At 61.2% G+C, this 57,671-nt stretch carries 41 protein-coding genes (1 of these 41 running past the window's edge); 8 read left to right on the top strand and 33 right to left on the bottom strand.

The window, feature by feature from the left end:
* From HMPREF2674_RS07850 to HMPREF2674_RS07775, 16 genes are all read right to left on the bottom strand, one after another.
* A protein-coding gene (locus HMPREF2674_RS07850; RefSeq protein WP_084824464.1) for a restriction endonuclease subunit S crosses the window boundary here: on the bottom strand, positions 1-1,143 show its 5' portion. 15 nt of this gene lie to the left of the window's left edge; the window shows 1,143 of its 1,158 coding nt (coding positions 1-1,143); it begins with the start codon at positions 1,141-1,143; its stop codon lies off the left edge, out of view.
* Positions 1,144-1,145: 2 nt separating this feature from the next.
* On the bottom strand, positions 1,146-2,771 hold the full coding sequence (locus HMPREF2674_RS07845; protein ID WP_070825363.1) for a type I restriction-modification system subunit M: 1,626 nt from the start codon (positions 2,769-2,771) through the stop codon (positions 1,146-1,148).
* A gap of 401 nt (positions 2,772-3,172) precedes the next feature.
* Positions 3,173-5,749 (bottom strand): RelA/SpoT family protein, encoded by a 2,577-nt coding sequence (locus HMPREF2674_RS07840; RefSeq protein WP_246826204.1) that lies wholly within the window; start codon positions 5,747-5,749, stop codon positions 3,173-3,175.
* A gap of 263 nt (positions 5,750-6,012) precedes the next feature.
* Complete coding sequence (gene secF / locus HMPREF2674_RS07835) at positions 6,013-7,161, bottom strand: protein translocase subunit SecF (RefSeq protein ID WP_070825362.1); 1,149 nt, start codon at positions 7,159-7,161, stop codon at positions 6,013-6,015.
* A 2-nt stretch (positions 7,162-7,163) separates the two neighbouring features.
* Entirely contained in the window at positions 7,164-8,867 is a 1,704-nt protein-coding gene (gene secD / locus HMPREF2674_RS07830; protein WP_070825361.1) for a protein translocase subunit SecD, read from the bottom strand.
* A gap of 110 nt (positions 8,868-8,977) precedes the next feature.
* Complete coding sequence (gene yajC / locus HMPREF2674_RS07825) at positions 8,978-9,352, bottom strand: preprotein translocase subunit YajC (RefSeq protein WP_070648789.1); 375 nt, start codon at positions 9,350-9,352, stop codon at positions 8,978-8,980.
* 304 nt (positions 9,353-9,656) lie between these two features.
* Complete coding sequence (ruvB, locus tag HMPREF2674_RS07820) at positions 9,657-10,643, bottom strand: Holliday junction branch migration DNA helicase RuvB (protein ID WP_192830500.1); 987 nt, start codon at positions 10,641-10,643, stop codon at positions 9,657-9,659.
* A 199-nt stretch (positions 10,644-10,842) separates the two neighbouring features.
* Positions 10,843-11,463, bottom strand: a complete 621-nt coding sequence (gene ruvA, locus HMPREF2674_RS07815; protein WP_070648787.1) for a Holliday junction branch migration protein RuvA — start codon at positions 11,461-11,463, stop codon at positions 10,843-10,845.
* A gap of 224 nt (positions 11,464-11,687) precedes the next feature.
* Positions 11,688-12,344 carry a crossover junction endodeoxyribonuclease RuvC gene (gene ruvC, locus HMPREF2674_RS07810; RefSeq protein ID WP_049343020.1) on the bottom strand — a complete coding sequence of 219 codons (657 nt, stop codon included), beginning with the start codon at positions 12,342-12,344 and terminating at the stop codon, positions 11,688-11,690.
* 279 nt (positions 12,345-12,623) lie between these two features.
* Positions 12,624-13,382, bottom strand: a complete 759-nt coding sequence (locus HMPREF2674_RS07805; protein ID WP_012903452.1) for a YebC/PmpR family DNA-binding transcriptional regulator — start codon at positions 13,380-13,382, stop codon at positions 12,624-12,626.
* 136 nt (positions 13,383-13,518) lie between these two features.
* Entirely contained in the window at positions 13,519-14,286 is a 768-nt protein-coding gene (locus HMPREF2674_RS07800; protein WP_070825360.1) for a type 1 glutamine amidotransferase, read from the bottom strand.
* Positions 14,286-15,569 (bottom strand): Mur ligase family protein, encoded by a 1,284-nt coding sequence (locus HMPREF2674_RS07795; protein ID WP_070825359.1) that lies wholly within the window; start codon positions 15,567-15,569, stop codon positions 14,286-14,288. Before HMPREF2674_RS07795 ends, HMPREF2674_RS07800 begins: the two co-directional genes overlap by 1 nt.
* Before the next feature lie 99 nt (positions 15,570-15,668).
* Positions 15,669-16,802, bottom strand: a complete 1,134-nt coding sequence (locus tag HMPREF2674_RS07790; RefSeq protein ID WP_070825358.1) for a hypothetical protein — start codon at positions 16,800-16,802, stop codon at positions 15,669-15,671.
* Between the two features lie 130 nt (positions 16,803-16,932).
* Positions 16,933-17,505, bottom strand: coding sequence for an HIT family protein (locus tag HMPREF2674_RS07785; protein WP_049332458.1), 573 nt, complete (start codon positions 17,503-17,505; stop codon positions 16,933-16,935).
* Between the two features lie 147 nt (positions 17,506-17,652).
* The gene (locus HMPREF2674_RS07780) at positions 17,653-18,222 is read right to left on the bottom strand and encodes a hypothetical protein (protein WP_049342994.1); all 570 of its coding nucleotides are present in this window, start codon (positions 18,220-18,222) and stop codon (positions 17,653-17,655) included.
* A gap of 394 nt (positions 18,223-18,616) precedes the next feature.
* The gene (locus HMPREF2674_RS07775) at positions 18,617-20,044 is read right to left on the bottom strand and encodes a potassium channel family protein (RefSeq protein WP_246826203.1); all 1,428 of its coding nucleotides are present in this window, start codon (positions 20,042-20,044) and stop codon (positions 18,617-18,619) included.
* A 231-nt stretch (positions 20,045-20,275) separates the two neighbouring features.
* Here HMPREF2674_RS07775 and HMPREF2674_RS07770 point away from each other — a divergent pair, with 231 nt between their 5' ends.
* From HMPREF2674_RS07770 to HMPREF2674_RS07760, 3 genes are all read left to right on the top strand, one after another.
* Positions 20,276-21,187: a hypothetical protein gene (locus tag HMPREF2674_RS07770; protein ID WP_070825357.1), complete on the top strand. Its 912-nt coding sequence runs from the start codon at positions 20,276-20,278 to the stop codon at positions 21,185-21,187.
* 521 nt (positions 21,188-21,708) lie between these two features.
* Positions 21,709-24,615 (top strand): FAD-binding and (Fe-S)-binding domain-containing protein, encoded by a 2,907-nt coding sequence (locus HMPREF2674_RS07765; protein WP_070825356.1) that lies wholly within the window; start codon positions 21,709-21,711, stop codon positions 24,613-24,615.
* A gap of 183 nt (positions 24,616-24,798) precedes the next feature.
* Positions 24,799-25,806, top strand: coding sequence for a GIY-YIG nuclease family protein (locus tag HMPREF2674_RS07760; RefSeq protein ID WP_070825355.1), 1,008 nt, complete (start codon positions 24,799-24,801; stop codon positions 25,804-25,806).
* A 378-nt stretch (positions 25,807-26,184) separates the two neighbouring features.
* Here the strand turns inward: HMPREF2674_RS07760 and HMPREF2674_RS09165 are convergent, their stop codons facing one another.
* The 6 genes from HMPREF2674_RS09165 to HMPREF2674_RS07735 all read right to left on the bottom strand — a co-directional run bounded on the left by HMPREF2674_RS09165 (position 26,185) and on the right by HMPREF2674_RS07735 (position 34,977).
* Positions 26,185-26,694: an HXXEE domain-containing protein gene (locus tag HMPREF2674_RS09165; protein WP_080975566.1), complete on the bottom strand. Its 510-nt coding sequence runs from the start codon at positions 26,692-26,694 to the stop codon at positions 26,185-26,187.
* A 220-nt stretch (positions 26,695-26,914) separates the two neighbouring features.
* On the bottom strand, positions 26,915-28,948 hold the full coding sequence (gene thrS, locus HMPREF2674_RS07755; protein WP_070825354.1) for a threonine--tRNA ligase: 2,034 nt from the start codon (positions 28,946-28,948) through the stop codon (positions 26,915-26,917).
* A gap of 131 nt (positions 28,949-29,079) precedes the next feature.
* Positions 29,080-29,493, bottom strand: a complete 414-nt coding sequence (locus HMPREF2674_RS09580) for an ArsR/SmtB family transcription factor (RefSeq protein WP_049332473.1) — start codon at positions 29,491-29,493, stop codon at positions 29,080-29,082.
* A gap of 115 nt (positions 29,494-29,608) precedes the next feature.
* On the bottom strand, positions 29,609-32,500 hold the full coding sequence (locus HMPREF2674_RS07745) for a Rib/alpha-like domain-containing protein (protein ID WP_246826202.1): 2,892 nt from the start codon (positions 32,498-32,500) through the stop codon (positions 29,609-29,611).
* Positions 32,501-33,318: 818 nt separating this feature from the next.
* Complete coding sequence (locus tag HMPREF2674_RS07740) at positions 33,319-34,209, bottom strand: fumarylacetoacetate hydrolase family protein (protein ID WP_049347339.1); 891 nt, start codon at positions 34,207-34,209, stop codon at positions 33,319-33,321.
* 69 nt (positions 34,210-34,278) lie between these two features.
* Positions 34,279-34,977 (bottom strand): lipoate--protein ligase family protein, encoded by a 699-nt coding sequence (locus HMPREF2674_RS07735; protein WP_070825353.1) that lies wholly within the window; start codon positions 34,975-34,977, stop codon positions 34,279-34,281.
* Positions 34,978-35,227: 250 nt separating this feature from the next.
* Between HMPREF2674_RS07735 and HMPREF2674_RS07730 the strand changes: the two genes are divergently transcribed.
* Positions 35,228-36,718 carry an anion permease gene (locus HMPREF2674_RS07730; protein WP_070825352.1) on the top strand — a complete coding sequence of 497 codons (1,491 nt, stop codon included), beginning with the start codon at positions 35,228-35,230 and terminating at the stop codon, positions 36,716-36,718.
* Positions 36,719-36,923: 205 nt separating this feature from the next.
* Positions 36,924-38,405: a glycoside hydrolase family 1 protein gene (locus tag HMPREF2674_RS07725; protein ID WP_070825479.1), complete on the top strand. Its 1,482-nt coding sequence runs from the start codon at positions 36,924-36,926 to the stop codon at positions 38,403-38,405.
* A 131-nt stretch (positions 38,406-38,536) separates the two neighbouring features.
* Here HMPREF2674_RS07725 and HMPREF2674_RS07720 read toward each other — a convergent pair whose 3' ends face one another.
* The 10 genes from HMPREF2674_RS07720 to HMPREF2674_RS07675 all read right to left on the bottom strand — a co-directional run bounded on the left by HMPREF2674_RS07720 (position 38,537) and on the right by HMPREF2674_RS07675 (position 54,255).
* Positions 38,537-39,664 (bottom strand): GNAT family N-acetyltransferase, encoded by a 1,128-nt coding sequence (locus HMPREF2674_RS07720; RefSeq protein ID WP_070825351.1) that lies wholly within the window; start codon positions 39,662-39,664, stop codon positions 38,537-38,539.
* 144 nt (positions 39,665-39,808) lie between these two features.
* Positions 39,809-42,697, bottom strand: coding sequence for an excinuclease ABC subunit UvrA (gene uvrA, locus HMPREF2674_RS07715; protein WP_070825350.1), 2,889 nt, complete (start codon positions 42,695-42,697; stop codon positions 39,809-39,811).
* Between the two features lie 216 nt (positions 42,698-42,913).
* A complete protein-coding gene (locus HMPREF2674_RS07710; RefSeq protein ID WP_070825349.1) occupies positions 42,914-43,687 on the bottom strand; it encodes an MBL fold metallo-hydrolase in 774 nt (257 codons plus the stop codon).
* Positions 43,688-44,923: 1,236 nt separating this feature from the next.
* Positions 44,924-46,636: a formate--tetrahydrofolate ligase gene (locus tag HMPREF2674_RS07705; protein ID WP_141761821.1), complete on the bottom strand. Its 1,713-nt coding sequence runs from the start codon at positions 46,634-46,636 to the stop codon at positions 44,924-44,926.
* Between the two features lie 224 nt (positions 46,637-46,860).
* The gene (locus HMPREF2674_RS07700) at positions 46,861-47,904 is read right to left on the bottom strand and encodes a zinc-dependent alcohol dehydrogenase family protein (protein WP_070825347.1); all 1,044 of its coding nucleotides are present in this window, start codon (positions 47,902-47,904) and stop codon (positions 46,861-46,863) included.
* Between the two features lie 297 nt (positions 47,905-48,201).
* Complete coding sequence (gene nrdF / locus HMPREF2674_RS07695; RefSeq protein WP_049347327.1) at positions 48,202-49,179, bottom strand: class 1b ribonucleoside-diphosphate reductase subunit beta; 978 nt, start codon at positions 49,177-49,179, stop codon at positions 48,202-48,204.
* Positions 49,180-49,337: 158 nt separating this feature from the next.
* On the bottom strand, positions 49,338-51,518 hold the full coding sequence (gene nrdE / locus HMPREF2674_RS07690) for a class 1b ribonucleoside-diphosphate reductase subunit alpha (protein ID WP_070825346.1): 2,181 nt from the start codon (positions 51,516-51,518) through the stop codon (positions 49,338-49,340).
* Entirely contained in the window at positions 51,491-52,021 is a 531-nt protein-coding gene (gene nrdI / locus HMPREF2674_RS07685; RefSeq protein WP_070825345.1) for a class Ib ribonucleoside-diphosphate reductase assembly flavoprotein NrdI, read from the bottom strand. Before nrdI ends, nrdE begins: the two co-directional genes overlap by 28 nt.
* Before the next feature lie 74 nt (positions 52,022-52,095).
* Positions 52,096-52,320 carry a glutaredoxin-like protein NrdH gene (gene nrdH / locus HMPREF2674_RS07680; protein WP_005505794.1) on the bottom strand — a complete coding sequence of 75 codons (225 nt, stop codon included), beginning with the start codon at positions 52,318-52,320 and terminating at the stop codon, positions 52,096-52,098.
* An 849-nt stretch (positions 52,321-53,169) separates the two neighbouring features.
* Positions 53,170-54,255, bottom strand: coding sequence for an App1 family protein (locus HMPREF2674_RS07675; protein WP_049343013.1), 1,086 nt, complete (start codon positions 54,253-54,255; stop codon positions 53,170-53,172).
* Between the two features lie 188 nt (positions 54,256-54,443).
* On the opposite strand from HMPREF2674_RS07675, the gene HMPREF2674_RS07670 reads away from it, so the two are divergent.
* The 3 genes from HMPREF2674_RS07670 (at position 54,444) to HMPREF2674_RS07660 (ending at position 57,363) form a co-directional block, all read left to right on the top strand.
* Entirely contained in the window at positions 54,444-55,574 is a 1,131-nt protein-coding gene (locus tag HMPREF2674_RS07670; RefSeq protein WP_070825344.1) for a polysaccharide deacetylase family protein, read from the top strand.
* 233 nt (positions 55,575-55,807) lie between these two features.
* Positions 55,808-56,548: a DsbA family oxidoreductase gene (locus HMPREF2674_RS07665; RefSeq protein ID WP_049347321.1), complete on the top strand. Its 741-nt coding sequence runs from the start codon at positions 55,808-55,810 to the stop codon at positions 56,546-56,548.
* A 269-nt stretch (positions 56,549-56,817) separates the two neighbouring features.
* Complete coding sequence (locus tag HMPREF2674_RS07660; protein WP_084824462.1) at positions 56,818-57,363, top strand: excalibur calcium-binding domain-containing protein; 546 nt, start codon at positions 56,818-56,820, stop codon at positions 57,361-57,363.
* An 82-nt stretch (positions 57,364-57,445) separates the two neighbouring features.
* Here the strand turns inward: HMPREF2674_RS07660 and HMPREF2674_RS07655 are convergent.
* The coding region (locus HMPREF2674_RS07655; protein WP_141761820.1) for an IS3 family transposase at positions 57,446-57,671 on the bottom strand (226 nt) is incomplete at its 5' end.

Here is a 57,671-nt window from a genome sequence, read left to right as displayed (position 1 = left end):
CTTGCGGGGGAAGGTGAGTAGCTGGTCGCGGTAGTACTCGTACTGGCTGCGACGCGCGGCGAGCTCTGCGGGTAGACCCTCGGAGAGGCTGCTGGTTAGGGCGTCGAAGCGGTCGAGAATATCGACAATGCGCTGCTGCTCTTCCAGAGAGGGAACAGGGACAAGCAATTCATCAGTATCTTTGACGGCAAGCTGAGGGAGCTTCACAGACTTTCCTCGCGCAAGTTCATGCAGGGAATAGGCCTGAGTCAAAAGATAGTAATAAATAAACTTCTGTTCCACGAGATTGGAGGTCAGAGAATACGACCAGAGCTCATTTTTATGAGTAAATCTACCCTCGTAGTATTCAAATCCGATATGACCCCTAGATTTCACAATGATTGCAGGACCTTCCAAAATTCCCTTGTCAGGAATGAATGATGAATCCGTATCTACAAATGTAGAACCAGCTGCAAAGATTCTGACGTCCTTATTACCGGGTTCAAGAGTCCTCATCTTCGATGCAGTGATAGCAATTCCCTTGTTACGGGTTCCCAGAGAACCCAGAGGAACGCGGGGGCAGTCGAGGGCTTCGAAGAGTGAGTTACGGTAGTACCCGTATTGCAGAGTACGCGCTTCCAGCTCCGCTTCCAGCTCCGCTTCCAGGTTCGTGAATTTGTCGAGAATTTCAACAATCGCTTCCTGAATCTCCAGCGGCGGAACAGGAACCTCGATATTCGAATACTTAGAAATCCACTGTCGAGCATGGTCAGACGAGTTATACACAATGCACTGCATCGCATAATAGACATACTTAAAAAGTGAATTATTTCCACTCTTCAAAGTCAGCATCTTCATAGCACTCGACTTAGCTTTAAACGGGAATTCAACCCATTTAAAGGCAGTCGTAAAGTCATCAAAAATAATGACAGGCTCTTCCTTAGATGCAGGGTAAATGCCCTCGGTCTCATTCGTATAACCGAGAATAAACGTTTTACCCGCAGTCAGCACCGGCGTAGGGTACGAGTCGTCATAGTCCTTAGACGACACAAGGTACTTCGTCGGCTGCTCATAGCCAAGGAGCTCACCCAGCGGGCGGTACTCCACCCCGTCCGGGCAGAGCTCAGCCACCAGGCGGTCAATATAATTCGTCACTTCCGCCACGACTACTCGCCGCCTTCCAGTCGCGCCACAATAGCGTCAATCTCCACGCGCAACTGAGCCTGACGAGCCACAATATTCTCAATACGAGAATTCAGCTCAACAATATCCACACGCTCACGGGTATCCTCCGGCTCAACCCAGCTCGACACCGCCAGGTTCGCCTCCTGCTCCAGCAGCTTCTCCACCGGAACCAGCGCCGAGAAATGCTCACGCTCCTCACGAGCCGCCAGCACATCCAGAATCTTCTCACGGTGCGCCTTGCCCAGAATGTTCTGGTTCGTGCCCTTATCAAAGAGTTGCGAAGCATCCACGAACAGCACCGAATGATCATTGCGACGACCCTTCTTCAACACCAGAATGCAGGTCGCAATGCTCGTACCGTAGAACAGGTTGGCGGGCAGCTGAATCACAGCATCCACCACGTTCTGCTTCAGCAGGTACTCACGAATCTTACGTTCCGTACCGCCACGGTACAGCACGCCCGGGAACTCAACAATCGCAGCCGTACCCGCCTCATCCAGCGACGCCAGCATATGCATAGTGAACGCCAGGTCAGCCTTCGACTTAGGCGCCAACACAGCCGCCGGGGCGTAACGGTCATCGTGAATCAGGGTCGGGTCATCATCACCCTTCCACTTCGTCGAATACGGAGGGTTAGACACAATCGCACCGAACGGCTCCTCAAAATCGCCGCCCGCACCACCGCGGTGCTTCGGGTCAATCAGAGTATCACCGTGCGCAATACTGAAATCATCCACCGGCACACCGTGCAGCATCATGTTCATGCGGCACAGGTTATAGGTCGTCAGGTTAATCTCCTGGCCCACAAAACGCAGGCCGTCCGAGTTCTTACCCAGCTCACGCTTAACCTTCAACAGCAGCGAACCCGAACCACAGGCCGGGTCATACACGGTACGAATCTTATCGGCATCACGGCCATCCATGGCAATCTTCGCCAGCAGCTCCGAAACCTCCTGCGGAGTGTAGTACTCGCCGCCGCTCTTACCCGCATTCGCCGCGTACATGCCCATCAGGTACTCGTAGGCGTCGCCGAAAGCGTCGTTCTCGCTGTCCTCGTAGCCCTTATCCAAGTTCATGTCTGCCACAGCATCCATGAGCTTGAGCAGGTTCTCGTGACGAGCCGCCGGGCTCACACCCAGCTTATTGGAGTCCAGCACAAAGTCGTCGAAGAGGCCCTTCACGTTATCCTCAGACTCGGTACCGCGCGCCGATTCCTCGAACGCCTTGAACACGTTCGCAAGGGTCTCGTTCAGGTTCTGATCCTGACGAGCCTTCGCGTGCACCACAGAGAACAGCTGCGAAGGCAGCAGCAGGAAGCCGCGCTCCTCCACCAGCATGCGGCGGGTATCCTCATCAAAAGCTTCATCAGGAATCTGCTCAAAAGCCTGGTCCAGACCGTACTTCTTCTCCACAAAGCGCACCTGGCTCTCAGAGAGATAACGGTAGAAGAGCATACCCAGCACGTACTGCTTAAAGTCCCAGCCGTCCACCGAACCGCGCAGGTCATTCGCAATACGCCAAATCGTGGAGTGCAACTGCGCACGCTCCGCGTTGCGGTTACGGTGCTCGTCAGTGGTAGCGGAAGAATCCGTAGACTGCGTTGTCATAGGGCGGTCAACCTCTCATTAGTTATCGTTTCTAGTCGAAGAAACGTCAAAAGTTCGGGACCCGTACGGTCCCGGTCGTACACATGCGCCAGCGCCGGTTTAGATGCCTTACTCGGTGGGAGCGTTCATAGCTTCCACAAGCCGTTTCGTACCCGGCAGCGCGAACTCTTTCAGTATACGGCTTCCCCAGACCCCGCACTCGCCGGTTCGTCATTATGGAACCCAACCCGCTTAACGGCGAGAAGCCACATGTGTTGAACACATGTGGCTTCTCAACGTAAAGACCAGAAAATAGAAATCCGGCCCGTCTACTCCATCAAGAGTAGCGGGCCGAACGGTTAACTCAAGAGTACAAAAACCAGCACCCAAAAATCAACACATGAAGGATATTTCTAAAGAGCCTACGCCTCCGAGGGCTTCGCGCCAGTCAGGCGGTACGCCTTGTACACGCCAGCAACGTTACGGACCACGTTCAGCACGTGCTCCAGCATGAAGCGGTCACCCAGCTCCAGGGCGAAGCGGTCCACCACGGTACGATCCTCCGAAGTGTGCACGCGCGCATCCAGAATGTTCACGCCCGACTCTGAGATCGCACGAATCAGATCGCTCAGCAGGCCCTTACGGTCCAGGGCCTCCACCTGAATCTGCACGCGGTACGTAGCGGACGGCGAAGACGCCCACTCGACCGTCGTCACGCGCGGCTCCTCGTCAGCATTACGCATGTTCGGGCAGTCGCGGCGATGCACCGAAATACCGTTGTAACGGGTCACAATACCGATAATGTCATCCGGCGGGACCGGGGTGCAGCAGCGCGCAATCTTCGTCAGCACACCCTCAGCACCCGGCACAATCACGCCGTTATCGCCAATCGCCTTGCGGGTCGACTTCAGCAGCGTCTCATCAAAGTCGCTGACCTCAACCTCGGGTGCCGGCTCGTCGCCGCGGTGCACCTCAACGAGGGTGTCAATGACCTGCTTCGGCGCAATCTCGTGCTCACCAATCGCACGGTACAGCGACGCCACATCGTTCTTGTGCAGCAGCTGAGCCACCTGAGTCATAATCTCCGGGCTCATCATCTTCTGCAGCGGCAGCTCGCTATTGCGCATGCTCTTGGTGAGCATCTCACGGCCGGCGAGCAGCGCCTCCAGGCGGCGTTCCTTCGCGAAGTACTGGCGAATCTTCGTGCGAGCGCGTGAGGAACGAACGAACTTCAGCCAGTCCTCGCTGGGTCCGGCGTCTTCGTTCTTCGTGGTCATGATCTCCACGGTGGCGCCGGTGGGCAGGACCGTGTGCAGCGGCACGAGGCGGCCGTTGACCTTCGCGCCGACGGTACGGTCGCCGACCTCACTGTGGATGGCGTAGGCGAAGTCCACGGGGGTGGAGCCGTTGGGCAGGGCGATTGCCTCGCCGTTGGGGGTGAGAACCACGATTTCGTCGGTGTCGAGGGTGTCAGCGAGCGACTCGTAGAACTTCTCCGACTCCGGGTTGGAGTTCGAAATCTCGGCAATAGACTGCAGGATGCCGACGTTCATCATCGCCGAGGTCTGGGTGCTCGGCTCCTGCGGATCCTTCGCGGGTGCACCTGCGCGAGGTGCGACCTTCTCGCCGCGCGATGCCGCCTTGTAACGCCAGTGCGCAGCCACACCGTACTCAGCCTCTTCGTGCATCTTGTACGTGCGGATCTGAATCTCAAGCGGCAGGTTGCCCGGGCCGTACACGGTCAGGTGCAGCGACTGGTAGTTGTTGTTCTTCGGGTTCTTAATGTAGTCCTTGAAACGGCCCGTCATCGACGGCCACAGGGACAGCACGTGGCCGAGCACGGTGTAACATTCCGCCTCTTCCTCAACCATGATGCGCACCGCGAGAATGTCGTTAATCTCGTCGAAGCTGCGGCCCTTCGTCTTCATCTTCTGATGAATCGAATAGTAGTGCTTGGGGCGGCCGGTCACGGTCGCCTCAATGCCAACCTGTGACAGGCGCTCCGTAATCTTGGTGCGCGCCTCGTTCAGGAACTTTTCGAGCGCGGGGGTGCGTTCGCCGACCATGCGCACCATCTCGGCGTAAATCTCCGGGCTCATGGCGGCGAAGGAGAGGTCCTCCAGCTCCCACTTGATCGTGTTCAGGCCCAGGCGGTGCGCGAGCGGCGCGTAAATCTTCAGGGTCTCCTCCGCCTTCTTCGCGGCGGAAGCCTGCGGCACGAAACGCCAGGTGCGGGCGTTGTGCAGGCGGTCGGCAAGCTTGATGAGCAGCACGCGAATGTCCTTGCTCATGGACAGCACGAGCTTACGAATCGTCTCGATGGAGGCGTTCTCACCGTACGTCATCTTATCCAGCTTGGTCACGCCGTCGACCAGGTAGGCGACTTCCTCGCCGAACTCCTCGGTGAGCTGCTCCATCGTGTAGTCGGTGTCTTCCACCGTGTCGTGCAGCAGGCCGGCGGCGAGCACGGGGCCGGTCGCGCCCATCTCCGCAAGAATCGCGGTCACAGCCACCGGATGGGTGATGTACGGGTCGCCGCTCTTACGCTTCTGGCCCTCGTGGTAGTGGTTCGCCACCTCGTAGGCGCGCTGCAGCACGCGGATATCCTCGTCGGGGTGGTAGCGGCGCACCGCGCGCACGACCGGCGCGATCATGGGCGAGAAGTGAATCGTTTCGCCGTTCGCGTCGGAGGTTTGCATGGTGGTGCGGCCGCCGAAGACCAGGCGGTTCGGCCTGCGCCCACCGGCAGCCATGACGCGGTGCGAGCCGCGGTGCTTCTTCGCGACGGATGCATCCGGCTCGGGCAGGGGAATCGGGCCGGCGGGGCGAACCGCAGGCTTGTCCTCGGCTTCCGCAGCAGGATGCGCTGCGGTGTTCTGGTCAGCCGCGGCTCGCTTAGATTCGGCCCGATTCGGCGCGGGCTGGGAGGGCTTCACCTGGGCAGCCTCGTTCGGCGCGGGGGTCTCAGCGTTGGCGTTCACGGCAGGTTCTGCACTCATTCCAGGCTCCTTCGGGCTCACGATAATCAGCCGCACGCTCGGGTTCCTCATCGTTGAAAGCTACCACCGGGCCGGTTGGCTGGCTCACACGCGGGCGCACAGCTTCTTCTACTCTTATCGTACCCAGCGGCCCGGAAGGCACCAAACTATGCGGCGTTTTGACACGCCCCAACCGCACACGCCCGGGTAGGCTAAACCGGGCACGCTAAAGGGGAGCCGACACCTTTCGGTATCGACTCCCCCAGTGTCGGCGAGAACGCGGGCTACTCGCTTACGTTCACGCGATGAATCTCAATCGTCGCGCGGGCCGGCTTCTTGACCGACTTCTTGGCGGGTGCCTCCGCGGAATCCTCGGAGCCCTCATTGCCAGAGTCTTCGGAGCCCTCAGAGTCAGACTCCTCAGCCTCCTCGTCGTCCTTGAAGTCGCCGCTCTCAACCTTCGCGGTGTGCTCGCGAATCTTAGCCTCACCCAGGCGGAGCGTCGCGTACAGCGGGGCAGACACGAACAGCGTACCGAACATGCCCACCAGAATACCCACGAACAGCGACAGCGACAGGTCCTGCAGCGTACCCGCACCCAGCATGAACGCGCCGATGAACAGAATCGCGCCCACCGGCAGAACACCCACGATTGCGGTGTTAATCGAGCGGACCAGGGTCTGGTTCACGGCCAGGTTAATCTGCTCGGCGAAGGTCGTGTCGCGGCGTTCCAGCACGCCGTCCGTGTTTTCACGGATCTTGTCGAACACCACCACCGAGTCGTACAGCGAGTAGCTTAGAATCGTCAGGAAGCCGATAATTGCACTCGGAGTAATCTCAAAGCCGAACGCGGCGTACAGGCCGACCGTCACCACCACGGTGAAGAACAGACCCGCAATCGAGGCCAGCGACATCTTCCAGGTGCGGAAGTAGAAGGCCATACCCACCAGGGCCAGGATCACGAACACCACGAGGCCCCAGAAGGCCTGTCGAGTCACATCCGCACCCCAGGTCGGGCCCACGAACGAGGAGGTCACGTCATTCTCAGAGACACCGTACGCCTCCTGCAGAGCCTTCTTCACCTGCAGGGTCTCATCATCGCTGAGCTTGCTCATCTGCGCGCGAATCGTGCCCGGCGCAATGTTAGTCACGTGAACCTCGGAGGCATCCTTCGCCTTCTCGTGAATGACGCGCTCGCCGGTTGCGACATCGACGTGCGCGGTCTTCGAGACCACGAACTCCGAACCGCCGCGGAAATCAATACCCAGGTTGAAGCCTCCGCCAACCGCCGGAATCAGAACCGAGACGGCCATCAGCAGCGCGGCCAGGGCCAGCCACAGGCGGCGCTTACCCACGAAGGGGTATGAGCGGGCACCCGAGTGCAGGTCGTTACCGAAGCGGGCAAAAGCATTAGGTTTCACATCGGTAGCCATGCCTAGCTCTCCTTCTTCTCGTCCGAAGCGGAAGCAGCGTCGTCGGAGGCCGACTCCTCAGCCGCACGTTCCGCACGGCGACGCTCGGCGATGCTCAGCTGCTTCTCCTCCGGGGTGCGGATGCGACCGGCACCGCGGTACAGCGGCGTGGAACCCAGCGACTCAGGCGACAGGCCCGAGTGGCGGTGACCCTCGCCGAAGTAACGGGTGTTCGCCAGCAGGGTCAGCGCCGGGTGGGTGAACAGGTACACCACCAGAAGGTCGGCGATTGCGGTCAGGCCCAGCGTGAACGCGAAGCCCTTCACCGAACCCACGGACACCACGTACAGCACCACGGCGGCCAGCAGGTTCACGGCCTTCGAGGCCAGAATCGTGCGGGATGCGCGCTTCCAACCGTGGTTCACGGCCGAGGGAATCGTGCGGCCCGCACGAATCTCGTCACGAATACGCTCAAAGTACACGATGAACGAGTCGGCCGTCGCACCAATCGCCACGATCAGACCGGCCACACCGGCCAGGGACAGGCGGTAGTTCAGGGCCCAACCCAACAGAGCAATCGCCTCGTACGAAATGATGCCGGCAACCACCAGCGACGCAATCGTCACGAAGCCCAGCAGGCGGTACTGGAACAGCGAGTAGATGAACACCAGCAGCAGACCAATCAGGCCGGTTAGCAGACCCACGCGCAGCTGCTCCGAACCCAGGGTTGCAGAAATCTGCTGCTCCGACTGAATCGTGAAGCTAATCGGCAGGGCGCCGTACTTCAGCTGATCGGCGAGAGCCTTCGCCTGCTGCTCGGTGAAGTTACCGGTAATCTGCGGCTTACCGTCAGAAATCACGGCCTGCGAAATCGGGGCGGACAGCACCTTGCCGTCCAGCATAATCGCGAAGCGAGCACGCGCATCAGAAGAGTTCTGGGCACGAATCGCGTTCAGGCGGGAGGTGATGTTCTGGAACTTTTCGCGGGCGGCATCGTTGAACTGAATGGTCACAGCCCAGCGACCGGTGGTTACGCCCTGGCCGCTGGTCTCCTGGGTGTGGCTCGCGGTAGAAATATCGCTACCATTCAGCTCCACGGGACCCAGAATGTACTTCTCCTTGCCGTCGGCGGAGCAGGCCACCATCGGCTTGGTCGGGTCGGCGCTATCCGCGTCCTCGCTGCGGGCCGCGGTGCAGTCCTTCGCCTCGTACTGCTTGTACAGGTCGGCGGTAATCCAGTTGCGGTCCGAACCGTCGGTCGGCTCGGCGGTCGGCTTGGGTAGCTTGTCGTCCGCGGTGCGGGATCCCTCGGCAACCGCGGCGCCTTGACCGGCCACCAGGACCGGGCGGAACGTCATATTTGCGGATGCCTGAATCAGCTGACGGGTCTCGGAGCTAATCGTGCCGGGAACCGAGACGACCACGTTGTTACCCGAGCCGAAGGAGGTGGTGACCTCCGCCTCAGACACGCCGGCGCCGTCAACGCGCTGACGAATAATCTCAACCGCCTGGTTCAGCTGCTCCTGGGTAACGTTCCCGTCCGATGATCCGTTGACCTTCGGGGAGAGAATCATCTGCGTACCACCCGAGAGGTCCAGGGCCAGTTTCGGTGCCCAGGAGCCTCCCGAGTAGGTGCTGCCGAAGATGCCGGCAGCCATCACAACCATGAGCAGGACCATCGAGAGGAGCGCCCCTCGCGCGGCTGCAAGCGGTGAACGCTTAGCCATAATGTTCCTTCTATGAGTATTTTTGTGTGTAGATTTGGTGTTCTACAGATTCCTTAGCGGACGCGAAAACCCGACGCCGAGTGCGCGGCGCCGGGTCGTTCGGTCTTAAGTTACTGGGCGGTCTTCGAGGAGTCCTCGGAGACGCCGCCTTCCGCGGGAGCCTGAGATTCCGCGGATGCCGGCTCGACGTCCTCGGTCAGGGGTGCGGCGGGGGCCTCGTCCTCAACAACGCTCATAATTGCGTTCAGCGCCACGGTGATAACAACGCCCTTAGCCAGCTCCAGCTGAATCTTATTGTCATCGAAATCGGTGCTGACGACGGTGCCGTAGAAGCCGGAACCGGTCATAACCTGAGTGCCGGGGACGAGAGACTGCTGCATTGCACGCAGTTCCTCCATCTGCTTACGCTGACGCTTCTGGGCGGAGAACATCATCCATGCCAGGAACGCCATCATGGCAATCATAATCAGGAGGTTAAAATCCATGGTCTCACTTTCACATCCGCACCCGCGCCGCTCACCGCGCGGGTTGAGCGTGCTAAAAGGCGTGGAATCGTAGATACAGTACGTATCCATCCTACGCGAGAGCAGGAGCTTTAGCGCACCGAACCAGCGTTTTTGTGAGGTTTACCTGAGTTTTATCCAGCCCGTGGCGTAATTTTATGTCGTCGGCAGGGCTTGGCGACGCCGACAGAGCCTGCAGAAGAGCTGTTGCGAACGCGTAGAAGAGCCCGCGGGAGGGGCGATACCTCCCACGGGCTACTTGCTGTATGTCTTGGCCGGTGCGGCTCTAGAGCTGAATCTCGGGGGCCTCCAGACCCAGGTGTTCCCAGGCCGCGGGCAGGGCCACGCGACCGCGCGGGGTGCGACCAATCAGGCCCTCGCGCACCAGGTAGGGCTCCGCCACGGTCTCCACGGTCTCGGTCTCCTCCCCCACCGCAATGGCGAGGGTGGACAGGCCAACCGGCCCGCCGCCGAACTTGTGGATGAGCGATTCCAGCACGGCACGGTCCAGGCGATCCAGGCCGCGCGAATCTACCTCGTACATGTCCAGGGCGGTCGCGGCATCACGCGCGTTGATGCGGTCCACGCCGTTCACCAGGGCCCAGTCGCGCACGCGGCGCAGCAGGCGGTTCGCGATACGGGGTGTGCCGCGGGAGCGACCCGCAATCTCGGTGAAGCCCTCGGAGGTAATCTGCATGTCCATCAGGCCGGCGCTACGGCGCAGCACCAGCTCCAGCTCCTCAACCGAGTAGAACTCCAGGTGACCGGTAAAGCCAAAGCGGTCGCGCAGAGGCCCGGGCAGCAGACCCGCGCGGGTTGTTGCGCCCACCAGGGTGAACTGCGGAAGCTCCAGCGGAATGGAGGTCGCGCCGGCACCCTTACCCACCACGATGTCCACGCGGAAATCTTCCATCGCCATGTAGAGCATTTCCTCGGCCGGGCGGCTCATGCGGTGAATCTCGTCGAGGAACAGCACCTCGCCGGGGGTCAGCGAAGACAGAATCGCCGCCAAATCCCCGGAATGTTGAATCGCGGGGCCGGAGGTGATGCGCAGGGGCGCGTCCATCTCGGCCGCAATAATCATGGCCAGGGTGGTCTTACCCAGGCCGGGAGGGCCCGAAAGCAGCACGTGATCGGCGCTGCGGCCGCGCATCTTCGAGGCCTCCAGCACGAGAGAAAGCTGCTGGCGCACGCGGCGCTGACCCACGAAGTCGTCCAGGGACTTGGGGCGCAGGGCCGCCTCAATCATCTTCTCTTCGGGCTCTTCTTCCATTGCGACCAGGCGCTGCGCGGGCGCACCCGGGACGCCGGGCACCTGACCGGGAAAATACCCGCCGGAAACCGGGGATGCCGCGGCCTGCGGATCGTAGGGGTTCTGGGTCATAAAATTCTTCTTTCGTGGAGTGAGTGAGGCGCGAGGTAACGGGCGCGCCAAAATCGGCCGGGATCAGCCAAGGGCTCGGCGAGCGGCCCTAGTGGCGACCCACCGTGTTCTGCGTACCCAGGGATGCGAGCACACCGCGCAGAGCCACGCCCACCGGCTCGCTCTCGGCGGCGGGATTGTGCTTCACGTACGCGTCGATGGCGGCGGAGGCGTCCTTCTCGCTCCAGCCCAGGGAGGTCAACGCATCCAGCACCTGCGGCTTCCACACGATACCCTGACTCAGCGGCAGCTCGTCGGTCTGGCCGTCGCTCAGAATCAGCTTGCCGGCAAGCTCCAGCACGATGCGGCGGGCACCCTTCGGGCCGATGCCCGGGACCTTCGTGAAGGCCTTGTCGTCACCGGTGGCCACGGCTCGCTCCACCTCCGCGGCGGTGTGCACGCTCAGCACCGCCAGGGCGATGCGAGGGCCGATGCCCGAGACCGAGAGCATCATGTCAAAGACCTCGCGTTCGGCCGGCTCCGAGAAGCCGTAGAGGGTCATGGACTCCTCGCGCACGATCATGGTGGTCAGCACGGTGGCCTCCTCCCCCGTGCGTAGCTTAGAGAGAGTGCGTGCGGTGGCGTGCACCAGCATACCGAAACCATTAACGTCAATCACCGCGTGGTCAAGCCCCACCTGGGCCACGCGGCCGGTCAGCGATGCAATCATTCTCTCCACCTTTCAACGCCCCGCGCCGGGGCGAACGATACTGCACTCCCCTCGCGGCCTGCTGTGCCGCCGGCGCGCATCGGGGCCGGCGGGTATGCCACGGGAAGATACTATCAGTATATTAGAATATTTCTTCTGAAATCAAGGGGTATTCGAATTCTTTAGCGAATCCAGCTCCCGGTACGTTCGAAGGGGTTTGTTCGAAGGGTAACGAGTCGGCACCCCTAGCGGCGGGCCTTAGCCTCCGCCTCCATCCAGGCGCGCTGCGCGGGGGTCAACGAACCCGCACGGCGAGCCTTCGCGGGCCGCGATCCCTGGTGCGTCTGCGTCTGCGCCGACATGTTAATACCCGAGCCGATGCCGCCGCCGCGCCAGCCGTGACAGATGGCGATGGCCAGCGCGTCGGCCGCGTCCGCGGGCTTCGGCATGGCGTTCAAACCCAAAATGCGGGTCACCATGCGACCCACCGAGGCCTTATCCGCACGACCGCTACCGGTCACCGCCGCCTTCACCTCGGAGGGCGTATGGAAGAACACCGGCACGCCGCGCATCGCCGCGGCAGAAATCACCGCGCCCGAGGCGTGTGCCGTGCCAATCACCGTGTTCACCTGCTCCTGCGCAAAGACGCGCTCAATCGCCAGGGCGTCGGGCCGGTAGGTGTCCAGCCAGTGCGAGGCCGCGTTGAAAATCCAGAGGATGCGCTGGTCCAGCGTGCGGGCCGGGTCGGTGCCCGCCACGCCCACGTTCACGAAGTGCGCCTTACGGTCCGCGGTCATGTCGAGCATTGAGAAGCCGCAGCGCGTGAGGCCGGGGTCCACGCCCATGATGCGGGTCGCCCCCGGCACGCGGTCCACGGCGGCGACCGTATGGTTTTCGCGCATGCTATCGCGCGCGGCGGATGCAGCGTTCACGTGTGCTTTCCTTCCACAGTTCGCTTTCCAAAGTTCGCGGGGTCTTCACTGGGTCTTCGCGGAGCCTTCGCGGGGTAAAGTCTGCGATACCGCAGTTCGCGGGGCCGCCAGCCGGAGCACGGCCGGGCGTTTAGGCCGGGCGCCGACCGGCATAACGTTCAAAAGCCACCTCCCGCCGGGTCCACGCGCGGTGGGCCGGCCGGGAAGTGGCTTCAGTGCACGCTCAGAAGTGGCGCGCTCGGGCGGTGACTACTCGGCTTCCAGCTGAGCAGCAACCTCGTCAGAGACGTTAGCGTTCGAGTAGACGTTCTGCACGTCGTCCAGTTCCTCGATGGCGTCTGCCAGCTTCAGGAACTTCTTGGCGCCCTCGGCGTCCAGGTCGACCTGCATGGTCGGGCGGAAGACCGGGTCGTCGTTGTTGTACTCCAGGCCGGCCTCGTCCAGAGCCTTACGAATCTCGGGCAGGTCGGTAGGTGCGGAGATGACGGTGAAGATATCGCCCTCGTCCAGGACCTCTTCGGCGCCGGCATCCAGAACAGCCATCAGAACGTCATCCTCGGTCAGGCCGTCAGTCTTGGTGACCTCAGCAACGCCCTTACGCTCGAACAGGAAGGCAACCGAACCCTGGTCGGCCATGGTGCCGCCGTTACGGGTCACGGCCAGGCGAACCTCAGACGCTGCACGGTTACGGTTATCGGTCAGACACTCGATGTACAGGGCGGTACCCTGCGGGCCGCGTGCTTCGTACATAATCTCGGTGTAGTCGATGGTCTCACCGGTCAGGCCGGCGCCACGCTTGATAGCGCGGTCGATGTTGTCGTTGGGGACGGAGTTCTTCTTCGCCTTCGACACAGCAAGGTCAAGAGCGGGGTTACCGGCGATATCGGCGCCACCCATACGTGCCGCAACCTCAATAGCCTTAATGAACTTCGCGAAAGCCTTCGCGCGCTTAGCGTCGATAGCAGCCTTCTTGTGCTTAGTAGTCGCCCATTTAGAGTGACCCGACATTCGTATCTCCCTTAGTCAAAACCTCTGCGCGGGCACGGCGAAACGTTCCGCGCACTGTACTATAACTCAATCAACTATACCGTAGCGGAGGCGTGCACCACCTCTTAGAGTGCACGCCACCGCCCGGAATAGGATGCTAGCGGGGGCGAGACGCGGCCGAGGCGCGCGCCTTCTCCACCAGCGAGTCGTCAATCGCGTTCGGAGTGAACTCGCCGAAGCGACGAATCGCGGCCTGCTCAATCAGGTAGTCCGCAATCTTCGGGTTCTTCGGCAGCAGCGAGCCGTGCAGGTAGGTGCCGATGACGTTGTGCACGCGCGCACCCTCGTAAGAGTCCGTCACGTTGTTGCCCTCACCCTTAGTGACGGTAGCCAGCGGGGTGCAGCCGGAACCCAGGTAGGTCAGGCCCGAGTGGTTCTCAAAACCGATGACAGTGCCGAACTCCTCGGACTCCTCCACGATGTTGCCAATCAGGCGTTCGTCGCCGCCGACCGTGTGCGCATCGAAGATATTGATGCCCTTGAGCACCTCGCCCTCGCGGGTGCGGAACTCCTTGCCGAACAGCTGGTACAGGCCGCAGATGACGAGCATGGGCACGCCGTCCTCGGCCAGCGAGCGCAGGGTGCCGCCGATGGCGTGCAGGTCGTCCTGAATCACGGACTGGCCGGAGTCCTGGCCGCCGCCACCGAGGATAATGTCGACGTCCTCGGGGAAGGCCTGGCCGGGGTTGTGGTCCAGAATCTGCACGTCGAAGCCGTGTGCCTGTGCGCGGCGGGCCAGCGCCAGGGTGTTGCCCCAGTCGCCGTAGATGTTCATGTCCAGCGGGTAGAGCTGCACGATGCGCAGCGTCTTGCCGTTGTTCGGGCCGGGCGCCGGGGTGCCCTCAAAAGTGTGGGTTGCCGTCATTATGAGACCTTCTCAACGTCAGTAATCTTTGCCAGCTCTTCACGCAGGGCCAGCATGGCGGTGTAGGTGCAGAAGATACGCATGGGGGCAGTACCGCTGGAAGCGATGAACTGCTTGAGCGCATCGGCCAGGTTCTCGTCGACCTCGCCGACCTTCACGCCGTCGTGCTCCAGGCGCAGCGCCATGTCCCAGGCGCGCACGCCCGAGACCATCTGCACGCCAGTGCCGCGCAGGCCGTCGAAGTCAACATCCCACAGCCAAGACACGTCACGACCGTCAGCGTACTGGTCGTTAATCGTAATCATGGTGGCGTAGTCGTCAGCGTTTGCGCTCGCCAGGGAAAGGCGGAAGCCGCTGGGGTTCTTCACGAGCAGCAGCTGCAGCGGGCGGCCGTTCACGTTCAAGGTCTCACCGCGACCGAAGGCGGGAGTAATCTTCGCCAACTCTGCGATGAGTTTATCTTCATTGAGCTTCTCGCCCATGACGGCGCGAGTCAGGGCCATCGCGCCGGCGGCGTTGAAGATGTTGTAGATGCCGTACAGGTTAATCTCACCGACTCGCTCCGCACCCGCCACATCGAAGGTTGCGGAGGTGCCGGAGAACGCGGTGAGGGTGACGTCTGCCTCGGGCAGGGTTGCCTTCGCGACAGTGCCGCCGCGCATCTCGTCGTCCGAAGGGAAGTACGAGCGAAGGGACTCGGCCAGACCGTAGTAGTTGACCTTCACGCCCGGCTGCACGTTCTCGGCGAGGGAGCGGATGCGCGGGTCCTCGCGGTTGAGCACCACGGTGTTGGTGGTTGCGGCGGCCACGGTCGCGAGCATGCGGCGGGTCGTGTCAATCTCACCGAAACGGTCCAGCTGGTCACGCAGAACGTTCAGCAGTAGCGCGTAGTCGGGCTTGACGGCCTTGACGAAGTGCACGGCGTGCGCCTCGTCGAGTTCCAGCACGGCGATGTCGGCTTCAAGCTTGCCGGTGAGGGTCATCTCGCCCAACAGGGCGGCGGCCACACCGCGCACGAAGTTGGAGCCGGTGCGGTTGGTGAAGACCTTCAGGCCCTGCGCTTCGAGCAGCTGAACGGCCATCTTTGTGGTGGTGGTCTTACCGTTCGTGCCGGAGACGACGACCACGCCGTAGGGCAGCTTCGCGAGCTCTTCGGCTACGAACTGCGGGTGCAATTTTTCCATGACGAGGCCGGGGAACGCGGAGCCGCCACCGCGAAGCTTAGTCGCGTAGCGCACGCCCTGACCCAGAAGGCGAATGAGGGGTTTGGACATGCTTACCATTTTAGTACACGCGCACAGTGCCGCTGAAGGGTGCGGCGGGGGCGTTCGCTCAGGCCAAAACGGGCCGCGGCGGGTTTGAACCGTGCCGGGCGGACGGTTTTAGAAGAGCGAACCCTGCACCCTCACCCGCGTAAAACCCCGGTCGGGAACCACCAGCAGGTTGCGCCATTCGGCGGTGTTGACGAGGAACGCGGCGTCGGGATCGCCCACGTGGGCGCTCACAAACTGGCCCGCCGCACCCGTGCAGAAGAACCCGGCCGTACTGCCGTCCAGCGTCGAGTCGCACGGTGCGAGCGGTTCCGGGTTGCGCGCGCGCAGGGCCGCGTACGGGCGGTTCATCGCCAGGGAGGGAACCCACTGCTCATCCAGGGCGGATAGCTGCAGGTCGGGCTCCCCCACCAGGAACTCGGTGAGGGCGGCGCGGGCGCGGGCCACCGCATCCTCGTGGGCGGTGCGCAGCTGAGCACCCGGGAGCGGATGCGTCCAGGCGCGGTACTTGCTCGCCACCTGTTTGACCTGGCCGATTCCGGCGAGGGCGGTCACGGCGTCCTCGGCGCGGCGTATGGTCAGCCCGTCCGGGGCAAGCGCAACGTAGGTGGCCGTGGCGACGGCTTGCTCGTCGAGGCGCCGCGGGGTTGAGGTCAGGGAGCTCGTACCGACCTTGTGGGTGCCGTCTGGGAACGTGGCGATGTAGAGGCGGTGCTCCAGCATGGCGTAGGCGCGCATGGATTCGGTGAGCGTTCCGGGGTAAAGGTGCGCGCTGTGCAGGGCGGTAAATTCGTCGCGGGCGGCGCATCGGGGGCACTGCTGGCCCCGGTCGATGCGAGCGGCCTCGGGGCACGGGTGACGGCGGGTTCCGGGGGCGCCGGGGTCGGTCGAGCCGGTCGTGTAGCCGGAGCAGAAGCGGTACGGCGCGCCGGATGCGTCGAGGGCCACGCGCAGACCCAGGTAAGCCCCGGGGGTTAGCGGCACCCGGAGGCGTCGGCCCGCGGGGCGCACTGGCAGTTCGGCTTCCGCGGGGCCGGCCCCGTTCGGTCCGGGTTGGCCCGGTTCGGCCTCGACGGCCTCTAGCTCGAGTACGGGGCGGCGGTCCACCCAGCGCAACTGCCGCCACACGAGGGCGCGCGGAGCGGTTTCGCCGCCAACGCCAGCGGCAGGTTCGGTGGAGCAGGCCTCGGCACCGTCGAGGGTGTTCTCGAGGAAGGCGTTCTCAAGCAGATTGGGGTAATCCATGACTATCAACTTTAGCGGTTTGAACGGCCCGAGAAGCGCTGCAGAGCAGCAAAGAGCCGGCCTGGCGGGGCGCCGCGAAAGAACGCTCTCAAAGCGCCGCGAGCCCGAGAGATAAGAAGTACGGGCCGACCTAGCTCAGGCGGGCGAAACCCTCCGCGAGCGCCGAACGCATGTCGTCCAGGGTGCGCGACATGGTTTTGGTCTGGGCAATAATCGGCAGGAAATTGGTATCGCCGCTCCACCGCGGCAGAATGTGCTGGTGCAGGTGGTCGGCAATTCCCGCGCCGCCCACCTTGCCCTGGTTAATACCAATGTTGAAGCCGTCGTTGTGCGAAACCTCGCGCAGAACCTTCATGGCGAGCTGGGTCAGCTGCGCAATCTCCAGGGTTTCCGCCTCGGTCGCATCGTCGTAGAAGGGAATGTGACGGTACGGGCACACGAGCAGGTGCCCGGGGTTGTACGGGTAAAGGTTGAGAATCACGAAGGCGTGCTCGCCGCGGTGCACAATCAGAGACTCCTCGTCGCTGCGGCCGGGTGCGGTGCAGAACGGGCAGGTCTTTTCGGTGTAGTCCTTCTGCCCGCCGCTCACGTAGGCGGTGCGGTGCGGGGTCCACAGGCGCTGGAACTGGTCGGGTGCGCCGGGTAGCTCGAAGGAATCCTGCACCGAGGGTGCGGCGGTCTCGGGGGTCGTGTTCTCGCTCATAGTCCCATTCTATAGCGTTTTCACGTTCCTACCAGGGGCGTCCACGGGTCGGCAGTGCGGACCGGCTGAGAGCCCCGCGATAGGAATAGAAAGGGGCGCCCGGTCCGTCCACCAGAACGAAACCGGCGCCCCTCAACGCTACGGGCCCTAGCCCTCGAACTTCGTCAGCTGCACCGTGCGAGTCTCACCGCGGAAGGTGAGAGAGAAGGTCAGCATGCCGTCGCGCACCGCAAATTCCTTTTCGGATTCCGAAGATGCCAGCGGGTTGCTGTCCATCGTTCGGCGGTCGCCGACCGAGGTCCAGCTGTAATCCCCCTGACCGGCCTCGAAGGTTCCGACCCAGACGACCGTGGCCATCTCTTCATAGTTGAGGTGGTAGGTCACGGTGATCTTATTGCCGCGCACCACGGCAGCCACGTAGTTCTCGGTATCACCGAGCTGTAGCCACGTGCTCTCCGTCTGCGATGCGTCATCGCGCGGAACGTAGGTCTCGGAACTGGAGGAGGGAACCTCGGAGATAATCTGAATTTCCGAGGTTGCCGCGCCGGACGGGGTGGCACGAGCGGAGGCGAACGAGGCGTCATCGACGGTGACCGTTCGGGCGGCCAGGGATGCGCCATTCGATGAGCTAGAAGCGCCGGCCGTTGCGGAGGCGCACATGCCCAGGGTGAGCGCACCGGTCAGAGCCAGTACGCCCAGAGTGGTTTTAGAAGCCACGGATTGCTCCTATTGATATGAGTGTTTGAGTGAGAGTTGTGAGTGCATGCCGGAACGAAACGAACATAAAACAACACCCCGTAGCACGCGGGCTACAGGGTGTCTTCGTACGCCAGCACGCAGATAGTGTATCCGCAGTGGTGACCTATTGTGTAGACCTACTAGGCATCTTGAGTGATAGTTTCCTCACATTTTGACTTTTTGGGGAATAGTTTCGAGCTAACCACCCGGGGTGTCTCGCGGCCACAATGAGGGTTTGATGCGCTGTAAATTAAATGTTGCTTGCCGTTGGATTAAGTGCGTTCAAGGTGCTTCGATACGTTTTGAGGGGAGCACCTGCTCGTACCCTCCCAAACCCCTCGAGACAGGGCCCCCGAAACAGGGCCTCCCGAAGCTACTTGCGGGAACGGAATGAGAACTTCTCACGAATAATCGTGAAGGTCTGGCGGGTTTCCTCCAGCAGAGCTACGGGCTCCTGCTCGGACACATCCTCGCGCACCGCAACCTCGCTACCGGTAGCGCGACCGGTCTCGGCACCAGAGTCAGCGCGGTCAGCGGCAACCCGGCGGCTGAATCCAGCCCACTCTTCACTCGGGCCTTCAGCTCCCGAACCGCCACCCCAACCAGCGGCGGGCACATCCGTCGCCGCGGGTACCGGGTGAATACCGTCCTCGTCCACCACCTCCCGAAGCGTGTAGGCCGGGTTATCGCGACGTGCATACTCACGAGCCAGCAGGGCGCGCAGCTCAGAAATCTCCTGGCGAAGATCGTCCACGTCAGCCTTGGTTGCGGGGTACTCCTGCTCCTCCCTGCCACCAAACTTTTCGATAATCCAGCTGGCGAGCGCACCGGTAGCAACCGCGACCAAGCCCCCGCCGTACAGCATGACGATCACGGCGATGACCCTGCCGATACCGGTGACCGGGTAAACGTCTCCGTAGCCGACCGTGGCGAGGGTCGTGAACATCCACCAGTAGGCGGTGGGCAGGTCACGAATCATCGCGCCCGGCTCGGAGGACTCCACCGAATAGATCGACAGGGCAAACATGATGATGAAGATCGCGGTGTAGCCGAAGAGCTTCATCCCCAGTTCGGAGAGCCTCTTGTATTGGCGGTTGGCGGTCAGGTGAATCATGGCCAGGAAGCTAACGATACGCCACGCCGGCAGCAGCACGATGGCCAGGTTCATCAGGTTGTGCGTGATGAAGTAGAGTCGCCGCGGCGCCAGGTACAGGCGCACGCAGTAGTCGGCGGCGAAGAGGCCCCACAGAATCATCTGAATGATGTTGAGGTACCCGTCGTACGGCTCCTGAATACGCGTGCTCATGATGGGCGCGGCGAACGCAAGCAGGTACAGCACGGACGCCACGAACATGGGCGTAGAGGTGCGGTCTTCCCACGCGGCCAGGTTCTTCTCGCCGCGGTACGCGCTCAGGCGGCGGAAGAGGCGGGTTCGCGGAGTGTGTGCCGGGGCCTCGGGGTGCGTCTCGGTGCGGGTGACCGTGCGGATGGTGGTCGTCTGCGTTCCGGGTTCGCGCACCTCGCGGGCGGTTTCGGTACGGGTGTCGGTATAGGTTTCGGCGGAGGACTCGGCGGAGCCGATGCCGAGCGCGGACCGGGGCATGACGGGAATACCCTGCGTGTGCGGGTGGTGGCTCGTGCGGGTAATGCGGTGGCTCTCGCGGTGCGTGCCATCGGGTTCGTCGCTGGTGGCGTACTCTTCAACTACCTCTTCATAGTCTTCGTCCCGCGCGGGATCGTACGCGTCGTTGTCCGCGGGGTCCTGTGCCTGATTCTGTACCGTCCTATCCATAGGAGACATGATACTCTGCGCCCTTTGGGCCCCGGAGCGCCTCCGAGTGTCCCGAAGCGTTCCCAAGCGTCCCCGAGTGCATTGGCAGGCCCGCGGGGTTGATTCTGCGAGTACCGACGCGGCGAGGTTTCGTTGCACCGCATGCACAGAACTGGCACAATGTGTGGTGCATGCATCAGCAGAAAATGCGAGCGCGCGTCGCCGATACCTTCCGACTATGAGTCCACACCGGAGTGCCCCATGACCCCTTCACGCTTCCTCTCCCCCGCCTTTCCCACCACGCCCTCGACTCTTCCCGCGCACGGCCTGCACGGGGGCCGTGCACGGACCCGCGGCATCGCGCTGACCCTGGCCGCGGTCCTCGTCGTGCCCCTGAGCGGGTGCGCCACGCCGAACGCGGATTCTTCCGCCTCAGCCTCGGCCAGCGTGGACGGTTCGCTTGCGGTCAGCCGCGGGGTCGCCCCCGTTAATGAGGAGCGTGAGGGCTACCGCCTGTTCTCGGGTCGAGGCCCCGTCGAGGAGGCCGTGTTCGAGGGCCCCTCGGGTGCCGGCTCGTACTCCTATATTGAGTTTGAGCGGCGCGGCGAGCCGACGGCCCCCATGCGCGTTTCCCTGCGCGATGAGGATGGGACCTCGGTGGAGTTCCCGGCGGGTGAGTCGGGTGAAATGGGCGGCGTGTGGGTTCGCAACACCACGGAGGCTCCTTCCGCGAGCGCGAGTGGTTCCGGGGTGTCGTTGAGCGCGACGCGGGTGACTGCCTCCACCTCGAACCTGGCCGATGACGCGCAGTGGGTGGTGTCGGTGCGCTCGCTGGGCGTTGATTCTTCTGGCGAGCTGACCGCCCCGGAGGGCCTGGCACTCGTGAGCCAGACGCTGTCTTCGGGCGATATTGTTCAGCAGGGCACGCGAGGTTTTGTTCACGATGCGATGGGCCGCACGAGTTCTGCCGCCGTGGAGAACCGTTCGGACGCACCGATTCGGGTGTACTGCGCGGGGACCACTCGCCAGGAGCGGAGCGTGCCCTCCGGCGGTCGTGTTTTCCTGGATGATCTGGGGGTGCGCGCGGCGGGTAAATCGCCGCTGCTGTGCGGTGTGGTGGCCTCGGATGCATCGGCCCGCTGGACCCTCACGACGCTGAGCTCTCGCGCGTAGACGAGGATTTCTTCGACGAGTCCTAAATCTTTCACCCCCTTGCGGCGGGGGGGCACCGGCGCGGGGCGGAAGGCAGGCAGCTTTCCGCCCCGCGCTTTTTAACCGTCGATAATACCTACCGCTCTCCGTTCCCTACTCCCCCGCTTTGTAGCGCCGCGAGCCGAAGGAGAAAATACCTCTCATTCTGAGCTTCGCCCTCTCAGCTCGCACCCAGCTCGCGCCCCGAAAGCGCGATGGCCGCCACCTGCCGAATTGTTACAGCGCCCGGCGGGTGGAATCTAAAAAATCCGAATCGGTCCATATGCAGCGTAGACGCCTCCCTCGAGTGCATGCAAAAACCCACGGGATGCCAATAGCTACAAGGGGAAACCACATCACTGCCCGGCGCATACCCGGCGCCCCATATAGTGACAGATAGTCGCCAAGCTTAGCCAACGCTAAGAAGAAAAGACGGGGTTCAAAGGAAGATACTGGATACAAGGACAGCATTACGCTCTTCACCAGTAAGGAAGCTCAAGATTATGACCGTTGTGTCAAACACGTCCGAAGCACTCAAGTCCCCCTACGCGGACACCCTCAATCGTCTACTTTCCGATGCACGCGCAGAAGCCGTCGAATCGAGCGTCTCCGAACTCGAACGCCTCGCTATTGCACACGACGCATCCCACTACCTGCTCGTGCCCGCCGGCCTGGTCCGCCCCGACTCCGCCGAAGACGTCGCAAACATCTTCCGCGCAGCCGGCGACCTTGGCCTGCCGCTGACCTTCCGCTCCGGCGGTACCTCCCTCTCCGGCCAGTCCAGCGGTGACGGCCTGATGGTCGACACCCGCCGCCACTTCAAGAAGATCGAGGTCCTTGAAGACGGCAAGAAGGTTCGCGTGCAGCCCGGCGCGACCATCATGATGGTTAACAACTACCTGGCACCCTACGGCTACAAGCTCGGCCCGGACCCCGCCTCCTGGTCCGCCTGCACCATCGGTGGCGTGGTCGCTAACAACTCCTCCGGTATGTCTTCGGGTACCGCCTACAACACGTACAACACCCTGGATTCCATGGTGTTCGTGTTGCCCAGCGGCACCATCATTGACACCGCAGAACCGGACGCCGATCAGAAGCTGCGCTCCCTCGAACCTGAACTTCACGAGGGCCTGCTGCGCCTGCGCAAGCGCGTCACCGAAAACCCCGAATCCATGGCGAAGATTCGCCAGCAGTACTCCATGAAGAACACCATGGGTTACGGCCTGAACTCCCTGGTCGACTTTGAAACCCCCGTGGACATTCTGCAGCACCTGCTGATTGGTTCGGAAGGTACCCTCGGCTTTGTTGCTTCGGCAACCTACCGCACCCGCCCGATTCTGAAGAACATTTCCACCGGCCTGCTGGTGTTCAACAACCTGATTGATGCTGCACGCTCCGTACCCGAGCTGGTTGCCAACAAGCTGGCCACCGTCGAGCTCATGGACGCCACCAGCATCCGCGTGGCTCAGCGTACCGGCCAGGCTGCGGAGGCGCTCGCCGCCATTGACGTGAAGGACCACGCCGCCCTGCTGGTTGAGTTCCAGGGCAACTCCGAGCAGGAGCTGAACGACCTGGCTGCCGCCGCAGCACCCATGTTTAAGAGCCTGCCCGTGGCGTCGCCCGTGTCGATGACCAGCAAGCTGTCTGAGCGTAACGCACTGTGGGCTGCCCGCCGTGGCCTGTACACCACCGTTGCAGGTAACCGCCGTTCCGGCACCAACGCACTGCTCGAAGACGTGGTTGTGCCCGTCGAGGTTCTGGGTAACACCTGTAGCGACCTGACCAAGCTGTTCGATTCGCACGGCTACCAGGATTCCGTGATCTTCGGCCACGCGAAGGACGGTAACATCCACTTCATGCTGAACGAGCAGTTCCGCGACCCGAAGCAGCTGGACCGCTACCGCGACTTCACCGAGGAAATGGTTCAGCTGATTCTGGGTAACGAAGGCTCGCTGAAGGCTGAGCACGGTACCGGCCGTATCATGGCTCCGTTTGTGAGCCGCCAGTTCGGTGACGAGCTCTTCGACGTGATGCGCCAGATTAAGCGCCTCATTGACCCGAAGGGCTTCATGAACCCCGGCGTTCTGCTGGTTGAGCCGGGCACCGACTACGTGACCGATCTGAAGGTCGCTGAGACCGTTGAGGAAGAAGTCGACCGCTGTGTGGAGTGCGGCTACTGTGAGCCGGTCTGCCCCTCCCGCAACCTGACCCTCACCCCCCGTAAGCGTATTGTGCTGCGCCGTGAGATTGCTGCCGCTGAGGCGAACGGCGACCACGAGCTCGCTGAGCGCCTGCGTAAGGAGTACGAGTACTACGGCATTGAGACCTGTGCAGTGGACGGCATGTGCCAGACCCGCTGCCCCGTGAACATTAACACCGGTGATCTGATTCGCCGCCTGCGTTCTGAGAACCAGGACAAGCTGGCCGCTACCGGCTGGAAGGTCGCCGCACAGCAGTGGGGCATCATGGACAAGGTCGCCGGTAAGTCTCTGACTGTGGCTAAGAAGCTGCCGTTCCCCGTGGTGCACGGTACCACCAACATCGCCCGTAAGGTCATGGGCGACGACATGGTTCCTTCCTACAAGAAGGACCTGCCGGTTGGTGGCCCGGCGCGTAAGCCGCATAAGGACGCAACCGCTGAGATTGTCTTCTTCCCCGCCTGCGTGAACTCCATGTTCGGCGGCGTGGACGGCGACGGCAAGCACGACCCGGTCAACGCAACCCAGGCGTTCATCCGCCTGTGCGAGCGTACCGGCGTGAAGTACCGCATCCCGGACAATATTGGTGAGATGTGCTGTGCTACCCCGTGGAAGTCGAAGGGCTTTACCGACGGCTACTCGATTATGAGCGACCGTGTGCTGAAGTCCCTGTGGGAGGCTACTGACGGTGGCCGCCTGCCGGTCGTGTGTGACGCTTCGTCCTGTACTGAGGGCCTTGAAGTGATGCGTGAGAAGGTTATTAAGGCGCTTGAGCACAAGATCGTGAACGGTCTGAAGCCGGGTGAGCCGGACTACTCGCGTCTGCGCATGTACGATGCGGTTCAGTTCGCCGCCGATAACATGCTGGACAAGCTGACTGTGTCCGCTCCCCTGCCGTCGGTTGCTCTGCACCCGACCTGCTCCATGACTCACCTGGGTACTCAGCCTGCGTTTGAGAAGATTGCGAACGCGATGAGTGACGACGTGTACGTGCCGAAGCACTGGGGTTGCTGTGGTTATGCGGGTGACCGCGGTATGCTGCACCCCGAGCTGACGGCGAGCGCTACGGAGGCTGAGGCTGCGGAGCTGAGCGAGCAGAAGCAGTTCGCCGCATACATTTCGGCGAACCGCACCTGTGAGCAGGGTATGACGGAGGCGACCGGCCACAGCTACCAGAACGTGCTGCAGCTGCTGGAACGCACCACCCGCTAACGGGCTGAGCACATAGCGGCATAAAGAAGGGACCCGGCGGGCTATCTTATGTGATAGTCCGCCGGGTCCTTTTGATGACTTGAAGTATCTCGCAGGAATCAATAACCCTGTATTATTGCTACTCAGGAACCCTATAAGGGTCTCATCTCGATTGTTCACTCACAACGGCAGCGAAGGAGCACCGTGTCTATCACCCCGGCTACTGTTCGGCTATATACAACTCTTTGGGAGGGCGATGTTGTAGAGCGTGTTACTTACCAGCTCTATAACCGAAACATCACGATTGATAAGCTCCCCCGCACTCTGCTTGAGAAATATAAAAACGAAGAGGAACTGCATTTCTCCGGTATCTACTTCCTCACGAATTCCTCAGCAAACGACCCCCGCCTGTATGTTGGCCAGGCGGCAAAACGCCTGAATGGAAATGGGCTGATAGGCCGTATTCGTGAGCATGACCGCTCTAAGGATTTCTGGGATACCGCGTATCTGATTACTTCCACCGACAATTCTTGGGAAGCGACGGAACTGAACTACCTGGAAAGCGCGTTCTGTCGTGAGGCTCAGAAGGTTGGCAGATATCGTCTAGAGAATGGCATTATCCCCTTCGCCGGAAATATCGCAAAAGTGAAGAAAGCAATTCTGCGTTCCCTCGTCCTTGAAGTTCTACTGATGCTACGCGCGAGTGGTCACCGCATGTTTGAGCCCATCACCCCGAAGAAGGCTAAGTCGACGGGTACAGAGGCAACAGCGAATGCACCGGCTGATGATTCTTCTACTATTTCTCAGCCGGAAGAAGCTCAACTCCCTGCCGCCTTGGCTGATGCAGTATTCCGCATTAAGCGCAAGGAGTTGAAGCATCCGGCTCGCGCTCGGATTGTCAATATCTCTGGTACTCGTGTGGGCGTTGAGGTATTTGAGGGTGAGCTTCTGCCGGTGCGTGCACCGAAGAAGGCCGAGGCGCGCTATCTGAAGGATTTGGAGGCTTTGGAAGTTACCCGCGCTGAGCAGGTTGCCGCCGGTCACCTGGATGGTTTGAAGATTGTGAAACCGATTGAGTTTACAAGCCAGTCTGCTGCTTCCCGTTTTGTTCTGGGCGGCGCTTCGAGCGGTAATGCGGATTGGGTTTTGGAAACTGATCCGAACATTTCGCTGGGTGTGTTCCTGCAGAACCTTGACGGTTCTCAGAACTAATCCCCTGTGTGCTGTGTATGAGAAGACCCGGCGGGCTATCTGATGGATAGTCTGCCGGGTCCATTTTCGTCTGCTACAGCACTTATTTTCGACTATTAAATAGTCCAATAATCAATACTGCTATTGAGATGCCATAGAGAATTCCAAGCACCAGGTCGCTGATATTTGACACTACATTCAAGATAATTGCCAGGATCAAGAACAACATCCCAACAGGAACATACTTATTCGACTTCATACGCTCGTGCTCCCTCAATAATCAACAGCGATACGCCATTTCAGGGCTATATTAAATATCTACAGTATACATAATATTGATCTATCGAGAAAATCGCCAAAATTGAGAGGAATCTGACGGTTGTTTCGTGCTACATCTTTTCATTGTGTTTTATTATCAATTTTACGAGTCACTACCCCCATTATCCAGTGAACAAATATCAAATTTAGAAACATTAAAATTACACACAGAATGGATGCTGCAACTATACTTTCAAAAGTAAGCCCCAAATATTCAACGGAACTATATACTAAATAAACACTACCCGGAAAAAGTACAATGCTTGAAATTAGCGACGGAATATACCTCCTTACTACGATGCTTTGCGCTATATGAATTAATAAATGTATCAAGAATGCGATAAACACACCTATCCACACTACATACATTTTCCATATTGTAGCCACATAGGTCACCGCAATACATATCACGTATTCTTCAAGAACCGCAACCGCAAACCCTTCAGTACTGAAGTTTCTATACAATTTTCGAAGGATGCTATATTTTTCTATTAGGTCAAGATTTTTTTCAAACCATACCCTGAAACCTACTATCTCCTCCATCTCATGGACCATAAAAATAACAGGAAACAACCACAGATTTACTTCCACTTTCACCTTCCAGATATCTAGATTTAATTACATAGACCAAATAATTCCTTGTCGTTATTATTTTTCAAATATAATCATCATTTCAATTATAAGACCGTGGTGAAAAATTTTAGACTGGAACACTCCTCTTTTTAGAATACACAAAGAAACCACCCCCTCCGCAGCTTGTCGCCGCAAAGGGGGTGGTTTCTATATATGAGCTAGACCAGAAAGCCTAGTACTACTCAGCAGCCTCCGTGCTGGGCTTGGGGTCTTCGTTCACGCGGTTGCGGATATGCTCCACAATACGTGCCACAGCCTCATCCACGGGCACACCGTTCTCCTGCTTGTTGCCGCGGAAACGGAACGAAACAGCGCCGTGCTCCGCATCCTCACCGCCAGCAATCAGAATGAACGGAACCTTCTCAGTAGACGCGGTACGAATCTTCTTCGTGAAGCGATCCGAACCGTAATCCACCTCAACACGCACGCCGTGCGCACGCAGCTTGTCCGCGATCTCGGTCATGTAGTCGTTGAACGCCTCAGCAACCGGCACACCAATGACCTGGACCGGCGAGAGCCATGCCGGGAACGCACCCGCATAGTGCTCGGTCAGCACGCCCAGGAAGCGCTCAATCGAACCGAACTTCGCCGAGTGAATCATGACCGGTTCCTGCACGGTGCCGTCAGCGGCCTGGTACTCCAGACCGAAACGGCTCGGCTGGTTGAAGTCATACTGAACAGTCGACATCTGCCAGGTACGGCCAATCGCGTCCTTCGCCTGAACCGAAATCTTCGGGCCGTAGAACGCAGCACCACCCGGATCCGGAACGAGCTCCAGGCCGGTCTCCTTCGCAACCTGCTCCAGAACCGCGGTAGCCTCTTCCCACTGCTCATCAGTACCGATGAACTTATCCTTCTTATCACCCTCAGTGTCGCGGGTCGACAGCTCAAGGTAGAAGTCGGTCATGCCGAAGTCCTCAAGCAGGCTCAGCATGAACTTCAGCAGGTGACGCACCTCGTCCGGTGCCTGCTCCTTGGTCACGTACGAGTGCGAGTCGTCCTGGGTAATCATGCGCACGCGGGTCAGGCCCTGCAGCACGCCGGACTTCTCGTCACGGTACACGGTGCCGAACTCGAAGAAACGCAGCGGCAACTCACGGTACGAACGGCCACGAGAACGGTAAATCTCGTTGTGCATCGGGCAGTTCATAGCCTTCAGACGGTAATGACCGTTGTCCAGCTCCATGGGCGGGAACATGCCGTCCGCATAGTACGGAAGGTGACCGGAAGTGTAGAACAGGTCTTCCTTCGAAATGTGCGGGGTGCTGACGTACTGGAAGCCTTCCTGAATGTGGCGGGTGCGCACGTAGTCTTCCATCTCGCGCTTAATCACGCCACCCTTAGGGTGAATGACCGGCAGGCCGGGGCCAATGGTCTTCGGGAAGGAGAACAGGTCCAGTTCACGGCCCAGGCGGCGGTGGTCACGGCGCTCCGCCTCAGCGATGCGTTCCTTGTACGCCACCAGCTCGTCCTTAGTCGGCCAAGCGGTACCGTAAATACGCTGCAGCATGGGGTTCTTCTCAGAACCGCGCCAGTACGCGCCACCGGCACGCATCAGGGCGTAACCATTAGCGATCAGCTTGGTGTTCGGCAGGTGCGGGCCGCGGCAGAGGTCCTTCCAGACGGTCTCGCCGGTCTTCGGGTGCACGTTGTCGTAGATGGTGATTTCACCCTCGCCGACCTCCACGGATGCGCCCTCGGCAGCATCCGCGCCAGAACCGGGGCCCTGGGTCAGGGAGAGCAGCTCCAGCTTGTACGGCTCGTTCGCCATCTCGGCGACAGCCTCGTCGTGGGTGACCACGCGGCGGCGGAACAGCTGACCGGACTTGATGATCTTCATCATCGACTTCTCGATCTTCTTCAGATCTTCCGGGGTGAAGGGCTCAGCCACATCAAAGTCAAAGTAGAAGCCGTCAGTAATGTACGGGCCGATGCCCAGCTTGGCGTCCTTGCGGTACTCCTGCACCGCCTGCGCCATTACGTGCGCAGCGGAGTGGCGCAGAACGTTCAGGCCGTCCGGTTCGTGAATGAAAACCGGCTCAACGGAATCGCCAGCAGACAGCTCGTGGGAGAGATCAACGAGCACGCCGTTCACGCGTGCCACAACGATCTTCGGGTCGTCAGCGAACAGCTCAGCGGCAGTCTTCGCGGTGACCTCGCGCTCCTCACCAGAAACGCTAATAACAATTGCTGAAGAATCAGCGGCAGACATAAGTCTCCTTAACTCAGGCGCTCGCGGCCGCTCGGGGCGCCGCGGGTGCGCATACTATTCCGCACTGTACTGGTGCACGGACACACACCATCTTACAACGGCTCCCAGGCAACGCTCAGCTTGAGGGCGGACTAGTCCGCATGATGCTCACGCGTATGCTCGTGAACGTCCGTCACAATGTGACTAATGTGATGGTCCTTCAGGCGATAAATCGTGGTGCGGCCGTGCTGCTCGCGGTCAATCACGTGCGCCTCACGCAGGATGCGCAGGTGATGCGAGGCGAGCGGCTGCGAAATACCCAGGCAGGTGTGCAGCTCGCTCACGCTGTGCGGGCGGTGCACCAGGTGGTGCGCAATGGCCAGGCGCAGCGGGTTCGCGAGCGCCGAGAAGATCGCCACGGACGGGCCGAACTGCTCCTCCCAGTCCTTGGGGCCGCGCCCCTCGAAGAGAGGCGCAGAGGCGGGCGCCCCGGTAGCGTGGTTGGCGGCGTGGTGGGTGTTAGCTTCGGCGGAATTTTCGTGGTGGTCTTCGTGGTGGCTAGTCATAGTATTTTCACCTTATGTACAGGTGCGGGGCACGTCAAGGAAGTTACGCCTGCGCGGCGTGCTTTCTTGACGTGCCCCTCTCCCCTATGTGCGCTAATACTGCTGGTGCGTCCGGCTAGCGGTTAGCGACGGCCACCTGCAGGTAGCCCTCGGAGGACTTCACGCCCTTGTCGGTCACCGCGCGGTAGCGAACCAGCGGCGCGAAGCCCTGCTTCGACTTGGCGGTCACCGCAATGCCCTGGGTGCCGTCGGGCAGGTTCACCACGCGGTAGGTTCCGTACTCGTCGCTGTAGGAGCTGACGACCTGGCCGCGCTGGTTCAGCAGCTCCAGCTTCTTCACGGTCTCACCGCGGCTGAACGCGCCGAAGGAAGCCTCGTCGTTGTTCAGCACCGCCACGTTCTGGGTGGTACCCGAGTACAGCGAGACCGAATCCTCGCGGGCAATCGGGCTGTTCTTATCCACAACGTGCACCTTCAGCGGGATCGAGTACAGCTGCGCGGCTGCACCCTTCTTCGCCTTCACGTCGGACATGCGGGCGGGCGCCTTGCCGGTGCGGTTCACAGTAATCTTCGAACCATTATCGCGGCGCAGGTCCCAGGTGGTGCCGGTGACCTCGTGGGTGTTCAGATCAATCGAGTAGGTGCCGGTCTTGCCGTTGGAGGCAAAACGAATACCGGTCTCGGCGCTGGAGAACTGGCCACCAGCGGTGTTGACCTTCTCCTTGTTCACCCAGCGGCTGGGGCGGAAGTTCGGGGTCTGCTCGATTTCCTGGAAATTGTAGTCACGGGCGTAACGGTAGTTCGGGGAGACCTTGTGGCTCTGGTGCACGCTCTGCGCCACGGCGGTTTCACCCGAGTAGACGGTGGCGTGATGCTCTGCCGGCTGGTAAATCACGCCGGAGCCGGTTCCGGTCTTGCCGTAGGAGTCAGCGGGGAAGCTGAACTTCACGGCGCCCGAGGCCTGGTTCACCGCGGTCGCCTGGCTGTCGGCGTCGCTGATGCGCGGCGCATCCGGGGTGCGCACGGTGGCGCGGCGAACGCGCAGGCTGCGTGCGGTCACGGGGCGTGCAATCTTCTCCGCGGCGCCCTGCTTATCCTTATCGGCGGCGTTATCTGCCGCGTTGTTGGTGACTGTCTTCGCATCGGTGGCGGCGTTCGTCTCGGGAACCTGCAGGCCCTCGCGGCGGGCGGCGTTCTCTGCGGACTCGGTGTAGTTCACCGGCATCCACTGCACCTGCTGCCACGGGAACTGGTTGCCCGTAAAGCCGCTGGGCACGAAGTTCGCGAACATGGCGGCCAGCTGCGGGTCTTCCTTGTACACGTTCTTACCCTGGCGGGCGTAGGGCGCGTAGGAGCTGGGGGCCTCCAGGTTGAAGGCGTTGGTGAAGAGGTTATGGTCCGTCAGGATGAAGCCGTATTCCTTCATCGCGGTCAGGATCATGCGGGTGAGCTGGTCGTCCGCGTGGCCAGTGTTGGCCAGGAACTCCTCCACGTCGAAGCTGGCGGGCAGGAAGCCACGCTGGCCGGCACGCGGTGCGTTCGGGTACTTGGAAAGGTCCAGCTTGCCGTCGGTGCCCTTCGCGGGGAAGGAGGCGCTCATGGCGGCGTAGTCGGCTGCGGTGATGGAGACCATGTGGTTGATCTTGCCGGCCTTCAGCTCGTCCACGCCAATCTGGGTGAGCTCGTTGGCCATGCCCACGACCGAGGAGGTGCCGTTCTTGAGGGTCAGCCAGTAGTTGTCCTCGCCCACGCCCTCGAAGTTGGGCTTGGCGAGCATGTAGCCGCCCGAGGAGACGTGGTAGGTCGCAGGGTAGTCCACTGCCACGGGAATATCCACGGTGCCGCGGGTTCCTGCAGGCACCTTGTAGGTAATCTCGCCGGTGGTCTCGTTGATGGACGCGCCGGGCACGTTCTTGGCCAGGCGGAACTTGGCGCCGCGCGCGATCGGGTACGAGGTGCGGGCGTTGCCGGACTTCACGTCGATGCTTACGGGGGCCTTGATGGTCACGGTCTGGCCGGCGTTGCCGCGGCCCACGGTCTCGTACTGAATCTTCGCGCTGGTGGGGGTGGAGGCGTTGCCGCCGCCAACCTGTACGCGGGCGGTGCTGGTGTAGGTCTGGGCGTCGGCGTCCTTCACGAACTTGAAGTAGGAGCGCCAGATGCCGGTCGCCTCGTCGTACAGGGCGAGGGACTGGTCGCCCGAGAGGCCGTGGTCTTCGGCCAGCCAGCCCGGAATCGGCACGCCGCCGGTCAGGATGCGCTTATTCTCGGCCTTGGCGTTGACGCGCTGGTCGCGGGAGACGACCTCGACGTACTCCTGGTGGGGGTTGGCGGAGTTCACTGCGAGGGTCGGGATGTTCTCGTGGGCGCCAACGGTCTGGGAGCGGTCCTTACGGACGGTACCCGCGTTAATGGCGGTGGTGACGGGGTGGTTACCGGCGTCTGCGCTGTACTCGAGGAAGGTGCGGCTAATCTCGCTGCTGTTGGGGGCGACGGCTTCGGTGCCGGTGAGCTTCTGCGCGGCGAAGGAGTCGCTGGCGAGCTTGCCACTCAGGGGCGAGGTGTTCTCGGTGGTAATCAGGTTTTCCCGAGTCAGGGACGAGTTCACCGGTGCCAGGGTGTTGATGGTCTGGGCGGCCGGGTCGTCGTTCCAGTAGCAGGTGGGGCCGGGTGCCACGGAGGTGAGGGTTGCGAGGGTCGGCACGTTCTTCTGGCCGGCCTCAACGCAGGTGGTTCCATCGGAGGTGCTGTGCGCGGTCGTCGAAGCGGCGGGAGCCGCGAAGGTCGCCGGCAGGTTGGCGCCGGTGAGGGCGGTGGCCAGTGCCGCGGTAACGGCGAGGGATGCGCGGCGGCGGCCGGCAACGCGCGGGTTCGCGTGCTGCTCCGAGCCGGCGGCCAGACCCGTCGCGGAGGTTAGCGCGAGGGCCTGCGTAAAGTTCTGCGCGGCGGCCTCAGCAGTGGCTACCGCGGGGTTCTGTACCTGGTTTTTGGGTGCAGTAATGGTCATGCGTTTTTCTTCCGTTCGTGTCGGCTTGTTTGAGTGAGTGCGTTTGTATGAACAAACACGGACGTGAGTGAAATATTCGTCTGCGAGTGCGTTGCGATGCCCCCGAGAAACTGGCAGGAATTCCCAGGAAACTCTCAGACAATCCCCATACCCTACCGATTCCCGAGGGGTAAGCGCAAAACGAGAATGTGATAACAACCACTCGTATAGTCGCTAAAGGTTTAGGTTCAGGGTGAATTATCACTGCACTGTAATGTATTTACCGGTGTTCGATTCAAAAGAATTTGCACCGGAGTGCCTAAGCCTTCCTCCTAGTCAGAGGAAACTCCCGACGAAAAACAAAAAATCCGCACCCTTCCCCGAAATGGTGCACCAAATAAGACCACCGTGACCCCCGACATGACAAATGTTGAATTTCTCACACCTGGCCACATCCTGGGACTCCTGCCCCATTGCACCCCCGCAGCCACCCCGCCACAAACACCCCGAGCCCCTTCGCGAGAGGGTGAAATCGGGGTAAAGGTTGAGGGTTTTTACGCCCTAATCCCACTCTTACACACAGAGTAATCATTCATCCCTGCAATTTTTCTTACCCTAGAATGTAATCCCCATTGCGCGGTTTCCACTAGGCAGATAAGGCATAAAAAGACATCCCACCCGCGCCTTGCCGACGCGGATGGGATGCATAAGTATTCGGTTCTGAAGGCCTTCTGAGGACCCGTGCGAAGGGCCGCAATCCGGGCCTTTTCAACAGGAACCGGCACGAAACCGTATCGGCCGAACCGATCCCGCATCGTCCCTATCCTGCAGGCACTCCCCTACAGCGCGCCTGCCTCCGAGCAGACATTCACCAGCTCGCCGATGCCCTCGATGCGGGTGCGCACCTCCTGCCCCGGCTTCAGCCACCGGCGCGGATGCAGCGAAAGCCCCACGCCGGCGGGCGTACCCGTGGCCACGATATCGCCGGGCTCAAGGGTCATGAACCGCGAAATATACGACAGCAGGTACGCGGGGCTGAACAGCATGTCTGCGGTCGAGCCGCGCTGACGCACCTCACCGTCCACCGCGCAGGTCAGCTCCAGGCCGGCAAGCGGATCCACCTCGTCGGCGCTCACGATGACCGGGCCGAACGGAGTCATCGCATCCCAGTTCTTACCCTGGAACCACTCCGAAGAACGCCCCTGCCAGTCACGCACCGACACATCGTTGATGACCGTGTAACCCATCAGCGCCTCAAGCGCCTGCTCCTCGGTGGCGTTGCGCAGGCGCACCCCGACCACCAGGCCCAGCTCAACCTCCCAGTCGACCTTCGTGCTACCCGTGCCGTCGTCGGCGGGCATGCGAATCTGATCGTTCGGGCCGATGAGCGCGTTCGAGAACTTCGCAAAGAGCGCCGGGTACTCGGGCACCGGCAGGTTCATCTCTTCGGCGTGGTCGCGGTAGTTCAGGCCCGCGCACACGACCTTGCCGGGCTTATCTAGCGGCCGCACGAAGGGCAGGGATTCCCAGAGCTGCTCGCCGTGACCCATGACCGTCGCACCGTTCTCCTTCAGAATCGACAGCGCGTTCTTCGGGTCGCCAAAGTTCAGGCGGAACCGGCTGTAGAAATTGAGTAGAGGGCTCAACTTGGCCGGCAGCTCGTAGACCGTTTCCTCAAAGAAACAGACGGCGCGGCTGCCCTTCTCGTCTTTAATCTGACCCCAACGCATATGCGCTCCTTTGCTTTACTCTAGTGCGTTTACTGTATACGGATGTTCCGGGGTTCCCGCTCGGGCCGCCTACTTGAAGCCGTGGCTCGCGTAGGCCTCCACGATGGCGTCCTCAAGGTCCTCCATGAGCAGGCTCGGGTTCGCATCCTGCGCCGCGCCCACCGTCGCCGGGTCGAGGTCCATGCCGAGGGCGCGGTACACATCCGCGGTGACCGCCCGCAGCGAGGCCGAATCGGAAACCACGATGCCCGTGCTGAACCACCAGCCGCCGCTCACCACGCGCTGGGCCGTGCCGACCAGCTTGATGCGCCCGCCGCCGGCGGATTCGGGAAGCTGCGCGTACACCGAGTACTCGCCGGGGCAGTACTCCCCCGGGATCTCGCCCACGCGCGCATCCACGCCGACCTCGCGCAGGGCCTGGGCGAACATGGAGCCGAAGAGCCGATAGCGCACCGTGTTGCCGCTGCGGGCGTCGGTGGCCGGCTGGAAGTGGTCCACCACCAGGCATCCGCGGTGGTACGCGGCGGCGTGACCGCCCACCTTGCGCACCAGGGTCCTGAAGCCGTGCTCCTCGCACGCGGCCACGGCATCGGCGAATCCGGGGTTCAGCTCATCGCGGCGGCCGAACGCCACCGTGGGGTTCGGCTGGTACATGCGCAGGGTCGCCTCGCGCTGGCCGCTTGCGACCTCGCGGAGCATCTGCACCGTCTGCTCGTGGTGGATGAGGATATCACCCGACTCGGGTGTGGTTTCTCGAATAATCTGCACGTTTTCTATCTTACCGGCGGCTGCGAAAACGCCCGCGCAGAAAAATGCTCACCTGTTCAAATGCGCCGGCTTACCCCTTTAGCACGGCACCACCAAACGCTAAGATTAAAGGTGCTAGGGTGCGATACCCCACACAGCCGCACCGAGCACATAGACACAGCATGACAACGCAGAAGAAACGCACTCCGCGCCCGGTGAGAACCCCTCCCCGAGCGCGCCAACCTGTACGGTTCGCAAAGGAGATCGGACCATGACACAGTCCACCCCCGCCAACGCAGCGGCGCCCACCGCCGCATCCGCCGAGGAGGTGAAGGCGGCGAAGTCCAAGCGCACGAAACTTATCGTGCAGGTTGCCATCATCGTAGCCGTCACCCTCGCCATCTGGTTCGTTCCCGCCCCCGAAGGCGTCGACCCGCGCGGCATGCACATGCTCGCCATCTTCGTCGGTACCATTCTCGGCCTGATTTTCCAGCCGTTGCCCACCCCGTCCGTGGCGCTCGTCGGCCTGGGCGCCGCAATGATTACCGGCACGATGGCCGCCAAGAATGAGGCGCTGACCGGCTTCGGCAACTCCTCCATCTGGATTATCGTGGCCGCCTTCTTCATCGCCGACGGCTTCCTCATTACGGGTCTGGGCAAGCGCATCGCACTGCTGTTCGTGCGTGCGCTCGGCAAGTCCTCCCTCGGCCTGTCCTACGGTATGGCAATCACCGACCTGGTTCTCGCCCCCGCCACCCCCTCCAACACTGCGCGTGCCGGTGGCGTGATTTACCCGATTATCCGTTCCCTCTCCGAGGTCAACGGCTCCACCAACGAAACCCCCGAATCACGCCGTAAGCTCGGCTCCTACCTGCTCATGACTGAGGCGCAGGTCAACACCATCACCTCCGCCATGTTCCTGACCGCGATGGCGGGTAACCCGCTGGCACAGAAGTTCGCACACGACCACAACATCAACCTCGACTGGGGTACCTGGGCGCTCGCAGCCATCGTTCCCGGTCTTGCCGCGTTGATTGTCATGCCGTGGATCATGTCGAAGATTTACCCGCCGACCATCAAAAAGACCCCGAACGCACCCGAGCACGCGCGCGAGGAACTGCACGAAATGGGCCCCATGAGCGTGAAGGAATGGATTATGCTCGGCACCTTCGTGCTGCTGCTAATCCTGTGGGTGACCGGTACCGCACTGGGTATTGACGCCACCAGCGCCGCTTTCTTCGGCATCGGTATTCTGCTGGTGACCAAGGTCCTGACCTGGAAGGACATGGCGAAGAACTCCAGCGCCTGGTCCACCCTCATCTTCTTCGCCGTGCTCGTCGGCATGGCCGACCACCTGAAGAAGCTCAAGGTCGTGGACTGGATTGGCCAGCAGGCCGCCCACAGCGTCAGCGGCATGGCCTGGCCCCTGGCCTTCACCGTGCTGGTTCTGGCCTACTTCTTCATTCACTACATGTTCGCCTCGAACACCGCCCAGATCGTGGCCCTGTACGCTGTGTTCCTCGGTGCGGCCGTCGCGGCGGGTGTTCCGCCGATGTTCGCGGCACTGTTCCTCGGCTTCATGGGCAACCTGATTGGCGGCATCACCCACTACGCCTCCGGCCCCGCAGGCGTGTACTACGGTTCCGGCTACTTCAGCGTGGGCGAATGGTTCAAGATCGGCTTCATGGCGGCTATCGTGAACCTCGTCGTCTGGGGTGCGGTCGGTACCGCGTGGCTGTTCGCGCTCGGCTTCGCCAACTAGCGGCCCAGACCCCGCGGCGGCTTAGCTCAGCGTAAAAGCGCTGTATAGGAGCACCGCGTAAAAGCCCGGTGTTCTCACGTGAATTTTCGTGTGAGAACACCGGGCTTTTGCGCGCCCGATAGCGTCCCAAACAGCGCAAAACCTAGTAATCCCCCACCCCCTCCGCTAGGGTAGAAGAAAGACCCACAGCACCTTGGAGGACGCCGTGCATCAGGACCAGCACATCACCGCCCAAACCACCGCTCTGCCCAACTCCGACCCGGCGCTGACCGAGCCGCAGCCGCTCGGCGCGTTCCCCGCCGGTTTCCTCTTCGGAGGCGCCACCGCCGCCAACCAGTTCGAAGGCGCCTGGAACGAAGACGGCAAGGGCCCCAGCCTGCAGGATGTGCTGCCCGCCGGCGGCCTGTACCCGCGCACCGCGGAACCCACCGAGGACAACCTCAAGCTGGAGGGCATCGACTTCTACCACCGCTACCGCGAAGACATCGCCCTGCTCGCGGAGATGGGTTTTAAGGTCTTCCGCTTCTCCATCGCCTGGTCGCGTATCTTCCCCCGCGGCGACGAAGAAACCCCCAACGAGGCGGGCCTCGCCTTCTACGACCGCGTGCTCGACGAGCTCGAAAAGCACGGCATGGAGCCGCTCATCACCCTCAGCCACTACGAAACCCCGCTGCACCTGGTCGAGCAGTACAACGGCTGGACCAGCCGCGAGCTCATCGGCTTCTACGAACGCTACGCCCGCACCGTGTTCGCCCGCTACGGCAAGCGCGTGAGGTACTGGCTGACCTTCAACGAAATCAACTCGATGCTGCACCTGCCGTTCATGTCCGGCGGCATCAACACCCCGGCGGAGCAGCTCAGCGACGCCGACCTCTACCAGGCAATGCACCATGAGCTGGTCGCCTCCGCACGCGCCACCGCTGCGGCACGCGAACTGGCACCGGGCGCCCAGGTCGGCTGCATGATTCTTGCCATGCCCACCTACCCGCTCACCCCCGACCCCGCGGACGTGCTCGCCGCCATGCAGGCGGAGCAGGCGAACTTCGCGTTCGGTGACGTGCACGTGCGCGGCGCCTACCCCGGCTACTTCCTGCGTGCCCTGCGTGAGAAGGGCGTGGAGCTGAACATCACCGAGCAGGACCGCGAGGACCTGAAGAACACCGTAGACTTTGTGTCCTTCAGCTACTACATGTCCACCTGCGCGTCCGGCGACCCGGCACGAGGCGAGCGCGGCGAAGGCAACATCCTCGGCGGCGTGGTGAACCCGACCCTGCCCGCGAGCGAATGGGGCTGGCAAATTGACCCGACCGGCCTGCGCGTGGTCCTCAACCAGTATTGGGACCGCTGGCAGAAGCCGCTGTTCATCGTGGAGAACGGCCTGGGCGCCCGCGACGAGCTGGTCGAGGTGAACGGTGAGCTCACCGTGGAGGACGACTACCGCATCGACTACCTGCGCCAGCACCTGCACGCGGTACGCGAGGCGATTGAGGACGGCGTGAACGTGCTCGGGTACACCACCTGGGGTTGCATCGACATGATTAGCGCCTCGACAGCGCAGATGTCCAAGCGCTACGGGTTCATCTACGTGGACCGCAACGACGACGGCTCCGGCTCCCTGGAGCGTTACCGCAAGAAGTCCTTCCACTGGTACCGCGAGGTAATTGCCAGCAACGGAGCGGAGCTTTAACTGGTAAGGCTCTACCCCCGCGAAACTAGCACGCGAAACTCAGTACATAAAAGGCCCCCGAGATGCAGAATCTCGGGGGCCTTGCGCACATGCTGCGTACCTATTGTCCGTTATACCCAGCGCGGGCAATTCTAGTCCATGGGCAGGTCGTTCATGCTGGTGGAAACGTACTCCCACCAGGTCGGCACCAGCCCCGCGTTCAACGCAACCCTCTGCGACAGCATGTGCGACGGGCTCGTACCGTAGAACGGCAGGTACCCCTCCGCCAGGGTCAGGCGGGCGGCATCGCGCACCAGGGCACTCGCAATACCCGCGCCGCGGAAGGCGGGCAGCACATCAATGCCGATCTGGCGCATGATGGGCGAATCGTCACTCAGGCCAACCATAGCGATAGGGTCTGCGTGCACAGGGGCGCTCTCCCCCGCCGCGGGTGCATCAGGTACATCCTCGTCCACCGGGTATGCGGCGAGCACCAGCACGTCCGGGCGGGTCACGCTAAAGCCCAACGCGTTCGAGTAACGCTTATCCCCGCGGAACGACTCAATCTGCTCTTCGCTCAGCAGGTCCACGCGCAGGCGGGTTACGCGCGCTTCCGTATCCTCCGGGGCAACCTCAAGCGCCCCCGCGGAGGCGTTCGCCTCCCTGCGAATAGTGCGCTCGCCGGTAATTTCGGCAAGCAGTGCCGCCTTCAGCTCGGCGGGGTCGACGCGGCGCATCATGCCCACACCGGGCACGGCGCACTTGACCTCCTGCGCCTGCACGCCCTCGGGTACGACCGAGTTCAGCAGGGCGCGGCCGGGCGTGTAGTAGATGCTCGTGCCGCTAACCTGCTGGGTGTAGGGGGTGAGCAGTTCGTTGAGCTGGCGAAGCTGTGCATAGTCGCCCAGCCAGTTCGACTGGTCGCCGAGCATGTAGTCGATGGCCTTTTCGAGTACGCGTGGATGCTTGGCGCAGAGAATGCCGACGCTCGCGTAGTTGGCGACGCGCAGCTCCCAGATGTCGTCGTTGCGGCGGCGTGCGGCACCCATCTTCTCGGAAGGCGGCTGTACGGTGGCGAGTAGCGGCAGGCTCTCGGCTTCCGGGTAGTCGCGTAGCTCTTGAAGGGCGCGGCTAATCGAGCCGGGCGCCTGGCAGAAGTCCGCCTCAAGCTGGGTGTGCAGGATGTGCCGCGCCCGGTCCAGGGTGGTCACGGCACCGCGACGCGCACCGAGGGCGGTGAGCTTGGCTTGGGCTGCTTTGACGCGATCTTCGGTGTTCACGGGGTCCTCTCGTTCGTCATTGAGTTTTTGGTTGAGATGCGGTCACCGCATCCCGCCGCAGTGTCATCGACGGGGAGACGGGGTGGCAATACGGTCTCAGCCCGACCCTGCGCGCCACACGGGCGCGGGGTCGGGCTGCCTACGCTATTTCAGAATTTCCGCAAGGAACGCGCCGGTGTGCGAGCCTTTGACGGTCGCCACGTGCTCCGGGGTACCTTCGGCGATGACGGTGCCGCCGCCGCTACCGCCTTCGGGACCCATGTCGACAATCCAGTCAGCGCACTTGATGACGTCCAAGTTGTGCTCGATGGTGATGACGCTATTACCCTTGTCCACCAGCGACTGCAGAACGACCAGTAGCTTGCGGATGTCCTCAAAGTGCAGGCCGGTGGTCGGCTCGTCCAGCACATAGATGGAGCGGCCGTTGGAGCGCTTCTGCAGCTCGGTGGCGAGCTTCACGCGCTGCGCCTCACCGCCGGAGAGGGTGGTTGCGGGCTGGCCCAGGCGAATGTAGCCCAGGCCCACGTCCACGAGGGTGTTCAGGTGGCGCGCAATCGGGGTGAACGCGGCGAAGAACTCGGCGGCCTCCTCCACGGGCATTTCGAGCACGTCGGCAATGGTCTTGCCCTTGTAGTGAACCTCGAGGGTTTCGCGGTTGTAGCGCTTGCCGTGGCAGGTTTCACAGGGCACGTACACGTCCGGCAGGAAGTTCATTTCAATCTTCAGGGTGCCGTCACCGGAGCAGTCCTCGCAGCGGCCGCCCTTGACGTTGAAGGAGAAGCGGCCCGGGGTGTAGCCGCGCATTTTCGCCTCGCTGGTCTCTGCAAACAGCTTGCGGATGTGGTCGAACACGCCGGTGTAGGTGGCGGGGTTCGAGCGCGGGGTACGACCGATGGGCGACTGGTCCACGTGAATGACCTTGTCCAGGTGCTCCAGGCCGTCGATGCTCTTGTGGCGGCCGGGTACCTGCTTGGCGCCGTTGAGCTTGTTCGCCAGGGAGGTGTACAGAATGTCGTTGACGAGGGTGGACTTACCCGAGCCGGACACACCGGTCACCGCGGTAAACACGCCCAGTGGGAAGGACACGGTCACGTTCTTGAGGTTGTTTTCGCGGGCACCGCGCACGGTCAGCTGGCGTTTCTTGTCCACGGGTCGGCGGGAGGCGGGCACCTCGATGCTGCGGCGGCCAGCCATGTAGTCGCCGGTAATGGATTTGGTATTCTTCAGCAGCTCCTCGAAGCTGCCGGAGTGCACGATTTCGCCGCCGTGCTCGCCGGCACCGGGTCCTACGTCCACAATCCAGTCGGCTTCGCGCATGGTGTCTTCGTCGTGCTCAACCACGATAAGCGTGTTGCCCATATCGCGCAGCTTGGTGAGGGTTTCGATGAGGCGGCGGTTGTCGCGCTGGTGCAGGCCGATGGAGGGCTCGTCGAGCACGTAGAGCACGCCGACCAGGCCCGAACCAATCTGGGTTGCGAGGCGGATGCGCTGCGCCTCACCGCCGGAGAGCGTACCTGCAGAGCGTGAGAGGGTCAGGTAGTCCAGGCCCACGTCCAGTAGGAACTGCAGGCGCGCGTCAATTTCCTTGAGGACCTGCTCACCGATCTTGGCTTCGCGGGCGCTGAGCTGCAGGCTACGCACGAAGGCGAGCGCATCGGCCAGGGACAGGTCGGTAATGTCTGCAATGGACTTGCCGCCGACCTTCACGCCGAGGATGGTCGGGTTCAGGCGCGCGCCACCGCAGGATGGGCAGGCGACCTGGCGCATGTACTGTTCGTAGCGGTCGCGGGCGAAGTCCGATTCGGTTTCTTCGTGCTTGCGCTTAATGTACGCCTTCACGCCTTCGAATCCGGAGGTGTAGCGGCGTTCGCGGCCGAATCGGTTACGGTAGGACACCTCAACCTTGTAGTCCTTACCGTCCAGAATCGCGGCGCGGGTTTTGGCGGGCAGGTCTTTGAAGGGGGTGTTCAGGTCGAAGCCGAGCTCCTCCCCCAGGCCGGCGAGCAGGCGCAGCCAGTATTCGGTGGTTGCCTTGCCCTGCGACCAGGGGGCGATAGCGCCCTCGCCGAGGGTCAGGTCGGGGTTGGGTACGAGCAGTTCGGTGTCGACTTCCAGGCGCGAGCCGATGCCGTCGCAGGCGCTACACGCGCCGAACGGCGAGTTGAAGGAGAAGGCGCGCGGCTCGATGGTGTCGATCTGCAGCGGGTGGTTGTTGGGGCAGGCGAGGTTTTCACTGAAGGAGCGGGTGCGTTCGGGGTCGTCCTGCTCGCGGTCCACGAAGTCGATGAGCACGCGGCCGTCGGCGAGCTTGAGCGCGGTTTCAATGGAGTCGGTCAGGCGCTGGTGAATACCGTCCTTAATGACGATGCGGTCGACGACCACCTCGATGGTGTGCTTGTACTGCTTGGCGAGCTTGGGCGGGTCGGAGAGCTGCACGGTTTCGCCGTCCACGCGGGCTCGCGAGTAGCCCTGGGTGAGCAGGTCCTTGAAGAGGTCCACGAACTCGCCCTTACGTGCGCTGACGACGGGCGCGAGAATCTGCAGGCGGGTGCGTTCGGGGTACTCCTGCAGAATATCCACGATCTGCTGCGGGGTCTGCTGGGTGATTTCCTCGCCACATTCGGGGCAGTGCGGGTGGCCGATTCGCGCCCAGAGCAGACGCATGTAGTCGTAGATTTCGGTGATGGTGCCGACGGTTGAGCGCGGGTTCTTGGAGGTGGACTTCTGGTCGATAGACACCGCCGGGGAGAGACCCTCGATGAAGTCGACATCGGGCTTGTCGACCTGGCCCAGGAACATGCGGGCGTAGGAGGAGAGCGATTCGACGTAGCGGCGCTGACCCTCGGCGAAGATGGTGTCAAAGGCGAGGGAGGACTTGCCGGAGCCGGAGAGGCCCGTGAAGACGACCATCGCATCGCGCGGGATGGTCAGGTCTAGGTTCTTAAGGTTGTTTTCTCGGGCACCCTGCACACGAATACTGGTCAGGTCGTTCGCTTTGAGTGCGGTGCTACCGTGTGCCGGGCGGGGTGTCATCGAAAATCCTTTCGTCTTATCTTCGAATTTAAATTCTACACCTTAGCGCCCCGTAGCCGGCGGGATTAAGTTCCCGGCGTACGGGGCGTAAGGGTGCAGTGCGAAGCCGCACGGCAAGCGCGAAGCATCCGCAAAAACGCACGGAAGGAGGGGCATCGCGCACGCACGAAGAGACATTCCAAATTCGCGTGGCGGCGAGAGCGCGCCGGGGCCGGGCTACCAGCCGCGGGTGCCCCACTCCTCCAGGTGCGGGCGCTCGTCACCGAGGGTCGTGGAACGACCGTGGCCGGGCAGCACGATTGCGTCATCATCGAAGCCGCCAAAGAGCTTTTCGAGCACGTTGGAGAAGAGTTCGCCGAATTGCTGCGGGGAGTCGGTCTTGCCCACGCCGCCGGGGAAGAGCGCATCGCCGGTAAACAACAGGGTTGCGGGGGTGCCGTCCTCCCACACGGTTTCGAGCACGTAGACGATGGATCCGGGGGTGTGGCCGGGCACATGCAGGGCGCGCACCACGGTGTCGGAGAGGTAGAAATCGAAGACCTCACCACCGTGCAAGCGCTCCTCCACTTCGAAGTTCTCCTGCTCCTTAATGGCGTCGGCATCGGCATCCCCGGCGGAGGTGATTGCGCCAGTGAGCTTCTCGAGCTCGGCAATGGCGCGAATGTGGTCCCAGTGGCCGTGGGTAACCAGGATGCCGGTCAGGCCGATTGCGCGGGGTTTGAGGGCATCAAAGTCTTCTTCCTTCTCCATGACGCGCACGCGGCGGTCCTCGGCATCGGTGAGTTCCAGCTGCGGGCAGTCCTGAAGTAATGCATCGAGGGTGAAGGCGTAGAGCTCCTCGGCTTCTGCGGCCGGGTCGATGAGTACCTGTTCGCCCGTGGCGCGCATGGTGATGAGGTAGACGCTATTGTCCATCTCGGAAACACTGAGCGCGCGCACGGTCAGTTCGGGGTTCTCGAAGATGAGGGTGGATTCGGGGTATGTAGTCATACTTCCAGTGTAAGGGGTGTTCCAGTTTAGGAGGTGCCGGGGTACTCCCCTGCGGGATGCGCCTCGGCGGTTTCTTGGGTGCGCTCGACTTTGAACGCACAGCCTTTGCCCGGGACGGGTGCAGCTCGGATGAGGTTCCAGCCGAGGCACCGCATGAAAGTTAAACAGAGAAGCGACCGTGCATCGATACACAGTCGCTTCTCATGACACCCAGGGGTATCTATCACTCACTCAAACACAAGCAACCCGAGGACTTTGGAAATCTCACGATTACTTGATGCATCCATCATAGCGGAGTTTTTTCACCCTGTCCGGCGGGCCATTTTGGTACGGAGTGCCAATTTAAGTGACCGAAGCCTCACTGTAACCGTTCTGTAATAATTGCACCCGTTTTTTAGGATATCCATACGTACCAATTTTATTTTTCAGCTCCAATAAGTGGGCTATATCACTGAAAAAAATTTTTGGCCTTGCTCTAATTTGGCACTCAGATGCATCTTTCTCAGTGGGCTTCAGTGAGACATGCGCGGAAGTAAAATACCCCGTTTTCCCTTGATATTCCGCGGAACATCAACCTAAACCTAAAGAAACTTTCTAGTTGAAGCAACTACTTTTCACCTTATTTTAATCACATTGCCTCGCGCCACCCGCCATAGAACAGCCCACAAAAGCCTCCAATGGGAAATCTTATTGGTCTGCTCCACCCCTAAAAACACCCGGTTGGCCAACGCTTTTATAAACAAAGGCTTCATCGTCCACCCTTCCATGGACCCGAAAGTGCAACCTCAAAAATTTTCACAAAAAAGAAAAAATACTAGTCAAGGCCATATTTTCACAAAATGCAGGTGTATGACTCGCTTAGAAATCAACCTCCAGAGGGTGTTTAACGAAAGATAAGGCTCAAGCAAATATCGAGGAGGAAAAATAACACATACAGACCAATTTAAGATTTACAGACCCCGAAAGGGCCCCTCATGGCAACCCCTTACAGCCCGTATATCACCCCGTAAATAAACCCTCCAGCTCATAGTGAGGGTGGTCTTCAAGCCACCTAGCGGAGCTCTCCACAGACGACGAGCGGCGAAAACAACCGACGAATCAGCATCACCTACGGGGCCAGATCACCACCCGGCAGACCCCATATCGGCACACGGCGCGCAGAAAGGCGGCGCCCCTCCCCCGCTCTAGGGAAGGAACGCCGCCTCTACCAGCTACAGATCAGCTGAAACAGCCGTCTTAGGACAGGCCGACCATCACGCCGTTCTCGTCGAAGCCGATGCGCTCAGCCGCGGGGCTCTTGCTCAGGCCCGGCATGGTGCGCATGGTGCCGCAGATTGCGTAGACGTAGCCGGCACCGGCAGCCAGGCGAACCTCGCGCACGGGCAGGGTCCAACCGGTCGGTGCACCCTTCAGCGATGCATCCGAAGAGATGGACAGGTGGGTCTTCGCAATGACCACGGGCAGGTGCGAGTAGCCCAGCTCCGCAAAGCGCTTGAGCTGCTTAGCGGCAGCCGGAGCAATCGAAATGCCGTCCGCGCCGTAGACCTTGGTCGCGACCTTCTCAATCTTGGTCTCGATGGAGTCCTCAAGATCATAGGTGTACTTCAGATCCGAAACGTCGTCGCAAGCCTCGGCCACAACGTTCGCCAGGTCGATGGTGCCCTTACCGCCCTCGGCCACACCGTGGTGGATGGCCACGCGAGCGCCGGCCTCCTCGGCGATACGGCGAATCGTCTCGTGCTCGGAATCGAAGTCGGTCGGGAAGGCGTTAATGGCCACGACCGGCTGAACACCGAAGTCGCGCACAATCTCGATGTGCTTCTTCAGGTTCTCCGCGCCCTTCTCCACATCGGAGGGGCTTTCCTGCAGCATGCCCTCGGGCAGGGGCTTGCCCGGAACGATCTTGTACAGGCCGGAGTGGGACTTCAGGGAGCGCACGGTCACGACCAGCACAGCGGCGTCCGGCTTCAGACCGGAGACGCGGCACTTGACGTTGAAGAAACGCTCGGCACCCATGTCGGCGCCGAAGCCAGCCTCGGTAATCACGTAGTCGGAGTACTCCAGGCCCACATAGTCGGCAACCACGGAGGAGTTACCGGTTGCGATGTTGCCGAAGGGGCCGGCGTGAATCAGGGCCGGGGTGTGCTCCAGGGTCTGCAGCAGGTTCGGGTTGATGGCGTCGGCCAGAATCACGGACATTGCACCGTCAGCCTTCAGGTCGGCTGCGGTGACGGGCTCGCCGTCATAGTTCAGGCCGATCACAATCTTTGCCAGGCGCTCGCGGAGGTCCTTGAAGGAGGTGGCCAGCGAGAGAATCACCATGATTTCGGAGGCGCTGGTGATGTCGAAACCGGTCTCGCGGACCACGCCGTCCATGCGCTCGCCCAGGCCCACGACGATGTTGCGCAGGGAGCGGTCGTTCATGTCGATAACGCGGCGCCACTCGATTGCGCGCGGGTCGATGCGCAACTCGTTGCCGTGGTGCAGGTGGTTGTCAATCATGGCGGCCAGCAGGTTGTGGGCCGCGGTCACGGCGTGGAAGTCGCCGGTCAGGTGCAGGTTCAGCTTCTCCATGGGGACAATCTGAGAGTAGCCACCACCTGCGGCACCGCCCTTGATGCCGAAGGTCGGGCCCATTGCGGGCTGACGCAGAGCCAGCGCAGCCTTGCGGCCGGTCTGTGCGAAGCCCTGTGCGAGGGAGACGGAGGTCGCGGTCTTGCCCTCACCAAGCGGGGTCGGGGTCACCGCAGTCACCACAATGTACTTAGAGCCGCGCTTGCGGGCGGTCTCTGCGTTGGTGCTTTCGTCGAGCAGAACCTTGGCGACGTACTTGCCGTAGGGCTCGAGGCGATCTTCGCTGATGCCGCTCTCTGCTGCGATCTTGCTAATCGGCCACAGATCGGCAGCAAGCGCGATTTCGAGGTCGGAGGGGAAAAGCTTCTTCGTCATTGTCATCCTTCGAGTTGTACGAATCATGCTCTTTCATTCTATGTGTTAGCTCACGCATTTGTCCCTCACCTCGCCGTCCCGCGCACCAAGAAAGTGGTTTTTAACCAAAATCATCCCCGCTTCCGGTACCCTACGCTCACATGGAGTGGGCAGGGTCGGATGCGGGGATGAGTAACGCGTACATGCCGGATTGCCGGTACAGGAACCGGCTCTACGACCAGCTATTACGGCATGGTCAGCAGCACCTTGGTGGCGGTGCGCTGGTCCATTGCCTCGTAGCCCTTAGCTGCTTCGTCGATGGGCAGGACCAGGTCAAAGACCTTACCGGGCTCAATCTCGCCCTTGTAAATCAGGTCGATGAGGGTCGGCAGGTACTTGCGCACGGGGGCGGGGCCGCCCTCCAGGTGAACCTGCTTGTCGAAGAGCTTATCGGTGCCGATGGAGCTGTCGTGCGGCACGCCCACGAAGCCGATGTAACCACCGTGGCGTACGCAACCGAGTGCCTGGTCGAAGGACTGCTGGGTACCAACAGCCTCAGCAACGCCGTGTGCGCCCACGCCGTCGGTGAGCTCCAGAACCTTGGCGATACCCTCTTCGCCGCGCTCTTCCACGATGTGGGTTGCGCCGAATTCCTTAGCAAGCGCCTGACGTTCGGGGTTGCGGGACATGATGATGATCTTCTCCGCGCCGAGCTGCTTAGCGCCGATGACTGCGCTCAGACCGACTGCACCGTCGCCAACAACGACGATGGTCTTGCCGGGGCCTGCCTGCGCTGCGTCTGCTGCGTACCAGCCGGTGCCGAGCACGTCGGATGCCGCCATCAGGTGCGGAATCTGCTCTGCGGTGGGTGCGGCGGGGGTCTTGACGAGGGTGCCGTCTGCGAAGGGTACGCGGGCGTATTCTGCCTGGGTGCCGTTGGAGCGTGCACCGATGAAGGCGTCGCCTGCTGCGATTGCCTTGAGGCAGCGGGAGGGGTAGCCCGCGGTGCAGGTTTCGCATTCACCGCAGGAGATGCAGAAGGAGCCGACGACGAAGTCGCCGGGGGCTACGGTGGTAACCTCGGAGCCTACCTCTACGACCTCGCCGATGTATTCGTGGCCCATGGCCTGGTGGTCGACGGGCTGTGCGCCGCGGTAGGGCCACAGGTCGGAGCCGCAGATGCAGGAAGCCGCGAGCTTGATGATGGCGTCGGTGGGTTCGAGCAGGGTCGGCTTGTCGACCTCGTTGACAACGACCTTACCGGGGGCTTCCATGACGACTGAACGCATGATGTTCCTTCCAGGATTTGGGGATAGTGGTTCCACAGTACGCCCCGCACCCCGATATATCAACAGTCTTTTATGCTACGGGGTGAAGAGTTTGTAGCGAGGTGCCCACAGCTGGAACCAGGGTGCCGTTCCCCCGCTTCCCTAGCGCTTGCCCACTGCATCCTGGCACGCTAAATAGCCCGGTTAAACGATGGAACCCCCGCGCATCCACACTGGGATACGCGGGGGTTCCGCTCGGTTTATCTCACGTTATCTCACGTCGAGAAGAGGCACGTTGAGAAAATTGAGAAAGGAGGCTTAGAAGTCCCAGTCCTCGTCCTCGGTGTTCACAGCCTTACCAATCACGTAGGAGGAGCCGGAACCGGAGAAGAAGTCGTGGTTCTCGTCAGCATTCGGGGACAGCGCCGAGAGGATGGCCGGCGAAACGTTGGTCACGGTAGCCGGGAACATTGCCTCGTAGCCCAGGTTCATCAGGGCCTTGTTGGCGTTGTAGTGCAGGAACTTCTTCACGTCCTCGCTCCAACCCACGCCGTCGTACAGGGAGTGGGTGTACGCCACCTCGTTCTCATACAGTTCGTACAGCAGGTTAAAGGTGTACTCCTTCAGCTCTGCCTGACGCTCCGCGGACTCCTTCGCCAGGCCGCGCTGGAACTTGTAGCCGATGTAGTAGCCGTGCACAGCCTCGTCACGAATAATCAGACGAATCAGGTCGGCGGTGTTGGTCAGCTTCGCGTGCGAGGACCAGTACATGGGCAGGTAGAAGCCCGAGTAGAACAGGAAGGATTCGAGCAGGGTCGAGGCGACCTTCTTCTTCAGCGGGTCGTCACCGGTGTAGTAGGCCAGAATGATCTTGGCCTTCTTCTGCAGGTGCTCGTTCTCAGAAGCCCAGCGGAATGCCTCATCAATTTCCTTGGTGGAGGCGAGGGTCGAGAAGATCGAGGAGTACGACTTCGCGTGCACGGACTCCATGAACGCGATGTTGGTGTACACGGCCTCCTCGTGTGCGGTCACGGCATCGGGCAGCAGGGAGACGGCGCCGACGGTGCCCTGGATGGTGTCCAGCAGGGTCAGACCGGTGAAGACGCGCATGGTCAGCTGCTTCTCTTCGTCGGTCAGGGTCTTCCAGGAGGGCACGTCGTTGCTCAGCGGCACCTTCTCCGGCAGCCAGAAGTTACCGGTCAGGCGGTCCCAAACCTCGAGGTCCTTCTCATCCTCGATGCGGTTCCAGTTGATGGCCTCAACGACGTGGTCGACGAGCTTCACCTTTTCGCTCATGATAATTCTCCGATTCTTGGGGGCGGTGACGACTCATCTGGGCCGCGTCGGGCTCCGCGCGAGTCACCCTGAATCGCGCGGAGCCGCGGGCCGGCCGCCCCGCCCCCTTTAGTAGTTATGGTGTGTCAGCTCAGGCTGAATATCTCCGACGTTCGGGCCTAGAGCATGCAGGATACGCAGCCTTCAACCTCGGTACCCTCAAGAGCCATCTGACGCAGACGGATGTAGTAGATGGTCTTGATGCCCTTACGCCATGCGTAAATCTGGGCGCGGTTGATATCGCGGGTGGTTGCGGTATCGCGGAAGAAGAGGGTCAGCGACAGGCCCTGGTCCACGTGCTGGGTTGCCACAGCGTAGGTGTCGATGATCTTCTCGTAACCAATTTCGTAGGAGTCCTGGTAGTACTCCAGGTTCTCGTTGGTCATGTACGGTGCCGGGTAGTAGACGCGGCCGAGCTTGCCTTCCTTGCGGATCTCAATCTTCGAAGCAATCGGGTGAATCGAAGAGGTCGAACCGTTGATGTAGGAAATCGAGCCGGTCGGAGGAACGGCCTGCAGGTTCTGGTTGTACATGCCGTGCTGTGCGACGTCGGCTGCCAGCTGAATCCACTCTTCACGGGTGGGGATGTGGTGCTTAGCAAACAGCTCGCGGGCGCGCTCGGTCTGCGGTGCCCATTCCTTCTCGATGTACTTGGCGAAGAACTCACCGGTTGCGTACTTCGAGTTCTCGAAGCCCTCGAAACGCTGGCCGCGTTCCTTAGCAATCTGCATGGAGGCGCGGATTGCGTGGTAGGCGACGGTGTAGAAGTACATGTTGGTGAAGTCCAGTGCTTCTTCGGAACCGTAGTAGACGTGCTCGCGTGCCAGGTAGCCGTGCAGGTTCATCTGGCCCAGGCCCACGGCGTGGCTCATCTTGTTGCCGCGCTCGATGGAGGGTACGGAGCGGATGTCGGACTGGTCGGAGACGGAGGTCAGCGAACGAATCGCGGTTTCCACGGTCTTGCCGAAGTCGTCGCCGTCCATGGTCAGTGCAATGTTCAGCGAACCGAGGTTGCAGGAGATGTCCTTGCCGACGGTCTCGTAGCCGAGGTCGGCGTGGTAGGTGGACGGCTCAGAAACCTGCAGAATCTCGGAGCACAGGTTGGACATGATGACCTTACCGGCGATGGGGTTCGCGCGGTTGACGGTGTCTTCGAACATCACGTACGGGTAACCGGACTCGAACTGAATCTCCGCGATGGTCTGGAAGAACTCACGCGCGTTAATCTTGGTCTTGGTGATGCGTGCATCGTCGACCATCTCGTAGTACTTCTCGGAGACGTTGATGTCGGAGAAGGGCACACCGTAGATGCGTTCCACATCGTACGGGGAGAAGAGGTACATGTCCTCGTTCTTCTTGGCCAGCTCGAAGGTGATATCGGGGATCACGACACCCAGGGAGAGGGTCTTGATACGAATCTTCTCGTCGGCGTTCTCGCGCTTGGTGTCCAGGAAGGAGTAGATGTCGGGGTGGTGTGCGTGCAGGTACACCGCGCCGGCGCCCTGACGTGCGCCCAGCTGGTTAGCGTAGGAGAAGGCGTCCTCCAGCAGCTTCATGACGGGGATAACGCCCGAAGACTGGTTCTCAATCTTCTTGATGGGCGCGCCGGATTCGCGCAGGTTGGTCAGGGCGAATGCCACGCCGCCGCCGCGCTTAGAGAGCTGCAGGGCCGAGTTGATGGAACGACCGATGGACTCCATGTTGTCTTCCATGCGCAGCAGGAAGCAGGAGACCAGCTCGCCGCGCTGCTTCTTGCCCGCGTTGAGGAAGGTCGGGGTGGCAGGCTGGAAGCGGCCCGAGATAATCTCGTCCACGATCTCCTCGGCCAGCTTCTCGTTGCCTTCTGCCAGCAGCAGTGCGACCATGCAGACGCGGTCTTCGAAACGCTCCAGGTAGCGCTGACCGTCGAAGGTCTTGAGCGCGTAGGAGGTGTAGAACTTGAAGGCACCCAGGAAGGTCGGGAAGCGGAACTTCACGGCGTAGGCGCGCTTGAACAGGTTCTTGATGAACTGGAAGTTGTACTTGTCGAAGAGTTCCGGCTCGTAGTACTGGTTCTCGATCAGGTACTCGATCTTCTCTTCCAGGTCGTGGAAGAAGACGGTGTTGTTGTTGACGTGCTGCAGGAAGTACTGACGTGCCGCCTGACGGTCTGCATCGAACTGAATCTGGCCGTTCTCATCGTAGAGGTTCAGCAGTGCGTTCAGCTCGTGGTAGCTCATACCCTTGAACTTCTCGGGCACGCTCTTGCCGTTGTGGCTCGCACCGAGAGTTTCTAGTGCTGAGGGCAGTTTTGCGTCCAAAATGCTTCCAATCCTTCGTTGACTTTTTCTACATCTGAATCGGTGCCCATGAGCTCAAATTTGAAGAGCACGGGCACATCGCACTTCTTGGCGACAATGTCTGCCGCGATACCGAAGAGCGGGCCAAAGTTAGTGTTGCCGGATCCAATCACACCGAGCATGTTCGCGCGATTCTGATCCACGTTTAGGAACTTTACCACCTGCGGGGGAACGTTACCGGCGCCTTCGGGCTTGCCGTAGGTGGGGACGATGAGCACGAACGGCTCATCAAGAATGAGGGTGTCTTCGCCGGTGCGCAGCGGCAGGCGGAGGCGGCGGGCACGGATCTTCTCCACGAACTTGTGGGTGTTACCGGAGATGGAGGAGAAGTACACGATGAGTGGCGCTGTATCGTCCAGTTCGTCCTCGGTCGCTCGACCCTCGGAAGCATTGCGTGCATCCATAAGAATCTTGCGGATTTCTGCGTGCTCGTCGACGGGGTTGGGCGTGAGGGCGGTACTCAATCTGTACTCCTTATTCTCGTGGGCCGGTGTGGTTCCGTGCCGATTTTCCGTTTGTACGGGTTTCGGCAGGGTTGTTACGCTGCCAGAGCGTTGATCTTGTCGGGCTGGAAGCCGGACCAGTGCTCGTCGCCTGCGATGACGACGGGTGCCTGCATGTAGCCGAGGGACTTGACCATTTCGAGGGCCTGAGCGTCTTCGGTGATATCAACCTTGGTGTAGCTGATACCCTTCGCGTCGAGGGCGCGGTAGGTCATGTTGCACTGGACGCACTGGGGCTTGGTGTACACGGTCACTACCATGGGAGTGCCTCTTACTTTCTCCCGCTCGGGCGGGCTTATCTTGTGAATGATTCTGGCGTGTTTTCCTAGGGGCTCCACCGTCGTACCTCTACCCTGCCGGGGCGGTGCCGCCCGTCGTGCGGGGGCGGATCTGCTACCTCGCGGTTCTGCGGGGAGGGCCCCGAGGGGCCTAAGCGGTGGAACCGAGTATTAATACTACATCTAGTGCCAAGAAATTTCTGCACCACAAGATGATGTGGTGCGCGGGTCGTGTTTCGTTCGATAAACCCACAGCCGAACCCACTTAATGGGGTGCCTCTCGGGCTTATCCACACCCGCCCGGTGGTGGAGTTCGCCGGATTTTCGGGGACCTCGCGGGGTTATCCACAGGTGGGGTTTAAGTTGGGCGGCATTTTGGTTGGCCCTCCCCGCTCGTTTATTAGGGTGCTTTTAACCCCTATGACGTTTTAAGACGTCCGGGGCCGTATTCCTCGGGCTTGATTTAAGCGCAGGTTTAACACTCGCCCAGCATGACGCGGAACGACGGGGTTTTAAAGACGAACAGGTTTTCTTAATGAGCCCTTAACCCGGGGGCTGACCGCGACGAAGGGGTGTGATTAAAGCTGTACAAAAGATTTTTAACTCTTCGCGACTGGCCGGTGTGTCGTTGGTTTAAGTTGGTTAAGCCTTAAACACCCCACAGCCCCGATGGACGAACCGGAATCTTCGGGGCAGGGTCCGGGGCGGGCTTGGAGCCTACAGAGCTCAGTACGCAGAGAAGGCCGACCACCCGTGCTGGAGTGGTCGGCCTTCACCGCATATACGCGTATATAGGGTATGCGTGGACGCAAAACGTGCAGCTGAGAACGTCTAGAAGTCGATGATTCCCAGATCGCGTAGCTTCTTGCTGAGCGTCACGCCGTCGGTGGCTTCAATCCACAGGGGTGAGCGCATCATCTGCTCGGCGCGGTGATCGCTCCACACGCGGCCCGAGGCGAGCACGGACTCCCCCACCGTCAGGTTACGAATCACGATGGCCGCCACGTTGTCCGGGTAACGCACCGCGAAGCCGTTGTAGATATACGGGTCGCGCTGCCCGTCGTCACCAACCAGGATCCACTTCATCTGCGGGAACTCCTCAACCAGGCGCTGCAGGGAATCCACCTTGTGCTTGGTGCCGGACCGGAACCAGCGGTCGGGGGTCGGCCCCCAGTCGGTAAGCAGGAACGTGCCGCGCGGGTAGCCGTTACGGCTCAGGAATCGGCGCAGGGTCGGGGTAATGTTCCACGCGCCGGTGGACAGGTACATGAACGGCGCGTTCGGCTCACTACGGCGAATACGGTCGGTCATGACGGCCATGCCGGGGGTCGGGATGCGCGCGTGCTCGTCGAGCACGAAGGAATTCCAGGCGGCCACGAGGGGGCGCGGCAGCATGGTCACCATGACGGTGTCGTCGACGTCCATGATGACGCCTAGCTTCTGCGACTCCGGCACGATGTAAACGCTGGTGGCTACGGCGCGCGATCCGGGCACGTACATGATGACCTCGTGCATGCCGGGTTCCAGGTCGATCTCAAGCTTCACGTCAAGCACGCCGCCGCGGTCGGTGTACGCCTCGTACTTGGTACCGCCGATAACGATGGTGACCGGGGCATCCGACATAGCGATCGCGGTAAAGGCACGCCAACCTCGCATGGGGTTGGCGGTGTCTTGGGTTCCCTCCACGACCTGCAGGAGTCGCTCAAGGTCGACCGTGTTGTAGAGGGCTCGGGCGATGATACGAACCCAGCCCGGGTTCCCTTCGGATGCAACTCGTCCGTACCCCTCGCTGGGAACAAGAATCGGCTCGCGGCCGGCGGCGATAGCGCGCTTCTCGCGCCACCTATGCAGGCGGTCGGCCACGCGGTAACCGATGTTAACCGCCTCGTCAGCGGCGTCATTGACTAGGTTGCGCAATTCGTTATCCCCTCAGACTCTTACCCCACTAGTGTAACTGAGCCCGTCCCCTCGCGGGCCGAGCCCAGCACGTCGATACCTTTAAATACGCGGGTGAGAACGTGACCCCGCTGTGATATGCGCATTATTTAGGGCGGCGGGGCTGTTCAGGTTCTTGTAGGACCCACGCGGGCGTTATCCTGGAAGGTATGATCCACTCACAGCCTAACCGCCGACTTTTTGTGCTCGGCACCGCTATGCTTCCGCTCATCGCAGCCTGCTCGAACAAGTCGAATAACGACTACGACAGCACGAGCGGCAACTTTACTCCCTACCAGGCCGGTAGCGATAGCCCCTCCGTTACTCCCCGACCTGTAGCCACGAACTCGCCGACCCAGTCCGTCACCGGTAACCCGATTGATAAGCCGCGCGAGTGGCCCGGCGTGGGCAACGCTCTCGTGGGTGAGGGCAAGTACATCGCGTGGACGGTTGACGACGGTGCCAGCCCCGAGGCTATTCGCGGCTACGCCGAGTTCTCCAAGCGTACGAATACTCGCCTGACCTTCTTTATTAACGCCTCGTACGTGGGTTTCAAGAACAACGTTGATGTTCTCCGTCCGCTGGTTCAGAGCGGGCAGATTCAGATTGCGAACCACACCTACAACCACACCGACCTGACCACCCTGGACGCCGAGGGCGTGAAGGAGGAGTTGCAGCGCAACGAGGACGAGATTATGAGCATCTTCGGCGTCTCGTCGAAGCCCTACTTCCGCCCGCCGTACGGCCGCTATAACGAGGCCGTGCTGAAGGCCGCCGGTGAGATTGGCTTTACCCGCCCGGTCATGTGGAACGGCACGACCGGCGACGAGGCAAAGACCAGCGCCCGCGTGATTTACATGCGTTCGCTGCGCTACATGCTTCCGCAACAGATTGTTCTGGGCCACCTGAACTACGAGACGATTATTCCGATTCTGGATAAGCTCAAGGGCCTGCTGGACGAGCGCGGCCTGACCCCGGTCACGATCCGCGACTACTACGGCGACGCCTCGGAGGAGGAGATTAAGGCAGCGGCTCCCAGCCCGACCGCAACCCCCGAGCCGAGCGAGACTCCCTCCGCGGAGGCAACGACCGAGGCTCCCTCGCCGACCCCCACCCCCACTCCTACTCCGGCCCCGACCCCCCGGTACGAGGATGAGGTAGCCGCAACCAGGACCCCCTCGCAGCCGGCCGCCACCACGCGCGCATCCCAGCCGGCTCAACAGCAGCCGCCCCAGCCCGCGGCTTCGCGTTCGACCACGGCCTCGGCCACTGCGGGTGCCCCCGCCGCGGCAAACCGCTAGGCCGGTTCGGATCGGGTGATTCCGAGAGGTGCACTCGAGGCTGTGATTATTGGAAGCCCCTTCTCTCCCTGCGCGGGAGGGAAGGGGCTTCGCCGTGCAGCCGCTACCGGTTTTCTTTCCCCGACTCGCTGAACATCGGGCGGGTAGCGCAGGAATAAACAGGGTGGTCCGTGCGTTGGGTGAGCATACAGGGCGGCAGCGTGCCGCATCCGAGTATGAGAGGAATAGATAACATGCGTATTGATATTTGGTCCGATATTGTGTGCCCCTTCTGCTACGTGGGCAAGCGTAACCTGGAGCAGGCGCTCGCCGAGTTTGAGCACCGTGACGAGGTTGAGGTGGTGTGGCATAGTTTTGAGCTGGACCCGTCGGCTACGGAGCATCCTGCCGGTTCGCTGCCTGAGATGATTGCCGGTAAGTATCAGATGTCGCTGGAGCAGGCGATTGCGAGCCAGGAGTCGTTGGCGGAGCGTGCCCGCGAGGTGGGTTTGGATTTCAATTGGCGTCAGGCACGCTACGGTAACACGTTTGATGCGCACCGTGTGATTCACTATGCGGCGGAGCAGGGCTTGGCGTCGGCGGCGCAGGAGGCGTTTAAGCTGGCGTACTTTACGCAGGGCCGTTCGGTGCAGGATCACGAGTCGATTCTGGATATTGCTTCTGAGATTGGCCTGGATACTGCCGAGGTTGAGGCGGTGTTGAAGAGCGACCGTTACGCGGCGGATGTGCGTGCCGATGAGCAGTTGGCGCGCCAGCTGGGCATTAACGGTGTGCCGTTCTTCTTGATTGAGTCGAAGTGGGCGGTCAGTGGTGCGCAGCCCGCGGAAATGCTGGTGCAGGCGCTGCGTCAGGTGTGGGAGGAGACTCACCGTGTTGAGTTTTTGAACCCGCTGGCAGGCGCGGCTGGTGACGCGGCAGGTAACAATGCTGCGGAGGCGGGTCCGTCCTGCGATATGAACGGCAACTGCTCCTAGCCTCAGCCCGGCTAGAGCTGTCCCGGAGGGAGTGCTACTCCCCTAGCACCCCTAATTAATTCAGAAACCTTAATAGAGCGAAGCCCCCTTGTGCCGGTTCTTGCGTGAACCGGCACGAGGGGGCTTCGTTATGCCTGCAGGTTGCATCTTCCCTTGTCAGAAATGTTTAGGGGGCTTAATATTACCTGCGAATGGGGCCGTTTTCATTTACACTTGAGTGTGTGTTCTACGGTGAACACGCTTATCCACTCACTTTATAAAGGAATATTGTGTTGAAAATTCACACCGCGACCGCTGGTGTTCTTGCGGGTACTCTGCTGCTGACCGGTTGCTCTTCGTCTGTTCGCACTCCGGAGTCGACGCCTTCTGCCTCGTCGTCGACGTCTGCCTCTGCTAGCCCTTCGGCTACTGCTAGTTCTTCTCCGACGCCGAGTGCGTCTGCGTCTCCTTCGGAGTCTCCTACCCCGACGGTAACCCCGTCTCCGGTTCCGACGACTGAGGCTCCCGTGCAGGCGCCGGCTACTGAGGCACCTTCCGCGGAGGCGCCGGCGGCACCGGCCTCAGAGACCCCGGCACAGCAGGCACCGGTTCAGGAAGCTCCCGTTCAGCAGGCTCCGGCAACTGAGGCCCCCGCTCAGCAAGCTCCCGCGCAGCCTGTTCAGCAGGCTCCGGCGCAGTCGAGTGTTTATTACGAAACATGCGCTGATGCTCGTGCGGCTGGTGCGGCGCCGCTGCATCGTGGCGAGCCGGGTTACCGCCCTGGTCTAGATAAAGACGGTGATGGCGTGGCGTGCGAGCCGAAGAAGAAGCACTAAGCTTCTACCCCCAGGTATAGCGAAGCCCCCTCGTACTATTTTGAACTGCGCCCCGAAACTTGGACGCATTAAATACTAGCCGTTATGCGGCCTCCTGCAGGGCCTGATCCCGATATTCAACCGGGGTCAGGCCCTTAAGCTTTACCTGGCGTCTTGTTGTATTCCAATGCGTGATATAGGCTTCAAGGTCAGCTTTGAAACTCTCGAAGGTTGGCCAGTCCTGGCCACGAAAAAACTCGTCCTTAAGGTGACCGAAAACCTGCTCGGTAGCGCCATTGTCGATGCAGTTGCCTTTACGTGACATACTC

The organism is Rothia sp. HMSC062F03, assembly GCF_001836905.1.
Lineage (GTDB): Bacteria > Actinomycetota > Actinomycetes > Actinomycetales > Micrococcaceae > Rothia > Rothia mucilaginosa_A.
This window is presented reverse-complemented; position numbering and strand designations above follow the sequence as displayed.

Bases quoted from the DNA above. Each gene is read 5' to 3' on its own strand.
- HMPREF2674_RS07665 (WP_049347321.1), top strand. From the start codon at position 55,808: ATGCGTATTGATATTTGGTCCGATATTGTGTGCCCCTTCTGCTACGTG.
- HMPREF2674_RS07730 (WP_070825352.1), top strand. From the start codon at position 35,228: ATGACACAGTCCACCCCCGCCAACGCAGCGGCGCCCACCGCCGCATCC.
- HMPREF2674_RS07770 (WP_070825357.1), top strand. From the start codon at position 20,276: ATGACCCCTTCACGCTTCCTCTCCCCCGCCTTTCCCACCACGCCCTCG.
- HMPREF2674_RS07670 (WP_070825344.1), top strand. From the start codon at position 54,444: ATGATCCACTCACAGCCTAACCGCCGACTTTTTGTGCTCGGCACCGCT.
- nrdH (WP_005505794.1), bottom strand. From the start codon at position 52,320: ATGGTAGTGACCGTGTACACCAAGCCCCAGTGCGTCCAGTGCAACATG.
- uvrA (WP_070825350.1), bottom strand. From the start codon at position 42,697: ATGACACCCCGCCCGGCACACGGTAGCACCGCACTCAAAGCGAACGAC.
- ruvA (WP_070648787.1), bottom strand. From the start codon at position 11,463: ATGATTGCATCGCTGACCGGCCGCGTGGCCCAGGTGGGGCTTGACCAC.
- HMPREF2674_RS07800 (WP_070825360.1), bottom strand. From the start codon at position 14,286: ATGACGGCAACCCACACTTTTGAGGGCACCCCGGCGCCCGGCCCGAAC.
- HMPREF2674_RS09580 (WP_049332473.1), bottom strand. From the start codon at position 29,493: ATGACTAGCCACCACGAAGACCACCACGAAAATTCCGCCGAAGCTAAC.
- HMPREF2674_RS07845 (WP_070825363.1), bottom strand. From the start codon at position 2,771: ATGACAACGCAGTCTACGGATTCTTCCGCTACCACTGACGAGCACCGT.
- HMPREF2674_RS07790 (WP_070825358.1), bottom strand. From the start codon at position 16,802: ATGGATTACCCCAATCTGCTTGAGAACGCCTTCCTCGAGAACACCCTC.
- HMPREF2674_RS07710 (WP_070825349.1), bottom strand. From the start codon at position 43,687: ATGACTACATACCCCGAATCCACCCTCATCTTCGAGAACCCCGAACTG.
- HMPREF2674_RS07785 (WP_049332458.1), bottom strand. From the start codon at position 17,505: ATGAGCGAGAACACGACCCCCGAGACCGCCGCACCCTCGGTGCAGGAT.
- HMPREF2674_RS07740 (WP_049347339.1), bottom strand. From the start codon at position 34,209: ATGCGTTGGGGTCAGATTAAAGACGAGAAGGGCAGCCGCGCCGTCTGT.
- HMPREF2674_RS07700 (WP_070825347.1), bottom strand. From the start codon at position 47,904: ATGCGTTCAGTCGTCATGGAAGCCCCCGGTAAGGTCGTTGTCAACGAG.
- HMPREF2674_RS07795 (WP_070825359.1), bottom strand. From the start codon at position 15,569: ATGGTAAGCATGTCCAAACCCCTCATTCGCCTTCTGGGTCAGGGCGTG.
- ruvC (WP_049343020.1), bottom strand. From the start codon at position 12,344: ATGCGCGAAAACCATACGGTCGCCGCCGTGGACCGCGTGCCGGGGGCG.
- HMPREF2674_RS07745 (WP_246826202.1), bottom strand. From the start codon at position 32,500: ATGACCATTACTGCACCCAAAAACCAGGTACAGAACCCCGCGGTAGCC.
- HMPREF2674_RS07805 (WP_012903452.1), bottom strand. From the start codon at position 13,382: ATGTCGGGTCACTCTAAATGGGCGACTACTAAGCACAAGAAGGCTGCT.
- HMPREF2674_RS07775 (WP_246826203.1), bottom strand. From the start codon at position 20,044: ATGTCTCCTATGGATAGGACGGTACAGAATCAGGCACAGGACCCCGCG.
- yajC (WP_070648789.1), bottom strand. From the start codon at position 9,352: ATGGATTTTAACCTCCTGATTATGATTGCCATGATGGCGTTCCTGGCA.
- secD (WP_070825361.1), bottom strand. From the start codon at position 8,867: ATGGCTAAGCGTTCACCGCTTGCAGCCGCGCGAGGGGCGCTCCTCTCG.
- ruvB (WP_192830500.1), bottom strand. From the start codon at position 10,643: ATGGAAGAAGAGCCCGAAGAGAAGATGATTGAGGCGGCCCTGCGCCCC.
- thrS (WP_070825354.1), bottom strand. From the start codon at position 28,948: ATGTCTGCCGCTGATTCTTCAGCAATTGTTATTAGCGTTTCTGGTGAG.
- HMPREF2674_RS07840 (WP_246826204.1), bottom strand. From the start codon at position 5,749: ATGAGTGCAGAACCTGCCGTGAACGCCAACGCTGAGACCCCCGCGCCG.
- nrdF (WP_049347327.1), bottom strand. From the start codon at position 49,179: ATGAGCGAAAAGGTGAAGCTCGTCGACCACGTCGTTGAGGCCATCAAC.
- secF (WP_070825362.1), bottom strand. From the start codon at position 7,161: ATGGCTACCGATGTGAAACCTAATGCTTTTGCCCGCTTCGGTAACGAC.
- HMPREF2674_RS07765 (WP_070825356.1), top strand. From the start codon at position 21,709: ATGACCGTTGTGTCAAACACGTCCGAAGCACTCAAGTCCCCCTACGCG.
- HMPREF2674_RS07705 (WP_141761821.1), bottom strand. From the start codon at position 46,636: ATGACGAAGAAGCTTTTCCCCTCCGACCTCGAAATCGCGCTTGCTGCC.